The sequence below is a fragment of the Flavobacterium sp. genome (assembly GCF_041911335.1).
In the GTDB taxonomy this organism is placed as follows: domain Bacteria; phylum Bacteroidota; class Bacteroidia; order Flavobacteriales; family Flavobacteriaceae; genus Flavobacterium.
In genome coordinates this window covers 1-57,671 of sequence record NZ_JAYRPD010000030.1, presented here as the reverse complement: position 1 = coordinate 57,671, position 57,671 = coordinate 1, and the positions used below count along the sequence as shown (strand labels likewise).

At 33.8% G+C, this 57,671-nt stretch carries 46 protein-coding genes (1 of these 46 running past the window's edge); 16 read left to right on the top strand and 30 right to left on the bottom strand.

The features are described from left to right. A protein-coding gene (locus tag ACE3PD_RS03880; RefSeq protein WP_374399708.1) for a glycosyl hydrolase crosses the window boundary here: on the bottom strand, nucleotides 1-2,063 show its 5' portion. Its footprint begins 715 nt before the window's first position; 2,063 of the gene's 2,778 nt are visible here — the first part of the coding sequence; its start codon is at nucleotides 2,061-2,063; its stop codon lies beyond the left edge, outside the window. A gap of 180 nt (nucleotides 2,064-2,243) precedes the next feature. Between ACE3PD_RS03880 and ACE3PD_RS03875 the strand changes: the two genes are divergently transcribed. Next, nucleotides 2,244-3,536 (top strand): aminopeptidase P family protein, encoded by a 1,293-nt coding sequence (locus ACE3PD_RS03875; protein WP_374399707.1) that lies wholly within the window; start codon nucleotides 2,244-2,246, stop codon nucleotides 3,534-3,536. 224 nt (nucleotides 3,537-3,760) lie between these two features. Then, nucleotides 3,761-4,543, top strand: a complete 783-nt coding sequence (locus ACE3PD_RS03870) for an alpha/beta fold hydrolase (protein ID WP_374399705.1) — start codon at nucleotides 3,761-3,763, stop codon at nucleotides 4,541-4,543. Nucleotides 4,544-4,660: 117 nt separating this feature from the next. Here the strand turns inward: ACE3PD_RS03870 and ACE3PD_RS03865 are convergent, their stop codons facing one another. The 5 genes from ACE3PD_RS03865 to ACE3PD_RS03845 all read right to left on the bottom strand — a co-directional run bounded on the left by ACE3PD_RS03865 (nucleotide 4,661) and on the right by ACE3PD_RS03845 (nucleotide 14,237). Continuing rightward, a complete protein-coding gene (locus ACE3PD_RS03865) occupies nucleotides 4,661-7,438 on the bottom strand; it encodes a PD-(D/E)XK nuclease family protein (RefSeq protein ID WP_374399702.1) in 2,778 nt (925 codons plus the stop codon). Between the two features lie 63 nt (nucleotides 7,439-7,501). After that, complete coding sequence (locus tag ACE3PD_RS03860) at nucleotides 7,502-8,905, bottom strand: OmpA family protein (RefSeq protein WP_374399700.1); 1,404 nt, start codon at nucleotides 8,903-8,905, stop codon at nucleotides 7,502-7,504. A 104-nt stretch (nucleotides 8,906-9,009) separates the two neighbouring features. Then, nucleotides 9,010-10,206: a glycine C-acetyltransferase gene (kbl, locus tag ACE3PD_RS03855; protein ID WP_374399698.1), complete on the bottom strand. Its 1,197-nt coding sequence runs from the start codon at nucleotides 10,204-10,206 to the stop codon at nucleotides 9,010-9,012. Nucleotides 10,207-10,240: 34 nt separating this feature from the next. Further along, nucleotides 10,241-13,414, bottom strand: a complete 3,174-nt coding sequence (locus ACE3PD_RS03850; RefSeq protein WP_374399696.1) for a UvrD-helicase domain-containing protein — start codon at nucleotides 13,412-13,414, stop codon at nucleotides 10,241-10,243. 10 nt (nucleotides 13,415-13,424) lie between these two features. After that, the gene (locus ACE3PD_RS03845) at nucleotides 13,425-14,237 is read right to left on the bottom strand and encodes an alpha/beta hydrolase (protein ID WP_374399694.1); all 813 of its coding nucleotides are present in this window, start codon (nucleotides 14,235-14,237) and stop codon (nucleotides 13,425-13,427) included. 147 nt (nucleotides 14,238-14,384) lie between these two features. On the opposite strand from ACE3PD_RS03845, the gene ACE3PD_RS03840 reads away from it, so the two are divergent. Next, a complete protein-coding gene (locus ACE3PD_RS03840; protein WP_374399692.1) occupies nucleotides 14,385-14,990 on the top strand; it encodes a superoxide dismutase in 606 nt (201 codons plus the stop codon). A 432-nt stretch (nucleotides 14,991-15,422) separates the two neighbouring features. On the opposite strand, the gene ACE3PD_RS03835 is transcribed toward ACE3PD_RS03840, so the two are convergent. From ACE3PD_RS03835 to purN, 4 genes are all read right to left on the bottom strand, one after another. After that, nucleotides 15,423-17,321, bottom strand: a complete 1,899-nt coding sequence (locus tag ACE3PD_RS03835) for an amidophosphoribosyltransferase (protein ID WP_374399689.1) — start codon at nucleotides 17,319-17,321, stop codon at nucleotides 15,423-15,425. 91 nt (nucleotides 17,322-17,412) lie between these two features. After that, a complete protein-coding gene (locus tag ACE3PD_RS03830) occupies nucleotides 17,413-18,342 on the bottom strand; it encodes a PfkB family carbohydrate kinase (protein ID WP_374399687.1) in 930 nt (309 codons plus the stop codon). A 79-nt stretch (nucleotides 18,343-18,421) separates the two neighbouring features. Beyond that, on the bottom strand, nucleotides 18,422-18,901 hold the full coding sequence (gene rnhA, locus ACE3PD_RS03825) for a ribonuclease HI (protein WP_374399685.1): 480 nt from the start codon (nucleotides 18,899-18,901) through the stop codon (nucleotides 18,422-18,424). An 11-nt stretch (nucleotides 18,902-18,912) separates the two neighbouring features. Then, entirely contained in the window at nucleotides 18,913-19,476 is a 564-nt protein-coding gene (gene purN, locus ACE3PD_RS03820; RefSeq protein ID WP_374399682.1) for a phosphoribosylglycinamide formyltransferase, read from the bottom strand. A 173-nt stretch (nucleotides 19,477-19,649) separates the two neighbouring features. Between purN and ACE3PD_RS03815 the strand changes: the two genes are divergently transcribed. The 5 genes from ACE3PD_RS03815 to pyk all read left to right on the top strand — a co-directional run bounded on the left by ACE3PD_RS03815 (nucleotide 19,650) and on the right by pyk (nucleotide 24,077). Beyond that, nucleotides 19,650-19,886 carry an acyl carrier protein gene (locus ACE3PD_RS03815; RefSeq protein ID WP_002988156.1) on the top strand — a complete coding sequence of 79 codons (237 nt, stop codon included), beginning with the start codon at nucleotides 19,650-19,652 and terminating at the stop codon, nucleotides 19,884-19,886. A 178-nt stretch (nucleotides 19,887-20,064) separates the two neighbouring features. Then, the gene (gene fabF, locus ACE3PD_RS03810; RefSeq protein ID WP_374399679.1) at nucleotides 20,065-21,318 is read left to right on the top strand and encodes a beta-ketoacyl-ACP synthase II; all 1,254 of its coding nucleotides are present in this window, start codon (nucleotides 20,065-20,067) and stop codon (nucleotides 21,316-21,318) included. A 2-nt stretch (nucleotides 21,319-21,320) separates the two neighbouring features. Continuing rightward, a complete protein-coding gene (rnc, locus tag ACE3PD_RS03805; protein ID WP_374399677.1) occupies nucleotides 21,321-22,064 on the top strand; it encodes a ribonuclease III in 744 nt (247 codons plus the stop codon). Nucleotides 22,065-22,167: 103 nt separating this feature from the next. Next, nucleotides 22,168-22,641: an IPExxxVDY family protein gene (locus ACE3PD_RS03800; protein ID WP_194093877.1), complete on the top strand. Its 474-nt coding sequence runs from the start codon at nucleotides 22,168-22,170 to the stop codon at nucleotides 22,639-22,641. 5 nt (nucleotides 22,642-22,646) lie between these two features. Continuing rightward, the gene (gene pyk / locus ACE3PD_RS03795; protein ID WP_374399675.1) at nucleotides 22,647-24,077 is read left to right on the top strand and encodes a pyruvate kinase; all 1,431 of its coding nucleotides are present in this window, start codon (nucleotides 22,647-22,649) and stop codon (nucleotides 24,075-24,077) included. 74 nt (nucleotides 24,078-24,151) lie between these two features. Here the strand turns inward: pyk and ACE3PD_RS03790 are convergent, their stop codons facing one another. Then, nucleotides 24,152-24,667 carry a PAS domain-containing protein gene (locus ACE3PD_RS03790; RefSeq protein ID WP_374399673.1) on the bottom strand — a complete coding sequence of 172 codons (516 nt, stop codon included), beginning with the start codon at nucleotides 24,665-24,667 and terminating at the stop codon, nucleotides 24,152-24,154. A 243-nt stretch (nucleotides 24,668-24,910) separates the two neighbouring features. Here ACE3PD_RS03790 and ACE3PD_RS03785 point away from each other — a divergent pair, with 243 nt between their 5' ends. Both ACE3PD_RS03785 and ACE3PD_RS03780 read left to right on the top strand, forming a co-directional pair. Continuing rightward, nucleotides 24,911-26,170 carry a hypothetical protein gene (locus tag ACE3PD_RS03785; RefSeq protein ID WP_374399671.1) on the top strand — a complete coding sequence of 420 codons (1,260 nt, stop codon included), beginning with the start codon at nucleotides 24,911-24,913 and terminating at the stop codon, nucleotides 26,168-26,170. A 2-nt stretch (nucleotides 26,171-26,172) separates the two neighbouring features. Then, nucleotides 26,173-26,760 carry a hypothetical protein gene (locus tag ACE3PD_RS03780; protein ID WP_374399669.1) on the top strand — a complete coding sequence of 196 codons (588 nt, stop codon included), beginning with the start codon at nucleotides 26,173-26,175 and terminating at the stop codon, nucleotides 26,758-26,760. 115 nt (nucleotides 26,761-26,875) lie between these two features. On the opposite strand, the gene dinB is transcribed toward ACE3PD_RS03780, so the two are convergent. Both dinB and ACE3PD_RS03770 read right to left on the bottom strand, forming a co-directional pair. Continuing rightward, nucleotides 26,876-27,973 carry a DNA polymerase IV gene (gene dinB, locus ACE3PD_RS03775; RefSeq protein ID WP_374399666.1) on the bottom strand — a complete coding sequence of 366 codons (1,098 nt, stop codon included), beginning with the start codon at nucleotides 27,971-27,973 and terminating at the stop codon, nucleotides 26,876-26,878. 3 nt (nucleotides 27,974-27,976) lie between these two features. Continuing rightward, the gene (locus ACE3PD_RS03770; RefSeq protein WP_374399664.1) at nucleotides 27,977-30,007 is read right to left on the bottom strand and encodes a recombinase; all 2,031 of its coding nucleotides are present in this window, start codon (nucleotides 30,005-30,007) and stop codon (nucleotides 27,977-27,979) included. A gap of 78 nt (nucleotides 30,008-30,085) precedes the next feature. Here ACE3PD_RS03770 and ACE3PD_RS03765 point away from each other — a divergent pair, with 78 nt between their 5' ends. Both ACE3PD_RS03765 and ACE3PD_RS03760 read left to right on the top strand, forming a co-directional pair. Then, a complete protein-coding gene (locus tag ACE3PD_RS03765; protein ID WP_374399662.1) occupies nucleotides 30,086-30,553 on the top strand; it encodes a CYTH domain-containing protein in 468 nt (155 codons plus the stop codon). Nucleotide 30,554: 1 nt separating this feature from the next. After that, a complete protein-coding gene (locus ACE3PD_RS03760; protein ID WP_374399660.1) occupies nucleotides 30,555-30,986 on the top strand; it encodes a YciI family protein in 432 nt (143 codons plus the stop codon). Here ACE3PD_RS03760 and ACE3PD_RS03755 read toward each other — a convergent pair whose 3' ends face one another. The 10 genes from ACE3PD_RS03755 to uvrC all read right to left on the bottom strand — a co-directional run bounded on the left by ACE3PD_RS03755 (nucleotide 30,987) and on the right by uvrC (nucleotide 43,496). After that, the gene (locus tag ACE3PD_RS03755) at nucleotides 30,987-31,487 is read right to left on the bottom strand and encodes a septal ring lytic transglycosylase RlpA family protein (protein WP_374399658.1); all 501 of its coding nucleotides are present in this window, start codon (nucleotides 31,485-31,487) and stop codon (nucleotides 30,987-30,989) included. 45 nt (nucleotides 31,488-31,532) lie between these two features. After that, nucleotides 31,533-31,958, bottom strand: coding sequence for a hypothetical protein (locus ACE3PD_RS03750; protein ID WP_374399656.1), 426 nt, complete (start codon nucleotides 31,956-31,958; stop codon nucleotides 31,533-31,535). A gap of 99 nt (nucleotides 31,959-32,057) precedes the next feature. Beyond that, nucleotides 32,058-33,695 carry a glucose-6-phosphate isomerase gene (gene pgi / locus ACE3PD_RS03745; protein WP_374399654.1) on the bottom strand — a complete coding sequence of 546 codons (1,638 nt, stop codon included), beginning with the start codon at nucleotides 33,693-33,695 and terminating at the stop codon, nucleotides 32,058-32,060. Next, nucleotides 33,695-34,933, bottom strand: coding sequence for a peptidoglycan DD-metalloendopeptidase family protein (locus tag ACE3PD_RS03740; RefSeq protein WP_374399652.1), 1,239 nt, complete (start codon nucleotides 34,931-34,933; stop codon nucleotides 33,695-33,697). Before ACE3PD_RS03740 ends, pgi begins: the two co-directional genes overlap by 1 nt. A 26-nt stretch (nucleotides 34,934-34,959) precedes the next feature. Beyond that, complete coding sequence (locus tag ACE3PD_RS03735; protein WP_374399650.1) at nucleotides 34,960-35,886, bottom strand: tryptophan 2,3-dioxygenase family protein; 927 nt, start codon at nucleotides 35,884-35,886, stop codon at nucleotides 34,960-34,962. Then, a complete protein-coding gene (locus tag ACE3PD_RS03730) occupies nucleotides 35,886-36,662 on the bottom strand; it encodes a DUF3108 domain-containing protein (RefSeq protein WP_374399648.1) in 777 nt (258 codons plus the stop codon). The genes ACE3PD_RS03735 and ACE3PD_RS03730 overlap by 1 nt, the downstream gene beginning before the upstream one ends. 287 nt (nucleotides 36,663-36,949) lie before the next feature. Continuing rightward, on the bottom strand, nucleotides 36,950-38,113 hold the full coding sequence (gene hppD / locus ACE3PD_RS03725; RefSeq protein ID WP_374399647.1) for a 4-hydroxyphenylpyruvate dioxygenase: 1,164 nt from the start codon (nucleotides 38,111-38,113) through the stop codon (nucleotides 36,950-36,952). Nucleotides 38,114-38,166: 53 nt separating this feature from the next. Beyond that, nucleotides 38,167-39,327, bottom strand: coding sequence for a homogentisate 1,2-dioxygenase (locus tag ACE3PD_RS03720; RefSeq protein WP_374399645.1), 1,161 nt, complete (start codon nucleotides 39,325-39,327; stop codon nucleotides 38,167-38,169). Between the two features lie 165 nt (nucleotides 39,328-39,492). Continuing rightward, on the bottom strand, nucleotides 39,493-41,691 hold the full coding sequence (locus tag ACE3PD_RS03715; protein ID WP_374399643.1) for a patatin-like phospholipase family protein: 2,199 nt from the start codon (nucleotides 41,689-41,691) through the stop codon (nucleotides 39,493-39,495). Then, complete coding sequence (gene uvrC / locus ACE3PD_RS03710; RefSeq protein WP_374399641.1) at nucleotides 41,691-43,496, bottom strand: excinuclease ABC subunit UvrC; 1,806 nt, start codon at nucleotides 43,494-43,496, stop codon at nucleotides 41,691-41,693. Before uvrC ends, ACE3PD_RS03715 begins: the two co-directional genes overlap by 1 nt. 275 nt (nucleotides 43,497-43,771) lie before the next feature. Between uvrC and ACE3PD_RS03705 the strand changes: the two genes are divergently transcribed. Genes ACE3PD_RS03705 through ACE3PD_RS03695 form a run of 3 tightly spaced genes read left to right on the top strand, consistent with a single transcriptional unit; the run spans nucleotide 43,772 to nucleotide 46,596 of the window. Next, complete coding sequence (locus ACE3PD_RS03705; protein ID WP_374399639.1) at nucleotides 43,772-44,746, top strand: succinylglutamate desuccinylase/aspartoacylase family protein; 975 nt, start codon at nucleotides 43,772-43,774, stop codon at nucleotides 44,744-44,746. Nucleotides 44,747-44,801: 55 nt separating this feature from the next. Then, nucleotides 44,802-46,040 (top strand): pyridoxal-dependent decarboxylase, encoded by a 1,239-nt coding sequence (locus ACE3PD_RS03700; protein WP_374399638.1) that lies wholly within the window; start codon nucleotides 44,802-44,804, stop codon nucleotides 46,038-46,040. After that, nucleotides 46,033-46,596 carry a 5-formyltetrahydrofolate cyclo-ligase gene (locus tag ACE3PD_RS03695; RefSeq protein ID WP_374399636.1) on the top strand — a complete coding sequence of 188 codons (564 nt, stop codon included), beginning with the start codon at nucleotides 46,033-46,035 and terminating at the stop codon, nucleotides 46,594-46,596. Before ACE3PD_RS03700 ends, ACE3PD_RS03695 begins: the two co-directional genes overlap by 8 nt. Here the strand turns inward: ACE3PD_RS03695 and ACE3PD_RS03690 are convergent. From ACE3PD_RS03690 to ileS, 3 genes are all read right to left on the bottom strand, one after another. Further along, a complete protein-coding gene (locus ACE3PD_RS03690; protein ID WP_374399635.1) occupies nucleotides 46,593-47,225 on the bottom strand; it encodes a lipoprotein signal peptidase in 633 nt (210 codons plus the stop codon). The two genes, ACE3PD_RS03695 and ACE3PD_RS03690, sit on opposite strands and share 4 nt — an antisense overlap. 82 nt (nucleotides 47,226-47,307) lie before the next feature. Further along, entirely contained in the window at nucleotides 47,308-47,688 is a 381-nt protein-coding gene (locus ACE3PD_RS03685) for a TraR/DksA family transcriptional regulator (RefSeq protein WP_374399633.1), read from the bottom strand. A 49-nt stretch (nucleotides 47,689-47,737) separates the two neighbouring features. Next, nucleotides 47,738-51,367, bottom strand: coding sequence for an isoleucine--tRNA ligase (gene ileS / locus ACE3PD_RS03680; RefSeq protein ID WP_374399631.1), 3,630 nt, complete (start codon nucleotides 51,365-51,367; stop codon nucleotides 47,738-47,740). A gap of 272 nt (nucleotides 51,368-51,639) precedes the next feature. Between ileS and ACE3PD_RS03675 the strand changes: the two genes are divergently transcribed. After that, nucleotides 51,640-52,086, top strand: coding sequence for a CAP domain-containing protein (locus ACE3PD_RS03675; protein WP_374399630.1), 447 nt, complete (start codon nucleotides 51,640-51,642; stop codon nucleotides 52,084-52,086). Here ACE3PD_RS03675 and recO read toward each other — a convergent pair. The 4 genes from recO to ACE3PD_RS03655 form a co-directional block, all read right to left on the bottom strand. Further along, nucleotides 52,079-52,792, bottom strand: coding sequence for a DNA repair protein RecO (recO, locus tag ACE3PD_RS03670; protein ID WP_374399628.1), 714 nt, complete (start codon nucleotides 52,790-52,792; stop codon nucleotides 52,079-52,081). The two genes, ACE3PD_RS03675 and recO, sit on opposite strands and share 8 nt — an antisense overlap. A gap of 4 nt (nucleotides 52,793-52,796) precedes the next feature. Beyond that, nucleotides 52,797-55,076, bottom strand: a complete 2,280-nt coding sequence (locus tag ACE3PD_RS03665; RefSeq protein WP_374399626.1) for a two-component regulator propeller domain-containing protein — start codon at nucleotides 55,074-55,076, stop codon at nucleotides 52,797-52,799. Nucleotides 55,077-55,194: 118 nt separating this feature from the next. After that, on the bottom strand, nucleotides 55,195-56,538 hold the full coding sequence (gdhA, locus tag ACE3PD_RS03660; protein WP_374399624.1) for an NADP-specific glutamate dehydrogenase: 1,344 nt from the start codon (nucleotides 56,536-56,538) through the stop codon (nucleotides 55,195-55,197). A gap of 231 nt (nucleotides 56,539-56,769) precedes the next feature. After that, nucleotides 56,770-57,603, bottom strand: a complete 834-nt coding sequence (locus ACE3PD_RS03655; RefSeq protein ID WP_225582041.1) for an IS982 family transposase — start codon at nucleotides 57,601-57,603, stop codon at nucleotides 56,770-56,772. Between the last annotated feature and the right edge of the window lie 68 nt (nucleotides 57,604-57,671).

The window sequence follows — 57,671 nt, the reverse complement described above, 5'->3', positions numbered from 1 at the left end:
TTATCGTTTCTATATCCGTTTAAAGTCGCATAAACTCTTTCTTTTTTGTGAGTCGAAGCCGCAACTCTTGAAACCCATAAATTCTGAGGCAAATTACCCGAAATCAATTGCCAAGAAACGCCACCATCTTTTGAAACGTGAATTTTTCCATCATCAGAACCTGCATAAAGCAATCCGAATTGAAATTTACTTTCTGAAATAGTCGTTAAAGTTCCAAAAGCGACATTTCCTTCTTTTGCACCATTGGTTAAATCACCTGAAATTCGTTCCCAAGTTTCACCTTGATTCATAGAACGGTGTAAAAACTCCGAACCCATATACAAAATATCCTGATTGTGCGAAGACAATAAAATCGGTGTTTGCCAGTTGAAACGATACGGTTTTTCTCCTTTTGGAGCTTTTGGCGTGATATAATCAAACTTGCCTTCTTTTTGATTGATTCTGTAGTAGTTCCCAAATTGATATCCTGTGAAAACTACATTTGGATTGCGACTATCAATTTGAATTTGCATTCCATCACCACCAATTAATTCTTGATACGGATATTTCCCATCTTGATGCCAAGCCACATTGTGCGAATAGTTATTTGGTCCGAACCAAACGCCATTATCTTGTAAACCACCATACACATTATAATTTTCTTGATAATCGACATTTACTGCATACAATTGACCTAATGCTTCGTTATTGCATTTAATCCAATTTGCTCCGTTGTCGTAAGAAATATTTACACCACCATCATTTCCGTTGATAATATGATTTGGATTTTCTGGATTGACCCAAGTTACGTGATGATCTGCATGTACATTTTCTTTTGAAATAGCTGTGAAGGTTTTTCCTCCATCTTCTGAAAATAACAACGGAACACCTCCAATATAAACGCGATTTTGATTGGTTTCATCTACCGAAATATTCGCAAAATAATATCCATAGGTATAATACATATCGTCAATATAATTCTGATTTGTCTTCTTCCAAGATTTTCCACCATCTTCCGATTTATATACTTCACAACCAATAACTTCTGTTTCGAATAACGCTTTATTTGCATCCGAAAGGAATTTCAAAACATCTTTCGGTTCCATATGGTTATCAGCAATCCACTTTTTTATATTTTCAGCTCGATATTTATCTCTGAAACCACTTTCTTTCAATGCAATGTTCAATTCTTTATTCGAAATTTCCATGAAATCTGCACCTGGAGTTGACAACATCGTAGTCAATTTATTTTTTGAAACTGTTTTTGGTCGTTTGTTCTGATTATCTAAAACCGCATAAATTACATTTTCACTGAACATCGCTAAACCAATTCTTCCCACACCTTCATTCGCAGGAAATCCACTTTCTTTAGTTGTGACTAATTTCCACGATGTTCCGCCATCTTCACTTTTGTAAATACCTGATTTTTCACCATCTCCATCAAAATGCCACGCTTTTCTATCTTTTTGCCATGACGCAGCAAACATAATTTTAGGATTATTTTTCGAAACTACTAAATCAATAATTCCAGCATCTTCCGCTACAAACAAAGTTTGTTTCCACGATTTTCCGCCATCAGTTGACTTATAAATCCCACGTTCTTTGTTAGTTGTATATAAGTGTCCAACAGCAGCGACTACAATTTCATTCAAATTACTTGGGTTGACCCAAATTCGGCTGATGTGATGCGAATCTTTTAAGCCTAAATTTTCCCAAGTTTTGCCTTTATCTGAAGATTTTAAAACACCAACCCCAGCATAAGACGAACGTGAAGCATTCACCTCACCTGTTCCTACCCAAATCGTTCCCGAATTCCAATCCACCGTAACCGAACCACAATTAACCGTTTCTGCCGAATCCATCACAGGCGAAAAAGAAGTTCCGTTGTTATTGGTGTACCAAAGTCCACCTGTAGCATACGCGACATAAAATTCAGTTGGGTTTTTTGGATTTACAGCTAAGTCAACTACACGACCACTCATGATGGTTGGCCCTATATTCTTAGCTTCAACTTGATTAAACAACGAACTTTGTGCAATTGTTGATTGCACAATCAATAAAAACAGGATAGTAATTTGCTTCATCTTGAAAAAATTTGTTGAAAATTAGCCAAAACATTGCACTTCTACAAAATTTCTAAAGTATTTAACAACTTTTAATTTTTATCTTATTAATTTTGAAAAACTATTTTAAACACATAGAAACATAGAATTTGTTTCACACAAAAACTAGTCACTAATTACTAATATTTAATCACTTAAAAAATGAAATACCATCAAATAGACCGCGATTTATACGTGAAAAACAGAGCGAAATTCACAGCTCAAATGAAACCTAACAGCGTTGCAGTATTCAATTCTAACGATATTTATCCAGTTTCTGCCGATTCTACTTTGCCTTTTGCACAACATAGAGATATTTTATATTTATCAGGTGTGGATCAAGAAGAAAGTATTTTATTACTTTTTCCAGATGCGCCTTACGAACATTTGAAAGAAATTTTATTCTTAAAAGAAACGAATGAGCATATCGCTATTTGGGAAGGTGAAAAATTGACAAAAGAAAGAGCATTTGAAGTTTCTGGAATTAAATCGGTGATTTGGTTACAAGATTTCCATAAAACGTTGAAAGAAATCATGGCGTATGCTGATACGATTTATATCAACACTAACGAACATTACAGAGCGGTTATTGAAACCGAAACTCGTGAAGCGCGTTTTATCAAATGGTGGAAAGAAAATTATCCAGCACATAAAGTAGAAAAATCGAATCCTATTTTACAAAGATTGCGTTCGGTTAAAGAAAGCGAAGAGTTGGATTTAATCCAAAAAGCGTGTGATATTACGGAAAAAGGATTCAGAAGAGTTTTGAATTTCGTAAAACCAGGTGTTATGGAGTACGAAATCGAAGCCGAATTTGCTCATGAATTTTTAAGAAATCGTTCGAAAGGTTTTGCTTACACCCCAATTATCGCTTCTGGAAACAATGCAAATGTGTTACATTACATTGAAAACAACCAACAATGTAAAGCTGGTGATTTGATTTTATTAGACGTTGGTGCAGAATATGCTAATTATTCAAGCGATATGACGCGTATGGTTCCGGTTTCGGGACGTTTTACAGATAGACAAAAAGCGGTTTACAATGCCGTTTTAAACGTGAAAAACGAAGCTACAAAAATGTTGGTTCCAGGAACATTATGGAAACAATATCATGTAGAAGTGGGCAAAATCATGACTTCTGAATTGCTTGGTTTAGGATTATTAGACAAAGCCGATGTACAAAACGAAAATCCAGATTGGCCAGCGTATAAAAAATATTTCATGCACGGCACTTCGCACCACATGGGATTAGACACACACGATTACGGATTATTACACGAACCAATGCAAGCCAACATGGTATTCACAGTTGAACCAGGAATTTACATTCCGAAAGAAGGTTTTGGTATTCGTTTAGAGGACGATATGGTGATTCAAGAAAAAGGGGCTGCATTTAACTTAATGCGCAATATTCCGATTGAAATTGAAGAAATTGAATCGATAATGAATAGTTAGTTTTCAGTCTCAGTCTCAGTTTACAGTATAGACGGCTTGCAGAAATGTGAGCCGTTTTTTAATGCTCAAACTTAGCTCAACGCAAACTTGTCATGCTGTTAAGCATCTCTTTATGAGATTCCTACGGAATGACAAGTTTGTGGTAAAAAAACCCTTGCGCACTTTGCGAAAAAACTTTGGTTCCGAAGTTTCGGAATTTGCGTTTAAACCCTAACTTTGCCCTCATGAAAACCACCAACTTCAAAAACACCAAAATCAGTTACACCGACCAAGGTAAAGGAACGGCAGTGGTGTTATTGCATGGTTTTTTAGAAAATCAATCGATGTGGAAGGCGTTTGTTCCTGAGTTGGTAAAGAAACACCGCATTATTACTATTGATTTGTTAGGTCATGGCGAAACAGAATGTTTGGGTTATGTCCACACCATGGAAGACCAAGCCGATATGGTGCATCATGTGTTGCACGAATTAAAAATTAGAAAAGCGGTTTTGATTGGACATTCGATGGGTGGTTATGTGGCGTTGGCTTTCGCCGAATTGTATCCCGACAATGTAAAAGGAATTGTATTACAAAACTCTACTTCAAGAGCTGATAGCGACGAACGAAAAGCAAATCGTGACAGAGCGATTGTGGCGGTGAAACAAAATTATTCGGCATTCATTCGTATGAGTATTGCTAATTTGTTTAGTGAGGACAATCGCGAACGTTTAGCTGACATTATTGAGGAAGTAAAATTAGAAGCTTTAAAAACACCACTTCAAGGTATTGTTGCTGCATTAGAAGGCATGAAAATCAGAAAAGACCGCGAAGTTATTTTGCATTTTGCTCCATATCCGATTCAACTTATTTTAGGTAAAAAAGATCCTGTTTTAAATTATGATGACAATTTGGAACAAATCGAAGGCACGCAAGTACAACTCACTACTTTTGAAGACGGTCACATGAGTCATTTTGAAAACCAGGCTGAACTGTTAGCGGTTTTGAATGGGTTTTTGAAAAGGGTTTAGTTATTTAAACGCAAAGAGCGCAAAGTTTTTGCGCAAAGTTCGCAAATTAACAAAGCCACAGATTGCACAGATTAGAAGGATTTTGGAATCTGTGAAAATCCTTTAATCCGTGGCAAACTATATTTTTTCCTTAAACGGAATTTCTGTATTGAAAATTTCTACAATCAATTTTTCTAATTCCGATTTAAAATCTTCTAAAATTTCTGTTGAAATAACAAGTTCAGCATCTTTCCCTTTTCCTAATCCGAAAGGTAAAAAACCGCTTTTCATGTTTTTAAACGAAACTATTCCGGCTGAAACTTCTCGGTTTTGTTTTAACTCGTGATTTTCAAACATCAATGCATAACACAACAACTGAATGATTTTTTCATTTTTTATATCAGAAGTCAAATCACCAAAATCTTGAATTTTTAAACTGTTTCCATCTACTTTTCCAGTTTTGTAATCGATGATTCTGATGGCGCCGTTTCGTTCTTCAATTCGGTCAACTTTACCTGCTATTTTAATTGGAAAGGGTAATGATTTTACTTCGATTTCACAGGACAAACTCGCTTCTAACAACAATACTTTTATAGCTTGACCTTCTTCGATGTCTTTTTTTTCTAATTGTAGAAAATTGTAAACATTTCGTTTGGCTACTTCAAAAGCCAACAAGTTTTTCCCTTTCGTGATTTCACCTTCTTTGTAAATTTCTTTGAAATGTTTTAGAATGACTTCGTCAATTTTTGATTCCATCGCTTCAATATGATGCAATGCCAAAAACTGATTCAAGTTTGGCGTATACAATTCTTCCAACGCATTATGAATAATGGTTCCTAACGTATTTACCGCGATGTTTTCTTCTACTTCATCAGCTTCGTTAATGCGCAAAATACGTTGCATGTAAAACTGTAACGGATTTCGAATATAATTCGTCAACGAAGATGGTGAAAATCCTTTATCAGTTGCAATTTCGTGCAAACGTGCTAGAATTTTATCAGTTTTTGGAATCGTAACTGGTTCGTATGCTTTTTCTGGTAAAACCGCATTATAAATCGTACTAGTAATGTTGTGTTTTGGTTGTTTTTCGATTTCTAATTGCGTGATGAAACGACTTTTTTCACCAGCATCAATTCCTTCGTTGTCGGTATTATAAAGCAACCAAATGTTTTTCGCACGCAACAACAAATGATAAAAGTGATAGCAATAAATAGCATCTTTTTCTTTATAGGTTGGCAAACCTAATTCCTTTTTAACATCATAAGGAATGAATGAGTTTTGCGATTTTCCAGCTGGAAATTTACCTTCGTTTACCGAAGTGATAATCACATTTTCAAAATCCAATACACGACTTTCTAAAACACCCATTACTTGAAGTCCATTCAAAGGTTCACCTTCGAAAGAAACTTCCGCTAAATCGATAATTTGCTTGTAAATCGCTTGAAGCGATGGCAAGGTTTCAATTTGATTATAAGTTTCGTGATAATTGGTTAATTTATTTATCGTTTTGAAAACTGAATAAACGAAAGCTTTCGTTACTTTTTCTTCGGCATCATCGTTACTTAAATAGGATTTTATGGTAAGTAAAATCGAACTCAAATTCGCTAAAATATCAGAAATAGAATCGTCCCAACGCGTGAATAACAATTCGAAGAATTTGTTTGCTGAATTTGGATATTTTTCATCGTATAAACTGAATAATTTTTGATTGGAAAAGAAAGTAAAATTGTTGTTGTTTATCACTTTTACGACTTCTTCTACTTTACAATACGGTTCCACCAAAGGATGATTTAGGATATCTAAAACTTCTTTATAGTAAAATGTGTAGCTTTTTTCATTACGTTGTTTGGCATTCGTATGTAACTTGAACAACTTGCTAATTAACAATTGCGCAGGATTATTTTTACTTGGATAACCCATTGTAATATTCAACGCATCCACCGATTCGGGCAAACCATATAAAACAGGAAGCAACAGGTTTTCATCACCTAGAACAACCGCTGTTTTTTCTAAATTTGGGTTTTCAGATTGAATTTTTTCAATAATGGTTCCCACAATTTTAGCTTGACCGATACTTTTTGGAGTTCCAATAATTTCAATATTTTTCTCTTCGCTGAAATGATTGACAACCCACTCAAAATCTTGATTTACGAAAGGTTTCCATTCTTTTTTAAACTTTCGAATAAATAAACCAGCATCGTGATAAGAGTCATTCAAAAACACCTCATCGATGTCCCAATAAATTTTGGCTTTGTTCTCGTTGGCCAAATGTTTGAATATACGTTCTTCCGCTTGATTTAAAGCATTGAACCCAGCGAAAAAGATTTGATTGGTAATGGTTGTGGTAAACGTAGCTAGATTTTTAACTGCTTCTCTGTATAATAAACCTTGATAACCGATTCCTTTTTTTAATAAATGCTTGTAAAAAGATTCGTAATACAAAGGCAATTTAGCCCAAAACTCTAAATGAGTTGTGATTAATTTGGTTTTGTCTTGTGGCTGTAAATCCCAACGTTTTAACGCTTCGATATCTTCTAAATAAGAAAAAACATGATTTGGTGGCAACAAATAGCGATCGATTTCATTAAAATCTTGAATAGCAGTTTTTGCCCAAGTGGCAAATTCTTCAAAAGTTTGTTGTTTGGATTTATCTGTTACAGAAAGATAAACTTCGTAGAATTCGAATAACAATTCAATTGGATCAATGGTACGAAGACCCGAAATCTCTTGAATGAAATCTTCAATACTAATGATGGTTGGTGCAAACGAAGTAGTTTCTAATTGATTTTTTAAACTTTCTAAAAGAAACACCTTGGCTCTTTTATTGGGTAAAACAATCAGACAATTCGATAATTCAATATCAGATTGTGATAAAATAACAGTGCTTAACTTATCTAAAAAAGTATCTTGTTTCATTTTATAAAAATAAAAAAACGTCCCGAAATATCGGGACGTTTCTTATTATATTTTAGAAAGAAATTATTTAACTAATTTCACTTCAACTCTTCTGTTGTTTGCTCTACCTTTAGCAGTTTTGTTAGTATCGATTGGGTTATCCATACCAAAACCTTTAGAAGTTAATCTGAATGGATCAATACCGTTGTCAATTAAATATTGTTTAACAGCGTTAGCTCTACCGTCAGACAATTTTTGGTTGAAATCTGCTTTACCAACGTTGTCAGTGTGACCCTCAATTGAGAATTTAGCAGTTGGGTATTCTTTTAAAATAGCAGTAATAGCTTCTAAAACTGGGAAAGTTTGTTTTTGGAAAGAGAATTTTCCAGTGTCAAACAAAATAGTTTTAGCATAAGCGTTTAATTTTTTGATAGCATCATCAGATACTTCAGGACAACCATTGTTAGCAACAGTACCAGCTACAGTAGGACATTTGTCATCTTTATCAGCAACACCGTCACCATCAGTATCAGGCCATGGACAACCAGCGTTATCTTTAGCACCAGCTACAGTAGGACATTTGTCATCTTTATCAGCAACTCCGTCACCATCAGCATCAGGACATCCATTCATCATTTTAGTTCCTTTATCTTCTGGACAAGCATCTTCTGAATTGATGATTCCGTCACCGTCGTTATCTGGACATCCGTTTAATTCTTTAGAACCTGCTTCTTCTGGACAAGCATCTTCTGAATCTTGGATACCATCTTTATCTGTATCAGGACATCCTTTGAATTCTGGTAAACCAGCTACTTCAGGACATGCGTCATCTTTGTCATAAATTCCGTCACCATCTGTATCTTTACCTCCAAATTTGAAAGTTAAACCAGCAAAGTGTTGAATATGAGTTGGCACGTCTAAATTTGCCACTCTGTTATCATCAAATGAATGTTTGTAAACAGATTGGAATTGGATACCAACATGTTCTGTAACCCAAAATGTCAAACCTACACCTCCGTTAACAGTACCAGCTGAAGCATCTCCGAAGAAGTTGTAACCTCCTCCAATGTTAAGAGATGGATCAAACCATTTTGTACCGATCATTTCCATGAAACTATACTTGATAGTTGCATCAAATGCATAATAAGATAAATCACCTGGATTAGTAACGATATCTGTAGCTTCAGTTCCTGGCACTCTAGAAACCCATCTGTTAATTTTGTTAACAGAACCTGTTAATCCAAAAGAGAACCCGTCACCAACGTATCTAGATACGTTTAAATAAGAAACTGAAGGTAAAATGTTCCAGTTATCATTAGCATTACCTAATTGAATCCATTTTGGACTGTCATTACCAACAGCACTAACTTTAGTGTCAACTCCATTTACCCCAAAAGACACTGCCCATGGGTTGTTGCTGTCTTGTGCTTGAGTTGTTAAACCTGCAAACAATAAAGCGGCAGCAAATAATTTGTTAAGATGTTTCATACTTGTTTTATTTAATTACAATGCGTTATAATTGGAACAAAAGTAATACGTTTTTTTTAACTACAAAAAGTTTTGTTAAAAAAAATTACTTATTTGTCGGATTTTTACTTGATTATACCTAATTTTTTTGCCACTTCTGTAAAAGCCTCTATAGCTTTGTCCAAATGTTCTTGTGTATGTGCAGCTGATAATTGTACACGAATACGCGCTTTATCTTTAGGAACTACTGGGAAGAAAAATCCTATAACATAGATTCCTTTTTTCAACAATTCTTCTGCCATTACTTGCGATAATTTGGCATCATACAACATTACAGGTACAATTGCAGAGTCACCATCGATGAAATCTATGCCTGATTTTCTTAATCCAGCTTTGAAATAATTGGTATTCCACTCTAATTTATCTCTTAATGCGGTATCTTTTTCTAACAATTCAAAAACTTTTAACGATGCTCCAACAATCGATGGCGCTAACGAATTTGAAAACAAATACGGACGAGAACGTTGACGTAATATTTCAATAATTTCTTTTTTTGCCGTTGTATAACCTCCCATGGCACCACCTAAAGCTTTTCCTAAAGTTCCAGTGATGATGTCTACTCTTCCCATTACACCTTTAGCTTCCAATGTTCCTTTTCCTGTAGCTCCGATGAAACCTGCAGCGTGGCATTCGTCAACCATAACCAAAGCATCATATTTATCGGCTAAGTCACAAATTTTGTCTAATGGCGCTACTAATCCGTCCATAGAGAAAACTCCGTCTGTTACGATTAATTTAAAACGATGACCGGCTTCAGTTGCTTTGATAAGCTGTTGCTCTAAGTCTTCCATATTATTATTTTCGTAGCGATAACGTGCTGCTTTACACAAACGAACACCATCAATAATAGAAGCGTGATTCAATGAATCAGAAATAATACAATCTTCTTCTCCTAATAAAGGTTCGAAAACACCTCCATTCGCATCAAAAGCCGCTGCGTATAAAATAGTATCTTCTGTTCCGTAGAAATCGGCAATCTTTTTTTCTAATTCTTTGTGGATATCTTGTGTTCCACAAATGAATCGTACTGATGACATTCCGAATCCGTGTGAATCCAAAGCATCTTTTGCTGCTTGCACTACTTCTGGATGAGATGATAATCCTAAATAATTATTCGCACAAAAATTTAAAACCGTTTCACCTGTCGAAATTGTAATTTCTGCTCCTTGAGGCGAAGTGATAATGCGTTCTTTTTTAAATAATCCGTTTTCTTGAATTGTATTTAATTCGTTTTGTAGGTGTTGTTGGATTTTTCCGTACATAATATGTTTATTGTTACTAGTTTGTTGTTTAGAATTACAAAGTTACTATTTCTATACTTTCTCCTATGTATATAAGTGTTTTTTTTGCAACGGTATAGTTCATTTCTTGTAAAGCCATTTCGTATTCTTCTAATTGTGCTTTATGTTTGTTATGTTTTTCTCCTGTTTTGTAATCTAACAAATACGCCACATTATCTTTAATCACAACTCTATCGGGTTTGCTGTTTTTTGTGGCTTTTTTAATGATATTTTGCTCATTAAACACTTTGGCATCAGGTTCAAAATATTCTTTTAACTCCGAATGATTGACAATATTTTGAATCGTTTCTTTAAAAATTGCATTTTGAGAAAACGTAATTAATCCCAATTCCGTTGCTTTTTGAATCGCTAAATCTACATCGTCTTTCGTATGAATAAACGCCATGATTTCGTGGAGAATATTCCCAAAATTGATCGCATCTTGTTGTACGGTTCCCCACATTAATGCTTCTCGTTGTGCAATTTTGATGTTTTTTGGATTCAATTTGTGTGAAACAATTCCTATTTGATTGTGATTGCCTTCGTGGAATTTGTTAGTTGAAATTCTATTTGAACTCCCAAATTCGTATTCTGATTGGGTTTCTTCATATTTTCCTGAATTTTGTAGAAATTCTAAGAAATAGTAAGATAAATTATTGGTAACCAAATCGCCTTTTTTGGTTTTCAATTTATTCGAAATCACATACAATTGTTCTTCAGCACGCGTTAATGCAACATACAAAACGTTAATTGTATCTAAAACTTCTTCTTGATTTTTGGTTTGAAAAACTGCTTTTGCTTCACTTCCGTAAGTTTCAACCTCTTTTCTGTTATTGATTAACGCTTTTGGAAAATCTACATTAGCATCTTCCAACGGAATCCACAATTTATCTTTAGGTTTGCTTGAAAAATTTTCTTCCGCAAAAGGAAAAATCACCACAGGAAATTCCAAACCTTTTGATTTATGAATTGTCATGATGCGAACGGCATTCGTTCCTTCTGGTGACGGAATACTTTTTTGATAACCAATTTTATCCCAATATTCCAAGAAATCAGCAATACTCGATTGCACTTTTACATCTTTTTCCAATACCAAATCCAAGAAATACTGCAAATACGAAGTATTTACTTTGCCATTCAAAAAAGTCGCTATTAAAATTTCAACTGCTTCATACAGCGATTTTTTCTTGCAATTTTTGAACGAAATTTCAATACCGATAGTTTTTAAAAACGCTTCTAATTCCTCCGAATTTTTATCTTTTGCAGCCAAAATAAAATCATGAATTGGCACTTCCGATTGCAAATATTTCGCAATAAAATACAAGAAATAGACTTTCGATTCGTCGTCTTTGGGATTTTTCAAATAGCGAAGCAAGGTAATCAACAACTTCACTTCGGTCGCATTTTGGATCAATAAGGTTTCTGAAGATAAAATCGGAACACTGTTTTCGGTTAAGAAATTCGCTAACTTAACTCCTGGCGCTTTTGTTCGCGTAAGCAAAACAATGTCTTTGTATTCAAATCCGTTAGCAATACATTTTTCAATAGTTCTTAAGGTTTGATTCAAGTAAAATTTATCTTTTACCGAAATTGAATCGTTGTCCGAATCAAAACCTTCGACTTCAGTTTCGTCTTCTGGCACTTCGATGAACGATAAATTCACATAACCACCAATTTTAGAATTAATTTCTTGATGCGAAAGGTTTTCGTAAAGATTTTTATAATCTGGATTTTCGAATTTATCGGATAATTGCTTAAAAAACGCGTTATTAAACTGAATGACTTCGCTAAAACTACGGTAATTTGTACCTAAACGAAGCGTTTCTTTGTCTTTATTGGAAAACGGATTGTGTTTTTTATCTTCCTTGGCCAAATCGATAAATTGTTCGGCTTTTCCGCCTCGCCAACGGTAAATCGCTTGTTTTGGATCGCCAACCAACATCAAAGTACCTTGTTGCCCAAAATCGTCTTGTCCTGAAAGTGCATTATCGATTAACGGAATCAAATTTTGCCATTGCATTACCGAAGTATCTTGAAACTCATCGATAAAATAATGGCGGTATTTTTCGCCCAATCGCTCATAAATAAAAGGTGCTGGCTGATTTTGTATTTCGTTGTGAATGATTTTATTGAAATCGGAAATCGAAACTAAATTTTGTTCTTCCTGAATTTGTTTGAATTCTTGATAAATCGTGTTTAATAACGACAATGGGTTTAAGTTTTGTAGAAAAGCTTCGTACATCGCTACTTTTCCTAACTTATCGTAAATCGATTTTAATTTCGATACAATTTCATCAATAATCGATTCAATAATAGCAACGTCTTTTGCCGATTTTAAAACCTTAATATCTTCTGGAGAAAAATATTTTTTTTGAGTATCTTTCAACTGATTTAACTCAATATTATTCAAATGATCATTGAAATACTTTGGAAAAGAACTTAAACTCGCTCCATTTGATTCAATAAAATGCTTAGTATTTTTTCCGGCTTCACTAGTTTCGGCTTTTAATTGTTTGATTTCTTCCTGCAATTTCTTTTTTACGATTCCGAAATCGTCTAAACTCTTATCCTCCATTTCTTTGATTTCTTCCGAATTGTTTTCGTTGGTAATCAATTGGGCAACCTTTAATAATTCGGCCGAAATGTCCCAGTTTTTATCGTCATCGGTTTTTTCTTTAGAAAATTCAATGAGTAGTTTGGTTAAATTTGGATCATCACCTGCTTTAGAAATTACCAAGTCAATGGCTTCTTGTAAAAGCGAATCAGTTTCCAACGACACTTCAAAATTCGGAGGCAAATTCAAATCTTGGGCAAACGTTCGGATAACTTTGTGCGTGAATTTATCAATCGTTGAAATATCAAACGCTGCATAATTATGAATGATATTTTTAATAATAGCTTTCGATTTGTCTTTTAAAGTAGCGATGCTTAATTTGGTTTCCGAAGCAACATCTTTTAGCAATTCCATCGCTTTTTCGGAAGTGTTATCCAATGAAAATTGATACAAACTCGACACAATTCGGGTTTTCATTTCTTCTACCGCTTTGTTGGTAAAAGTGATGGCTAAAATTTTTCGATAGGCATCATCATTCGTCGCCAAGAAAAGAATTTTTAAGTATTCTTTAGTTAGCGTGTAAGTCTTTCCGGAGCCAGCCGAAGCATCGTATATGGTGAAAGCGGTTGTATTCAAGTATGATTATTTATTGATTTAAAGTCCAAACAATTGCTTTTTCTTTAGTTGCTCTAAAAATGGTAGAATGCTCTTTGTTTGGTTCATCGGAATAATTCCATTTTATGTTTGATAGATTTGTATCTTTTAATACATCTCGAAGATTTTTGGTGTTTGGCGATATATCCTCAGCATTAGAACCTGCGAACCAAAATACTTTTTGCTGATTCGGAAATTTTGCCAAGTGTTGTTTTGCCGTTTTTACCAAATACTGATTATTCCACCACAATGAAGGATCGAATGCAATGTAAAAGTCAAACATTTCTGGCGTTTGCAAAAAAGTTTCCGTTACAAAAAGCCCTGAAAGTGATTCGCCAATTATACCTTTTTTGTTTGAAGTTCTATATTTTTTAGTTATTTCTGTGAAAAGTTCTTCTTTAATAAACGCTCTAAATTGTGCTGAACCACCCACTTCGGGAGCAATTTCTTTGTCTTTTTCAACGGTTGTAAAACCTGATAAATCTTTTCGGCGTTGCGTGTTTTCAATACCAACCAAAATTATAGGTTTAATTTTGTTTTGCTTGATAAGTTCTGCTAAAGTATTTGCAATGTGCGGAAAATCTTCTTTAATTCCACCATCTGCCATATACATAACAGGCAACGAATCAGTACTAGTTTTATAGTTTTCAGGCGTCCATACGTTAATTACTCGGGTTTCGTTAACTTTTTTAGACTGAATAGTAAAAGTTTCGTGCTTTGGAATTGAATCAACAGGTTGTGAAGTTTTTGTGCAACTTGTAACGAATAGAACGATAAAAAATAAAATACTGTAGCGTGATTTCATTGGATTTAATTTTTAATAATTTAAAAACGAATATACTTCAATGTTATATTTATCTTACTAATAGTGGTATAAAAACTATCTATTTTTGAATCCGAAGTTTAATTTGTAAATTTGGTGAAAATATTATTAATCTAAAAATTAAATATCATGGCTTTTGAATTACCACAATTACCTTATGCATACGATGCATTAGAACCTCATATTGACGCTAGAACAATGGAAATTCATCATTCTAAGCATCACAATGCATACGTTACCAACTTAAACGCTGCTATTGCTGGAACTGATTTAGAAGGAAAATCTATTGAAGATTTGATGAAAAATTTGGACATGAACAACATGCCAGTTCGTAACAATGGTGGTGGACATTACAACCACACTATGTTTTGGGAAATTATGTCGCCAAATGGTGGTGGTTTACCAACAGGTGAATTAGCTACTGCAATTGACACAGCTTTTGGTTCATTTGACGCTTTTAAAGCTGAATTTGCTAAAGCAGGAGCTACTCGTTTTGGTTCAGGATGGGCTTGGCTGTGTGTGAAAGATGGCAAATTAGAAGTTTGTTCTACTCCAAACCAAGATAACCCATTAATGCCAGGTGTTGCTTGTGGCGGACAACCAATCTTAGGAATGGATGTTTGGGAACATGCTTATTACTTACACTACCAAAACCGTCGCCCTGATTATATTGAAGCTTTCTTTAATGTAATTAATTGGTCTGAAGTTGCAAAACGTTTTGCTGCAGCGAAATAATTAAACAAACAAAATTAAAAAAGGCGAGGATTGAAAAATCTTCGCCTTTTTTGTTACCAAGTTTATTAAAATAAAAAAGGTGAAATTACTTTCACCCTTTTTGCCCCAAATCTACCATAAAACTTAACCTACTAATTTTCTGGTAGCACTAAAGTAAAACACTCTTGTATATGTGACGAAAAAAATTGTTGAATAACACAAAAACTCGATGAAATGCATTTTTGAAAAATAAAATGCCATATTTTTTTATTTTTCCTAACAAACGTCTAAGCTTTTGGGTAAAAAAAAGGCACGCATTGCGTACCCTTTTTTGCCCCAAATCTACCATAAAACTTAACCTACTAATTTTCTGGTAGAGCTAAAGTAAGGTGAGATTTTGTATTACTATAAAAAAATTGTTAAACGAAATAAAAAGTCGATGAAACGCATTTTTTAATAGGCGCGAGCATCTTTTCCTTCATAAAAATTCATAAAAGCTCTATTCACTACACGGTTTCCTCCATCTGTAGGATAATCTCCTGTGAAATACCAATCGCCTAAATTCTTTGGACATGCTTTATGCAAATCTTCTACCGTTTGGTAAATGATTTTCACTTCTGCTTTAGTGTCTTCTGGTGTAAGCATTTCGGCAATTTTATCTGAAATTTCTTGATCAGTGAATGGCGCATAAATTTCTTTTACATAGTTTATCACATCAGCATCAATGAAATCTTCTTGTGCTTTGGATTTTTGGTACACCTCTTCTACTATATGATACAAATTGCGTTCTTTCAATAGTTCTAAAGCAGCTCTAAAAGCTACTAATCCTTCTAATTTCGCCATATCGATTCCGTAACAATCTGGATAACGAATTTGTGGTGCAGATGAAACTACAACAATTTTCTTTGGATGCAAACGATCCATCATTTTAATGATACTTTGTTTTAAGGTAGTTCCTCGCACAATACTATCATCAATAATGACCAAATTATCCGTTGGTTTTACTACTCCATACGTTACATCATATACGTGTGCCACTAAATCATCACGGCTACTATCTTCGGTAATGAACGTTCTTAGTTTCGCATCTTTAATCGCAATTTTCTCCGTTCTAATTTTCACAGAAAGCAGTTCTTTCAAGGTGTCTTCCGTCAACGTATCTTTTTGCTCGATAATCATTTTAGCTTTTCTTTGATTTAAGAAATCTTGAGCCGCCTCACTCATTCCGTAAAAAGAAGTTTCTGCTGTATTTGGAATATATGAGAAAACTGTATTGTCGGTATCGTTATCGATGGATTTTAAAATGCTCGGAAAAATTAATCTTCCTAGTTCTTTACGCTCTTGGTAAATTTCGGCATCACTTCCACGAGAGAAATAAATACGTTCAAATGAACAAGCCTTCTTTACCAATGGAGTTCTAACTTCTTCTATCGAAACTTTACCATTTTTCTTAATGATGATAGCACTTCCTGGTGTTAATTCTTGTACTTTTTCGAAAGGTACATTGAAAACCGTTTGAATTACTGGACGCTCTGAAGCTACCACTACAATTTCATCATCTTCGTAAAAAAAAGCAGGACGAATTCCAGCAGGATCACGCATTACGAATGAATCGCCGTGACCTAATAAACCAGCCATAGCGTAACCTCCATCCCAATTACGGGAAGCGCGCTCTAAAATGCGTTGGATATTCAATCGCTCCCCAATAATTGGAGAAGCGTCTTTTTTAGAATAACCCTCGTTTTTGCATTCTTTATATAAATGGGTCACCTCATCATCTAAGAAATGTCCGATTTTTTCCATTACGGTAACGGTATCGGCCATTTGTTTTGGATGTTGGCCTAAGTCGATAAGATTTTGGAACAACTCCTTAACATTTGTCATGTTGAAGTTCCCCGCTACGATTAGATTTCGGTGCATCCAATTGTTTTGACGTAAAAAAGGATGTACGCTTTCGATGCTGTTTTTCCCAAAAGTCCCATAACGAACGTGCCCTAAAAACACTTCGCCAACATAGGGAATATTTTGTTTTTGAAGCGCCACATTGTTCTGATATTCAGGATGTGCTTCTAATTCGCCGCTAATGCGTTCGTTAATTTGTGCAAAAATATCTTTGATTGGTTGCGGATCATTTGAACGAATACGGCTAATGTATCGTTCACCCGGATTTACATCTAATTTAATACTAGCTAATCCGGCTCCGTCTTGACCGCGATTGTGTTGCTTTTCCATTAATAAGTACATTTTTTGTACTCCATAGAAAGCCGTTCCGTATTTTTCCTTATAGAATTCTAACGGTTTCTTTAATCGCAGTAGTGCAATTCCACATTCGTGCTTGATTGCGTCACTCATAAGTAGTTGTGTTGTTGTGTTAGTGACAAGTCGCGACTTGTCAGTTCTTTAAATATAAACAAAAAATGCCCCGAAATTTCGAGGCACGTTTTTATTCTTCTAATTCGATTTCAAATTGTGTTAAAGCTTTAAACTGTTGCAAACGCGAGTTTACTTCTTTTCTATCTAAATCTTCCATTCTTTCTGTTCCAAATTTCTCCACACAGAAAGAAGCTAAGTTAGAACCGTAAATGATTGCATTCTTCATGTTATCGAATGAAATATTTTCAGATTGCGCAATATAACCTGCGAAACCTCCTGCGAAAGTATCGCCAGCACCTGTTGGATCAAATACTTCTTCTAATGGCAAAGCTGGAGCAAAGAAAACTTCTTTGTTGTGGAACAATAATGCGCCGTGTTCTCCTTTTTTGATCACCACATATTTTGGTCCCATTGTATGAATTTTAGCCGCAGCTTTTACCAAAGAATATTCTCCTGATAACTGACGTGCTTCTTCATCGTTGATGGTGATTACATCTACACGTTTGATAACGTCTAATAATTCAGGTAATGCACAATCCATCCAAAAGTTCATCGTATCTAAAACGACTAATTTTGGTCTTTCAGACATTTGGTTTAAAACACCTGATTGTACAATTGGGTGTAAGTTACCTAATAAAACTACATCTGAATTTTTATACGCTTGTGGCACCACTGGATTAAAATCAGCCAAAACGTTTAATTCTGTTACTAAAGTGTCGCGAGAATTTAAATCGTTGTGGTATTTTCCACTCCAAAAGAAAGTTTTTCCTCCTTTTACGATTTCGATTCCTTCTATATTAACTCCTTTATTTTCTAATAAATCTAAATATTCCTTTGGAAAATCTTCTCCTACCACAGAAACTACTGCTGCATCTACATTAAAAAAGTTAGACGCTAAACCAATGTAAGTTGCGGCTCCACCTAAAATTTTATCCGTTTTCCCAAAAGGTGTTTCAATAGCATCAAAAGCTACTGTTCCTACTATTAATAGTTTGTTCATTAAATTGAATTTGAAATAAGGTGCAAAGATAAGTTTTTGTTTAGAAGTTTAAAAGTTTATGTGTTTAAAAGTTAATACACTACAACAACTTCCCTTCTTCCCTTTCGTAAAATTCGTCTATTGATAATTTTTCTAGTTGGGATGCCATAACCGCTAATTGATCGCAACGTTCGTTTTGAGGATGATTGTTGTGTCCTTTAATCCATTGAAAATCGACTTGGTGTTTTCGATATACTTTTAAGAAACGCATCCACAAATCTGGATTTTTCTTGGCTTTGAAGTTGATCTTTTCCCACTGAAACACCCAACGTTTTTCCACAGCATCCACCACATATTTAGAATCGGAAACGACTAACACTTTGGTTTTTGGTTTTTTTAATTTCTCTAAACCAACGATTACCGCCAACAATTCCATTCGATTATTGGTCGACAATCGAAAACCTTCGTAAAATTCTTTTTTATAAGGCGTTCCCACCATTTCCATGACCACGCCATAGCCAGCCGGTCCGGGATTTCCCTTGGCAGCGCCGTCTGTGTATATGTGGACTTCGTGACTCAAGTAAAAAGTGATTAGTAATTAGTGATTAGCTTTCCAATTACCTCAGGAAAATACTGATGTTCTAATTCATGGATTTTATGCGCAATTTCTTCCGCTGTTTTGCAATCTTCGATATTGACTGCTTTTTGAAAAATGAATTCGCCTTCATCGTAATGTTCGTTTACATAATGAATGGTGATTCCGGTTTCTTTTTCATTATTTTCTAAAACAGCTTGATGCACATTCATGCCATACATACCATTTCCGCCATATTTTGGCAACAACGCAGGATGAATATTGATTACTTTTGGATATTCCTTTAATATTGACTCGGGAAATTTTAGAAGAAATCCAGCTAAAACGATTAAATCAGGTTGAAATTGGTGCAATTGTTCCAACACAAAACCTTCATTTAATTGCATTTTATTAAAAACCACTGAAGGAATGTTATGATTTTTTGCGCGATCTAACACTTTGGCTTCTGGTTTATTAGAAAAAATGGCAACTACTTTTCCAATTTCGCTATTTTTAAAAAACTTAATTATTTCTTCTGCATTAGAACCATTTCCGGAAGCAAAAAGCACAATATTCTCCATTTTAGTATAAATTTCTATCCACAAAAAAAAGAATAATAATTGGTAAAAAATAAAAAAAAGAAGCCTTTGTGAATATTTTTTTTTATTTTCGTAGTCACATTTAGTAACAAAAAGGTGGTTTTAAAATAAAGTTTTTTATTTTTGCCAACAAATTAAATTAAAAATTAAAGATTATGTCAGACATTGCATCAAGAGTAAAAGCGATTATCGTAGACAAATTAGGCGTTGACGAAAACGAAGTTGTAGCAGAAGCTAGCTTCACAAACGATTTAGGAGCTGATTCATTAGACACTGTTGAGCTAATTATGGAGTTCGAAAAAGAATTTGATATTCAAATTCCAGACGACCAAGCTGAAAACATTGCTACTGTAGGTCAAGCTATTTCTTACATCGAAGAAGCTAAAAAATAATAAATAAATTACCCGTGTGCTTATTTTAGCATACGGGTTTTTATTATTTTAAAGAAAATTAGACTATTTTTGATTGAATTTCAATCACAATATATTGAAATACCCTTGTCTCTTTACACCTAATAATTAAAGAATACACGGGTATTATTTGTTTAAACGATTTTTTAAAAATTAGAATATGCAATTAAAGCGTGTTGTTGTAACAGGTCTTGGAGCATTAACCCCTATCGGAAATACTCTTCAAGAATATTGGGACGGTCTTGTGAACGGAAAAAGTGGCGCTGCCCCTATTACTTATTACGATACTGAAAAGCATAAAACCAAATTTGCTTGTGAGATTAAAAACTTCAATGTAGAAGATTTTATCGACAAAAAAGAGGTTCGCAGAATGGATAAGTTTGCTCAATATGCTATTGTTGCAAGTGATGAAGCCATCAAAGATGCTGGTATTTCCTTAGAAAATGTAAACAAACATAGAGTTGGAGTTATTTGGGGAGCAGGTATTGGAGGTTTACAAACGTTCCAAGACGAAGTAATGAATTATGCAGCTGGTGATGGAACACCGCGTTTTAATCCATTCTTTATTCCAAAAATGATTGCAGATATTGCTCCTGGACACATTTCGATGCGAAATGGGTTCATGGGACCAAACTACACCACGGTATCTGCATGTGCTTCTTCAGCAAATGCTTTAGTAGATGCCTTCAACTACATCCGTTTAGGAATGTGTGATGTTATTGTTTCTGGTGGTTCAGAAGCAGCGGTAACTATTGCAGGTATGGGCGGATTTAACTCTATGCAAGCTTTATCAACTAGAAATGAAAGTCCAGAAACAGCTTCAAGACCATTTGATGCTACTCGTGATGGATTTGTTTTAGGTGAAGGTGCTGGTGCTTTAGTATTAGAAGAGTACGAACATGCGATTGCGCGTGGTGCTAAAATCTACTGTGAAGTAGGTGGTGGTGGTTTATCTTCTGATGCTTACCACTTAACTGCTCCACATCCAGAAGGAATTGGAGTTATTGCCGTAATGGAAAACTGTTTACGTGATGCTGGAATGAAACCAGAAGATGTAGACCATATCAATACTCACGGAACATCAACACCTCTTGGAGATGTTGCTGAGTTAAAAGCAATCAAAGCCGTTTTTGGTGAACATGCTAAAAACATCAATATTAACTCAACTAAATCGATGACAGGTCACTTATTGGGTGCTGCTGGTGCTATTGAAGCTATTGCTTCTATCTTGGCAATGCAAAACGGAATTGTACCTCCAACGATTAACCATACCACGGTAGACGAAAACATTGATCCATCGTTAAACTTAACTTTAAATAAAGCGCAAAAACGCGAAATTAAAGTAGCTATGAGTAATACTTTTGGTTTTGGTGGCCATAACGCTTGTGTTTTATTCAAAAAATTTGAGAACTAAACATGCGTCGTTTATTTAGTAAAATACGAAAAAACTCCCGTTCTCAAGAAGACGGGATTTTTTTTGAAAAAATTACGAAAATCCTTGGTTTTCAACCCAAAGAATTAAAATATTACAAAAAAGCATTCACCCATCGCTCAGCTAATAAATTGGATGAAAAAGGAAATCCTTTTAATTATGAGCGTTTAGAATTTCTTGGTGATGCCATGTTGGGAAGTGTTATCGCAGCTCATTTGTACAACGAAGTTCCTTCGGGCGATGAAGGCTATTTAACAAAAATGCGTTCGAAAATCGTTAGTAGAGAGCATTTGAATGAACTAGGTCGTGATTTCAACTTGCTGCAATTTGTAGAAAGTAAAGTCAATTCGAGTCAGTTTGGCGAAAACATTCATGGTAATTTATTTGAAGCATTTATTGGTGCTATTTACTTAGACAAAGGCTTTACCTATTGCGAAAAATTCATCCAAAATAAAATCATTAAACAATATGTTGACATTGCCAAATTAGAAGGTAAAGTCATCAGTTACAAAAGTTTAATTATCGAATGGTGTCAAAAAGAAAAAGTACCATTCGCCTTTGATTTCATCGAAGATAACGGACAAGAAGGACAAAAATATTTCAGCGTAAAATTGTCGATTAACAACAAAATTATCGCTAAAGCTAGAGCTACTTCTAAGAAAAAAGCAGAAGAAAAAGCAGCCCAAAGAGCCTATTTTGTCTTTCAAGAAAAAATTTCGAAAAAATAATTCCACTACTCAAACGTTTGAGTTTATAAATTATCGTTAAGAACTGCCAAACAGGTAGTTTTTAACGATTTTTAGCCTTATATTTACGACTTAATTTTGGAAAATGGCCATTCATAAAATTCAAATAAACGATTTTATTTCAGATGATTATGAGTTAATCGCCATTCATTCATCTTTAGAAGATTACAAATTAGCGTATTGCTTAAACAAGGAATTGGGATTGCAGTTACAAAAAAATGATAACTACATAGAAATCGCCATTCCAGAAGGAAAAAGCGCTTTTGAAAATTTCGCTTTTGATGATGAAAAGAACGATGTAATTTGGACCTTAATCGAAAATAAAACCACGATTATCAATTCGAACAAACAAACGAGTTCGCTTTTTGAACAAGTTGACATCACCGTTTTTTTACTTCCAGAATATAAAAAAGCAGATTATTTGATTAAAATTGAAAATATCGATTATGGCTTTGATGCTGATGAAATCATCGATACCATATTGAAAATCAAAAATGTAACCACTGCTTATTCCGTTGATACAACAAACTTAAAATCAAAAAATAATTTAATTTTTTAATTAAAATGCCGACAAACAAAAAAACTAAAATTGTAGCTACGCTAGGTCCTGCCTGTAGTACAAAAGAAGTGCTTAAAAATATGGTGGATGCTGGAGTTAATGTCTTCCGAATTAACTTTTCGCACGCTGATTATACCGATGTTAGTGCCAGAATTGATATGATTAGAGAACTGAACGACGAGTTTGGTTATACTACTTCTATCTTAGCCGATTTACAAGGCCCGAAATTACGTGTAGGCGTAATGAAAGAAGACGTAGTAGTAAGCAAAGGCGATAAAATTACCTTTACTACTGCAGAAGACATCTTAGGAACGGCAGAGCGTGTTTACATGAACTACAAAGAGTTTCCAAAAGACGTAAATCCAGGAGAACGAATCTTATTAGACGACGGAAAATTAATTTTCGAAGTAACTAAAACCGATAAAAACACTGAAGTTGAAGCTGTAGTGGTTCAAGGTGGTCCTTTGAAATCGAAAAAAGGAGTGAATTTACCAAACACAAAAGTTTCACTTCCTGCTTTAACAGAAAAAGACATTCGCGATGCTAAATTCGCTATCGAAAACGATGTGGATTGGATTGCTTTATCGTTCGTGAGAACTCCAAAAGATTTAGAAGATTTACAAGATTTAATTGCAGAACATTCCGATCATAAAATTCCAATTATTGCGAAAATTGAAAAACCTGAAGCGGTTGAAAACATTGATAAAATCGTAGCATTTTGCGATGGATTGATGGTAGCTCGTGGTGATCTAGGTGTAGAAGTTCCAGCTGAAGAAGTGCCCTTGATTCAGAAAAAATTAATTCACAGAGCAAAAACAGCTCGTATTCCAGTAATTGTGGCAACACAAATGATGGAAACAATGATTACATCTTTAACTCCAACACGTGCTGAAGTAAACGACGTAGCAAACTCAGTAATGGACGGAGCTGATGCTGTAATGTTATCTGGAGAAACTTCAGTAGGAAATTATCCTGTGGAAGTAATTGAAACGATGACACGTATTATTGAAAGTGTGGAAGATTCGCCATTAATTAAAGTGCCTATTTCGCAACCAATGGTTAAAAATAGTCGCTACATTACCAAATCAATTTGTTATCACGCTTCACAAATGGCGGATACCATTAATGCGAAAGCGATTACAACGTTAACGAATTCTGGTTATACGGCATTCCAAATTTCGGCTTGGCGACCAAAATCGCATATTTTAGTGTTTACATCTAACAAACGTATTTTAACGCAATTGAACTTGTTGTGGGGTGTTAGAGCGTACTTTTACGACAAATTAGTAAGTACAGATGACACCATCGACGACATCAACACGATTTGTAAAGAAAAGAAATACGTGAAAAAAGGCGATATGGTGGTCAACTTAGCCGCAATGCCTATCGTAGCAAAAGGAATGGTAAACACGATGCGTGTTTCTGAAATAGAATAAGCTTTGCTTTACAATTATAAAAAAAGGAGTGCTACATTACTAGCACTCCTTTTTGTTTGTTGTATATATTCGTTTTAAGCCGCTATTTTTTCAAATGCGATAAAATTAGTTACTACTCCTTTATCGTTAAAAACAGGAAACCCTTTGATGTGACATTTGTATAACGAACCATCTTTGCAATAATTGATTACGTTTTTCTCAAACGGAACTTTGTTTAAAATGGCTTGTCTGATTTCGAAACTTATATTAGAATCTGTCTTTGGACCTTGAAACATTTTTGGTGAGTTTCCAATAACTTCTTGTGCTTCGTAACCGTTCATTTTTTTGATGTTTTTGCTAGCGAAAACAATTTTTAATTGCGCATCTGTAACCACAATAACGGTTTCTTCTTGTAAACTTTCTTTATAATCCCAAACTGATTTCCAATTGTTTTTATTAGCTATTTGATGTAATGAATTTACATCGTGAAGCAACACATTGGTTTGTAATAAAAACTGAGAATAAATATCCCAAGACACTAACGGCATTGCTTTTATAGCGCCATTTTCATACTGTTTTGCAAACGCAGCATCGTAAACTTTGAATTCCATACCCTTGTAATTTGCGTTAAAACTATAAATAAAAATGAAGCAACAAGCTAGAAAAGACAACTTTAACGCTTGTTTAAGTGGGGAAATGGAATGAAAAAACCTCCGTACTAGACTGAAAAATATTGGTTTTGTCAAGCAATTTTTGCTATCTTATTATAAAAGTTTTATTAAAACTCACAACATTCTTAAACCCTCAAATATTCAGTTTTTATTTTGTATTTTTGTATAAAATTTTAAAGTCTAATGAGAAAAAAACTTATTATAAAAAATGTTGGCCCAATAAAAGAAGTTGATTTGTTTATAAACAAAGTAAACGTTTTTATGGGACAACAAAGCAGTGGAAAAAGTACTATTGCAAAGATTTTAAGTTTCTGTAATTGGGTTGAGAAAGATATCTCATTTCATCAATCTTTCCAAAAATATATTGATGATAAAAAACATTTTTTAGATAAATTAGAAACTTTTCATAAAATGAAAGGTTATTTTCAATCTAATAGCGAAATAGAGTATTTTGGAGATTCTGTATCTATTATTTTTAAAAATAAAAAAGTAGAAATAAACTGGTTACCTACAAGATTTGATTATCAAAGATGCAAAATATCTTATATCCCTTCTGAAAGAAGCATTGTTATTTTACCAGAAATGGAAAAAGTAGAATTACCAAATAATTATTTAAAAAGTTTTTTGTTTGATTGGTTTGATACAAGAAAAAACTATACTGTCGAAAATAAATTTTCAATTTTAGATATTGGTGTAAGTTTTTATTATTCTGAGGAAAATAAAGAAAGTCACATATACTCCGAAAAATATGATATTTTATTATCTCAAGCTTCAAGCGGAATACATTCAGTAACACCTTTATTATTGATGGTCGACAACTTAATAAATAACATTTACAATCAAGAAAATAATTCCTCATATGAATTAGACGAAGTTAAGGCTAAAGTAATGCAATTAATTATTTCAGAGTTTGTAATAAAAAAATATTATGGAAAAGATTACACTGGAGAAGAAAGAAAAGAAAAAATAAGAGAACTTAACAAGAAAATATCTGAAAACGAAGAAGTTGTTATGAAGTATTTTAGTTATTATAGAAGAGTTAGAAATAATCTATTTAATACACATAGAACTAATCTTATTATTGAAGAACCAGAACAAAATTTATTCCCTTCAACTCAGAAAGAGTTAGTTTACAATTTGTTAAAATGTTTAAATTCTGATTTAGATCATAGCTTGACTTTAACAACTCATAGTCCTTATGTTTTATACGCTATTAACAATAGTATGCTTTCATTTATAACTAAAATTAATTTAGAAAATGCTACAAAAAAACCTAGTTGTATTGAATCTATGATAAATCCAAAAGATGTAAGTATTTATGAATTAAAGAATGGATATTTAAATTCAATTCAACAAGAAAATGGGTTAATAGGTGATAATTTTTTTGATGAAAAAATGAAAGAGGTAATGGATGATTTTTATTTAATGTTAAATTATATATAATTGTGATTAAAACTAAAATAATTTCAAATCATCCAAATCATTTTTTCATAAATTCAGACAATAGTATATTTATAGCAGACTATACTGAACTAACGAAAACTCTACCTATTAAGAGAAGTGTTGAAATTTACACACCAAATCCATGCATAGACAATGATTATTTTAGCATTTTAAATCCTAATAAGGTAAACCTTGAAAGTATTGTTTTTAATAATAATAGTTTTGTTTATTCAAATGGTGCAAGTAAGTCTCAATGCGAAACTGTTACTTTTCCAAATCCTTCAAATATCAACTCATGGATATTGTTTTTAGAATTAAAATATGGTATTAATCCCTTAAATAACAGAAAGAACTTAAAAAAAGCAATTAAACAATTGTTTAAGACTAGATATCATTACATACAATCTAAGGTTTTCAATAAAAATGAAAACATTTGTTATTTAATTGCTTCTTTGCCAAAACAAAGTGAACCATTTGCAAATTTTGCCTTAACACCAAGTTATCTATTAAACTTGAAAACTAAACATAATATAATTTTAAGAGCCAAAAATTCTGTTCAAATTGAAAACGACACTTTAATTTTGGTTTAAAATTGTTTATGAAGGGAATAATCTAAATCTCATAATCATTTCTTTAGCTAATATAAATCAAACAATTAACAGATTATTTCGGTTTTTCTACACTTTTTATTAAAATTTTCTTCACTTAAAACTCAAACTTCAATTGTACCGAAACGCTTTTTTGCGGTAAATCGGTTTTTGTTTTTTCTTCGTTGTTTAGGTTGTGGATGGAAATTCCTAGTAATCTTACGGAGTTTCTTAGGCGTTCTTGGTAGAGTAAATCTTTGGCAACGTCTAAAATGATGTTTTTGTCGCTTACGAAATAAGGCAACGTTTTGCTTCTGGTTTGTAAGGAGAAATCGGAGTATTTTATTTTTAGGGTGATGGTTTTTCCTGAGATTTTGCTTTTTTGGAGGCGTTTTTCTAATTCTTTGGCAATGCTTTGCAAACGTTCTTCCATGAAAATTTCTGAGGATAAATTTTCGCCAAAAGTACGTTCCGCACCAACGGATTTTATCTTACGATTTGGTTTAACCTCGCTGTTGTGAATGCCACGACAAATTTGGTAATAATGAAAACCGCTGTTCCCAAAGTGTTTCTCTAAATACTCTAACGGTTTTTGCTTTAAATCATAACCCGTAAAAATACCCAATTGATACATTTTTTCAGCCGTTACTTTTCCAACGCCATAAAACTTTTTAATATCTAACTTTTCTAAAAACGCTTCTACTTCATCTGGGTTCACCGTTTTTTGTCCGTTAGGTTTATTGTAATCAGAAGCAATTTTGGCTACGAATTTATTTACTGAAATTCCTGCCGAAGCCGTAAGTCCAACTTCTTCAAAAATGCGCTTTCTGATTTCTTGAGCAATTAATGTCGCGCTGGGATTACCTTTTTTATTTTCGGTAACATCTAAATAGGCTTCATCGAGCGATAACGGTTCAACTAAATCGGTATAATCATGGAATATTTTTCTGATTTTTTTGGAAATCTCTTTGTAACGGTCAAATCTTGGTCGCACAAAAATTAAATCGGGACACAATTTCTTCGCTTGAATGCCACTAATCGCACTTCGAACTCCAAATTTTCTAGCTTCGTAACTTGCCGCTGAAACTACACCGCGAACTTCGCTTCCACCAACTGCCAAAGGCTTTCCTTTCAACTCTGGATTATCCATTTGCTCTACCGATGCATAAAACGCATCCATGTCTACGTGAATTATTTTTCGGTAGTGTTCGCTCATAAATTATTCGGTAGGAAAAAAGAAACTCATCGGTTTTCTAAAGAAATGTTGCTTTATCGAAGTAATAATCGGGCGTAACTCGGTCAACGGAATATTGCGCGAACGAAACGCCAATCCGAGCGACAAACTAAAACTCACAATAAAGTTCACAAAACCAATAATTCCGATGCCTAAAATACCCCAAAACAACATCACGTTATTTACCATATAATCGGCACCGTAAATAGCTAAGGCCAAGTTTCCACTGGCAAATGTAATGTGTCGAATATCTAAATTTAATCCTAAAAATAATCCAACCGAAGCCGTACTTCCTAAGAAAACTCCGAACCAAAAGTTGGAAATAATTCCTGCCCAATAGCGTTCGTACCATTTCGAGATTTTTTCGGCTTTCGCTTTTCCGAAATTCAATTTTAGCAACGGATGTTCTTTGATTCGGTAATAAACATCAAAATGCTTGTCGCGATTTGCAATACTTCCCGAGATAATTCCGGACAAAAACAAGAAAAATCCAGCAATAGCGGCATGAAAAATCGCCATAGAATGTATTGGACTTAAATCGGTAACTAATTTTTCCCATTTGGTTTCGGCAATATTGTAATCGAATGCTAAATCAATTAACCAAATTCCTAAAAACGCAACTGGAAAAGCCATCACAACATTTCCCACAAAGGCAATAAACTGCGAACGAAACAATCGAGCGAATAAAATGGCAAAACTTTTATGCTTTTCTCCATCACCGTTGGCTTGCTTTTTTAAACCGTCTTCAAGAGCATTGATTAAAGCAGCGGCAGTCATTGCGGGTTGTTTTGTTGCTAAAGTAAATCCTAAAACGTAAATCGTAATAAAGCCAAACGAGTAATTCATGCTATACAAAAATGCCTGTCCAAAGTAACTGCTATCAGCTTTGGAAAGCATAATTTTAAAGATACACAAAAATCCTACAATCAATCCACCACCCAAAGCGGCATACAACATTTTGAAATACTCCGTTTTGGATTCGGTAATGTAGTGTTCGCCTGTTTTTGCGGTGTGTTGCGTGATTTCATACGATAACAATTGTGTACTTTCGTTAAATAATTTTCTTACGTTAGTTTTTAAGCAATTGTATTTGATGAGTTTTATCGCTAATTCAATCGATTTTGCTTTTTTATCTTCGGGTTTATCGACTACCAAAAGAGGCATTAAAACGCCAACGCGATACAATTGTTGTTTGATGCGCAACAAGTTTTGATTCACACGTAGCGAAATTCCGTATTTAGAGGAGTTTTGAAAGGCTTTCTCGACAAATTCGTTACATTGTTTATACAACACCAGCAACTGCTTGTAATTGATGTCAGATGAAGTCGTGTAAAATTCCGATTCTTTATTGCGAATGGTATTCTCAATTGAATATAACTCTTTTTCAAAAGCGGCAAATGGACTTTCTAAATCGGCATATTCAGGCACCATTTTCATTACTTCGGTTTCCAATGCTTTTCCGCTGGTGCGTTGCGATAACAAATTGATAGCTTGCATCACTTCATACAAAGGAGAATTAACTGCAACCGATTCATAAATTGTTTCGAAATGAAATAATTCAAAAAGGATTTCTAATTCAGCAATCGGAATTTTATTTATCCAAACTGGATCAGAATCTACATAAAAAACCTGATTTAAAACATATTGTAAGGTGTTTTTTGGCGCTTGATAGGGTAAAATTTTAGCAAAAACACGCTTTTTAACTTCGTAGAAGAAATCGGTATCTTGAAGAATTCCAGCATCGGTTAAGATGGCGTCGAAATTTTTGCTTTGTAAAACCGTTTGCAAATACGCTACAAAGTTGATTCGTTCCTTATCGTTATTTGTAAAAAATTCGATAATAGGAAAAAGGCTTATTTGTTCTGGTTTTTTTGGATTTCTTGGACGGATAGCGTTAACCAATTGAACTAAAATATCAATTTCGTTTTCTTCGTTGCGCCACAACTGTAATTCGTTAAAGTATTTCTTAAGAATTTCGTCGGGAGAAAGATGATTTTTGCTTGTAAATAAATTCATAATTTTGGTCATAGAATCGTAAAGATACAAAGAGAAAGTATTTTTTAGTAATTTAGAAGCCTAAATAAATATTAAATTTTGACAGAAATAGAGCGCAAATTTTTGGTTATAGGAACCGATTTTATCTCGGAAAGTAGGACTCAGTTTAGAATTGTACAAGGCTATTTGAATTCGAATCCCGTGCGAACCGTTAGAGTTAGAATCAAAGGTGACAAAGGTTTTTTAACCATAAAAGGCAAAGGAAACGAATCGGGCATGAGTCGTTTTGAGTGGGAAAAAGAAATCTCCATTTCAGAAGCTGAAGCCTTATTGCCACTTTGTGAAAAAGGCGCTATTGATAAAATTCGCTACGAAGTACCTTTGGGAAAACATACTTATGAAGTTGATGTTTTTTCAGGCGAAAACGAAGGTTTAATAGTAGCTGAAATTGAACTAAAATCAGAAAATGAATCTTTTGAAAAACCAAATTGGTTAGGAAAAGAAGTCACTTCTGACGAACGTTATTACAATGCTTACTTGAGTAATAATCCTTTTAAATCTTGGTAAAATGAAAGCACTTTTTGGAATATTGGCAACAATTTTATTGTTTTCTTGCGGTTCAAATACCGTAATTTATCCTGACAAACCGAAAACCAATCACGAAACCTTTAGCTACAAAGAAGGCGATACTACGTATGTGATGCAGAAATATTTTTTGGTGATGCTAAAAAAAGGTCCTAATCGCGAACATTCGAAGGAAGAAGCTGCAGAAATTCAGAAAAAACACATGGAACATATCAATTGGTTAGCAAAAACCAATAAAATAAGCATTGCTGGTCCGTCTGATAAACATGAAACGATTTCAGGATTTTTACTTTTCAATACCGAAACTATGAAAGAAGCAGATAGTTTGGCTAATCTTGACCCAGCGGTAAAAGCAGGAAGATTAGTTGTGGAAACCGTGCCTTGGTGGGCTTCAAAAGGAAGTAAATTGAAATAATTACTCTACGATTTCTAAACTCACACGTAAAAGTGAGCGTCCGTTGTTGTGTGAAATATCTAAAAATGGTCTTTTTGCCAAATCGATTTCTCTTCCTCGCGTGTGCGGTCCTCTATCGTTGATGGTTACGATAACGCTTTTTTTATTCGCTAAATTGGTGACTTTTACTTTGGTACCAAATTTTAGTGTTCTATGCGCAGCCGTATATTTTTTGTTGCTAAAAACTTGTCCGCTTGCGGTTCTTCTTCCGTTTAATTTATCAGAATAATGCGAAGCTTCAACGTTTTTCTTGTATAGTTTAGTTTTTAGATTGGCTATAGAAACGGCTACTCGAATTGAGTCTGATTTTTTTATCGAATCTAAAAGTTGAAGGGAATCTTTTTTCTTAGCGGTATCATATAAAGAGGCTTTTCTAACAAAACCAGATTTTGTATCGTTAGAAAAGCTTACCAATGCAGTAACAAGTAATACAAATGCTATTATTAAGATATTTTTCTTCATAACTTATTTATTTTGTTAACTTATTACCAAAGATTGTACCAAAGACTAATTGAACCAATTAGCCCAAGGAAGTCTTGATAAGATTAATATTAAACCTAATGTATAGAAAACGGCAATCTTTTTGAATTTTCCGTTGTTACTTTCTTCTTTTTTGTGTTTTGACCAACCAATTGTTATCAATACTAAAGCAATAATATTAATTAATGGATGTTCTAACGAAGTTAAACGCATAGCAGCGTCTTTCATGTTTCCTAATTGAGCAGAACCTAATGGAGAAACAAAATACAAAATCAAACCTACTAACAATTGAATGTGGCAGATGATTAGGGTGAATAAAGACAAGCGTAAATCTTTATCAGTGAATAATTTTTTAGAGGTTAATCCAAAAATGGCATTAATTGAAGCTAATACTAAAAGCCCTAAAGCGGCATAAGCTAAGATAGAGTGAACGGATTGAATAGTTTCGTACATACCTAATTTTTTTTAAAGTGAATTACAAATATAGGAAATTAAAAAACCTCTTACCCAAAAAAATGAATAAGAGGTTTTTATATCATGTATTTCAAAAACTTATTTCAAATACGCTTTTAACAAAAACGAAGTGGAACTATCGTGATTTTTCACTTCTTTCGACTCGATTTCATCTAAAATAGAATTCGCTAATTGTTTGCCTAATTCCACGCCCCATTGGTCATAACTAAAGATGTTCCAAATAATACCTTGCACGAAAATTTTGTGTTCGTACATTGCCACCAAAGCACCTAATGACTCTGGCGTTAATTTATTAATAAGAATGGTATTCGTAGGTTTATTTCCCGAAAACACTTTGAAAGGTAATAGAAAATCGGCCTTTTCGCCTAAAACTCCTTGTTTCTCGAATTCTGCTTTTACTTGCGCTTCGGTTTTACCCATCAATAAAGCTTCGGTTTGCGCAAAGAAATTCGACATTAATTTGTCGTGATGGTCTTTGTTTCCGTAAAGTGATTGTTTGAATCCGATGAAATCTGTTGGAATTAATTTGGTTCCTTGATGAATCAATTGGAAAAAAGCATGTTGCGAATTTGTTCCAGGTTCGCCCCAAATAATAGTTCCCGTTTGATAATTTACTGGTTTTCCATCTCTACCAATACTTTTTCCGTTGCTTTCCATAATGCCTTGTTGCAAGTATGGTGCTAATTTCTGTAAATATTGGGTGTATGGAATTAAAGCTTCGCTTTCGGCACCAAAAAAGTTGTTGTACCAAATGCTTAATAAAGCTAAAATTACCGGAATATTTTTGTCGAAAGACTCGTTTTTGAAATGTTCATCCATTTCGTTGGCACCTTTCAATAACTTGTCAAAATTATCAAATCCAACTGATAAACTAACAGATAAACCTACCGCGCTCCATAACGAAAAACGACCTCCAACCCAATCCCACATTGGGAAAACGTTATCAGGATTAATTCCGAATTCAGTTACTTTTTGAATGTTGGTTGAAACCGCTACGAAATGCTTCGCCACATCGTCTTGTGAAGCCGATTGTAAGAACCAACTTCTGATTGTTTCAGCATTGGATAAGGTTTCTTGCGTAGTGAAGGTTTTAGAAACTACAACAAATAAAGTCGTTTCTGGATTTAATTTTTTGATTACTTCATTAACGTGATCGCCATCTACATTGGAAACAAAATGAACGTTTAAATGATTTTTATAGAATTGTAAGGCTTCTACTATCATGGCTGGACCTAAATCAGAACCGCCAATTCCAATATTTACAATATCAGTAAATGGTTTTCCTGTAAATCCTTTTTTATTTCCTGAGATAACTTCGTTTGAGAAGTTTTTGATTTTATTTTTTACCGAATATACTTCTGGCATTACGTTAGCGCCATCAACTAAAATATTTGCTGATTCTTTCGCACGTAAAGCGGTGTGTAAAACGGCTCTATTTTCAGTTTGATTGATTAAATCGCCTTGGAAGTAACTTGAAATCGCTTGTTTTAATTCAACTTCGTTGGCTAAATTTAATAACAAATCTAATGTTTCTTTACTTACGATATTTTTAGAATAATCAACTAAAAAATTATTCCATTGTATGTGAAATTTCTCAGCTCTATTTGCATCAGACACAAACAAATCTTTCATTGAAGTTGCTTGCATTTTCTCAAAATGTGATTGTATTTGCTGCCATGCGGCAGTTTGTGACGGATTTACTTTTGGTAGTGCCATTATTGTTTAAATTTTACTGCAGTTATACTATCCAATTCTTTCTTTAAAGGAGCAATATGTGCTAAATACTTTTGTTTATGTGATTCATTCATCGGTTCGGCATTTGGCAATTTCAGCCTAAGCGGATCTACTTGTACGCCATTTTTCCAAAAACGATAACAAACATGTGGTCCGGTTGCCAAACCTGTGCTTCCTACTTTACCTATTACTTGTCCTTGCGTAACGCGTTGTCCGTTTCGAACCAAAATTTTAGACATGTGCAAATATTGCGTAGAATATGTTGAACTATGACGAACTTTTACAAAATTTCCATTACCCGCTGTATAACCAGTTCGTTCTACAACGCCTGAAGCTGTTGTTTTAATTGGTGTTCCGTGAGGTGCTGCGTAATCGGTTCCATTGTGCGCTTTGAAACGCATTTGCACGGGATGAAAACGTCTTCCAGAAAAACGCGATGAGATTCTGAAATAATCTAAAGGCGCTTTTAAGAACATACTTTTTAAACCTTTTCCGTTTTCGTCATAAAAATCTTCATATTTCTGATTTTCGGATAATTTATATGGAAAAGCGAAGATTTTCTTGCCTTTATGCTCAAAATAAGAAGCTTCAATACTTTCAACTCCAACATAAATAGAATCGTCAATATAGCGTTCGTTTATCGTAACAGCAAACTTATCTCCCTTTTGAATTTTAAAGAAATCGACAGTATAAGCGTAAATATTGGCTAATTTATTGGCTAAACCTGCGCTTACACCAGCTTTGCTTAAAGTTTCGGATAACGAACCTTCGATTTCTGCTGCTACTACTCTTCTCTTTAAAGTAGTGGGTTTCTTTTTATTGAAAACTGCGATTGAATCTCTGAAATCAACAACAGTATAGCTAATTCTATCTTCGATATAAACTAAAGCTTGAAGCGTGTTAGGCTTTTTCTTGTCGAGAAACATGATGTAAGGTTTACCTGCTTTAATTCTTCTTACATTGAAAGAGTCTTTTACTTTTTCGGTAACATCATGAACTCGTAAACTATCTTTTAATGGATATTTTTCTAAAAGTTTACCAAAAGTATCGCCTGAACGAATTGTATCTCTAACTACTTTGAAGTCGTTAAAGGTAAATCCGTATTCTTTTATGATAGGTTCTTTTTTTACTACTGCTTTTTTTGTTTTTTCTGATTCTTCTTTTGAATTACAAGCGGTAAAAAAAGTAACAAATAAAATGGCTAATACTAAATATCTCAATGTTTTTTGTTTTATGCGCTATGCGGTTATTCTCCCCAGTTATCTAATTCTTCTTTCGTCCATAATTCAGGGAAGAATATTCTTTTTTGGTATTTTGGTAACATGTATTTTTTCCAGTCACTTCCACCTGTAGCTTCGTGATTACCTGGTACACTTTCGATGTATTTTTTTGCTGCGTTAAAGTGGCCCATTACCCAAGTAATATTAACCGTTTTATCGTAATGACGCATCGCTGCTACTAATTCAGGGTTTTGTTGATCGGCTTCTGGTAACTGTTTGAATTTTCTCCACAAGTTAATCGTGTTGTATTCTTCCATCCAATCTAAGAACATTTTTTTATATTTTCTTTCGAATTCTAGAATTAAATATGATTTTTCACCTGTATGATAATCTTTACCTGCAGCTTGCCAATACAAATGTTCAAAAGCGTGTTCGTATGGTGTATTTCTATCGATGGTAGCTCTAAAACGGTTATCAATTAAATTAATTAAATCCGTAGAACTGAATTCAATTAAACGATATTGTGCCGATTGGAAACCACTCGCTGGCGTTAATGTATTTCTGAATTTTAGATATTGTTCAGGCTCCATTCCATCTTTCATAATATCGAAAGAAGTGGTTAGCATATCGAAATAACGACTGATTCTTCCTAATTTTTCAGTAAAATAATCAGTCGTTGGTTTTTCGTTATGACACAATTGGTTCATTTCCCAAAGAATCATCTTGAACAACAATTCGTTTACTTGATGATACATTACAAACACCATTTCATCTGGCAAAGTGGTACGTTGCGTTTGAAGACTCAAAAGTGCATCTGTTTGGATATAATCCCAATACGTAATGGGTTTTGCCCAAAGTAACCCTTCTAAATGAGTTGATGTATTTTGATTTATCGCTTCAAATTTTTCATGAAGTTGATCTAATTGTTCCTGAATTTTAGGAGTTACTTCCATTATTTTTCTACTTTAACTTTAAATGAATGTTTTAACCCTTTAAAAGCTTCTAAGTCGGCCTTTAAAGAACCAACAGCCAAACTCGCCTTTAAACGGATTGGAATTTTATTGTCATCGTCTGAAATCCAAACGGTTAAACTTTCTTCCTCTTTAAAAACTCTTCCAGCTTGCACGTAAGGTCTGAAAACCATACATGAAACTTTTCCAAATTTAGTTTTTATATCTTCTCTACCAACAAATTTTAACTTAAACTTTGTGGTTTCATCATCAAAAAACATGTCAATTGCAATCGACTCACCTACTTTTAACTTGTCAATTTTCGGATGATTTCTCAAATAATAAAATGAAGACACAATATCTTGAACATCTTCTGGAACTGAAAATGTTTTCTCGGTTTTGTGTTTATAATCTTTGACTAAAACCGTGTTTTTCTCTTGATTAAAAAATCCTTCTTGATTTTTAGTATAGCCGCCTTCATCAATTTTTCTAACAAATTGATAAGGTTTTCCGGTTTGTTTGTCAAAATAACTTTCGTAGTTGTCATCAACTTTGAAGAAGAATTTGGTCATACCTACAGTCCAACCCTTTCCTACAACATGATGTACTTTTTTATTGTTTCTTACCGCTTCTTTAATTTCCAAAGAAGCATAACCCGCATTAACTAAACCATAATGAATTCGGAGTTTAAACCATTCTCCAGTAGTGTATGCATTTTCTTGTTCTACAAATGAATTTGTGGTAACAAAAAGAATAAGTAGTAAAACAATTTTTTTCATGGTATATCATTTTTAGAAATGAAAATGCAATTTCTGTTCCAAAAATACTAAAACAAAAAAACCCAGTCAAAAATATGACTGAGTTTTTATGCTATTAACCAACCAAAAAACTATAAATTATGAAAATTTACTTTCAAAACAAGGCTAACTACCTCCCTGTTTTGCGAGTGCAAAGGTATATATGTTTTTAAATTTTTCTTAGTTAAATTTCAACTTTAACATTTTTTTATCAAAAAACACATTACTACAACGTTATAATTTAAAGATTTGTTAATAAAATGTTTGTTTTATAATGTACCTCGCAATTCTTGCTCACGTTCAATTGACTCAAAAAGGGCTTTAAAGTTACCAGCACCAAAACCACGAGCACCCATTCTTTGAATAATTTCGAAGAAAAGCGTTGGACGATCTTCAACTGGCTTGGTAAAAATTTGCAACAAATAACCTTCCTCGTCAGCATCAATCATGATACCTAATTTTTGAAGTTCATTAATATCTTCTTTAAATTTAGACATATGATCTTTCAATCTTTCAGGAATTGCATCATAATATGCTTGAGGTGGCGTACTTAAAAACTCGATTCCTCTAGAACGCATTTCAGCTACGGTTGAAATGATATCATCAGTTGCCACAGCAATGTGCTGCACTCCTTCGCCTTCATAAAAGTCTAAATATTCTTCAATTTGAGAACGTTTTTTTCCTTCTGCTGGTTCGTTGATAGGGAATTTAATTCTTCCATTACCGTTAGACATTACTTTAGACATTAAAGCAGAATATTCTGTAGTAATTTGTTTGTCATCGAATGAAAGGAAATTTACAAATCCCATAACGCCTTCAAACCATTTTACAGCTTCATTCATTCTGTTCCAACCCGTATTACCTACCATGTGGTCGATATATTTTAATCCTACTGGAGTTGGGTTATAATCTGATTTCCATTCGCTATAGCCTGGCAAAAAGATTCCGTTGTAATTTTTGCGTTCTACAAAAACGAAAACAGTTTCTCCGTAAGCACCATAAATACCCGCACGAACTACTTCTCCATTTTCATCTTTTTCAACTACTGGTTCAAAGTAAGATTTTGCACCACGCTTAGTTGTTTCTTCGTAAGACTGACGTGCATCTTCTACCCAAAGAGCGATTACCTTAACTCCATCACCGTGTTTTTTAACGTGTTCTCCAATTGGAGAATCGCTATTTAAAGCGGTAGTTAATACCAAACGGATTTTGTCTTGTTTTAAAACGTAAGACGCCTTGTCTTTAACTCCAGTCTCTAATCCTGCATAGGCTAATGATTGAAATCCGAAAGCTGTTTTATAAAAATGTGCTGCTTGTTTTGCGTTTCCTACGTAAAATTCTACGTAATCTGTTCCCATTAAAGGTAAGAAGTCTTGTGCTCCTTCAAATATTTTTTCTAATCCGTATTCTACTGATTTTATTTCTTGTGACATAATTCTAATATTTTAAAAATGGTACTATTTACCAAAAAGTTGTTTTTAATTTTTTATTCTTCTAACCAAGATTGATAATACGTCTCATCTGCAATACCCATAGCATCTTCCGTAACCATTAAAGGTTTGAAAGTATCTACCATTACCGCTAATTCTAACGTTTCTTTTTTACCAATACTTCTTTCTGCCGCTCCTGGGTGCGGTCCGTGAGGAATTCCGGCAGGATGTAAAGAAATATTTCCTGGTTTCACATCATTTCTGCTCATAAAATCGCCATCTACATAATACAATACCTCATCAGCATCAATATTACTGTGGTTATATGGAGCAGGAATTGACAATGGGTGATAATCGTATAACCTTGGTACAAACGAACAAATTACGAAAGCATTTGTTTCAAACGTTTGGTGAATTGGTGGTGGCAAATGAATTCTACCTGTAATTGGTTCGAAATCGTGAATTGAAAACGCATATGGATAATTAAATCCGTCGTATCCAATTACATCAAACGGATGTGAAGCATAAACCATTTCGAAAATTTCGTCTTTTTTCTTTACTTTAATTACGAAATCTCCTTTTTCATTATAGGTTTCTAATTCTTCTGGACGACGAATATCTCTTTCGCAAAATGGCGAATGTTCTAACAATTGACCAAACCAATTTCTGTATTGTTTTGGCGTATAAACTGGCGAATGAGATTCAACAATAAACAAACGATTGTCTTCGGTATCGAAATCCATTTTATAAATCATTCCTCTTGGAACTACTAAGTAATCGCCATATTTGAAATCTAAATTCCCTAACATGGTTCTTAGTTTTCCTGTTCCTTTGTGGATGAAAATTACTTCATCTGAATCGGTATTTTTATAAAAATAATCCGTTGTTGATTTTCTTGGTGCAGCCAAAACAATGTGACAATCCGAATTCGTCAAAACAATTTTTCTACTTTCTAAAAAATCATCTTGTGGCTCAATCTCAAATCCTCTTAGTTTATAAGACTGAATGTTATTTGATTTAGCAATTTTTGGCGCAACACTGTATTGTCTTCTGATTTCTTTAACCTGAGTTGGTCTTTGCTCGTGATATGAATTGGTAGACATTCCATCAAAACCAACCGTTCCGAACAACTGCTCATAATACAAATCACCGTTTGGTTTACGGAATTGTATATGACGTTTGTGAGGGATATTCCCTAGTTTGTGATATATTGGCATTTTTTCTTTTATTAAAAGTTCTAAAATAGCTTAAAGCAAGATTATAAATCTAGCTGTAAATCAAAAAAGAAGTTTTGCTCACTCAGGATTTCTCTTGATGAGGAACTTTAAATGCGAAAGTAAGTCGGTCCAATTTTTCATCATTACAAATATCGTAAAAAAATTTTAAAACCAAAATCCTACTGAAAACCATGTGTAATGGTTTCTTGTTTCTGGCGACCAAGAGTGTTTAATTTCAACGGGGCCAATAACGGTTTCCATTCCATAACCAAACGAATAACCTGTATAATTTGGCTGTGCAAACCAAGTGTCAATGGTATCAAAAATTTTGTCTCCAACATTTGCAAAGTTGGCAATGAAATTCAAATGATGTTTCTTGAAAATTTCATAATCTGCTGTTAGTGATAACTTTACATAGCTATCCCCAGCAATGCTTAAGAAATCATATCCAAAAAATGGCTTGATATTGTTTACTTGTTGAAATCCATAACCGCCTAAAATAAAATCAAAATAAGAAACACTTCTTTCGCCTACTGCAAAGCCTCCTTCTGTTTGAAATTTAAAAGTCATGTTTTTAAAGACCGGTTGAGCAAAACCAAAATCAGCTTTTGCCACTGAAAATCGTTCAAAATTGTTTTTATAATCCGACGAATAACCGTAGTATCTTATCTCAGAATTGAAATTCCAACCAGTTCTTGGAAAATATTTTTTATCGAATGAATCGTATTTCATGAACCCAAAAAGTGACAAATAATTACTACTTTCAAAAACAGGATCTGTATTTTCAAGTGTTTCCGATTCTAATTTTAAAATTTTAAATTCTAATCCGGCTCCTATAGAAAATTTTTGAGCAAAAATGGTTTGTAAATACGCTTGATTACTCAAATCAAGAAAATCAACATTAATTGCATTAGCAGTACTGCTAAAAACCACATCATCTGCGATATTACTTGTGACATTTCTATTAAATGTTGTTAATTTTGAATTGAAACCAAAACTCCAATAAAAACCATTATCAATATAATAATCAAAATTATATCGAATATTATCTCCTAAAATTACATCTAATGAAGCCACGTCATTTTTAGCAATTAGTCGCTTTTTAGTGTAATTCAATAAAATTCCGCTTTTAAACAAATCGTCATAGTGCAATCCAAACTTTAAAAAAGTATTGTTTTCATTTTCTTTTAATTGCAAAATTAATTTATCACCATCTTGCATTTTTTCGAATGAATAATTAATAGCACTGAAGTTTTGAGTAGCATTTAAGTTTAAAACCCCTTTTTGCAACTGAGTCATTGAGATTTTGGTATTTCTTTTAAACTTCAACTTACCAATAATATAGGCTCTAGTGAAATTATCTAATTTATTAAAAACGATATCTTTAACGTAGATAGAATCTTGAGCGGTTACATTGCCATTATTTCTAGAACCTAAGTTGCTGAAAGGCGTTAATTCTTTAACAAATTCTAGTGCTTTTTCTTTCCCTTTCCTAATAATTTCTTTCCCTTTCTCAAACGCTACAACAGTAAATCCTTTTATGTCTGGTTTGATGTAAATATCGGTAGCTTTTTGCTTTCCTTCCATTTTTTCTATCATGGAAAAATTATTGATTTGCGCCAAAACCGAAGTAACACCTTTTAATTCTTCTCTTGTTTTTAATCCATCTTGAACATCAACTCCAATAATAATATCAATTCCTCTCGACTTTAACTCCTCAATGGGATAATTATCCACAACACCGCCGTCGATTAAAACCCTACCGTTTATTTCAACCGGACTATACAAAGTAGGTAATGCGCCACTTGCAATCATGTTTTGAGCTAAAACGCCCGAATCCAAAACCACTTTTTCACCTGTTTCGGCATCTGTTGCAATACATAAAAAAGGAATAGGCAATTGTTTAAAATCACGAACATGACTCACATGCTGTGTTAAAGAAGACAATAAATTGAAATTATAAAGCCCTTTTGATAATCCAGAAGGTAATCCCAATTTAAATTTATTAAACGGAAGTGTCAAAGCGTAAATTTCATCATTTCGCTTTTCATAAAACGATTTAGAACCTCTTGGTGTAAAATCTTGAAGTAAAGCATCAACATCGACATTAGAAAAAATAGAATCCAATTGCTCTGCATTATAGCCAGAAGCATACAATCCACCTACAATCGCACCCATACTGGTTCCAGCCACATAATCAATTTTTATACCAAGTGAATCGATTACTTTTAGCACACCAATATGCGCCAACCCTTTTGCACCACCACCACTAAGCACAAGTCCAACTTTTGGTCGTGGATTTTCTTGTCCTAAGCTAATTTGGATGAAAAATAGTAGGCTTACAAACAAGAATAGTTTTTTCATTATTTATTTTCAGATTGAATTGTCTTGTAAAATTCGGAAATTTTTTTGGCTTTTGAAACACCTACAACTTCAGAAATAGCTTTTTCGTCGGCATTTTGCAATCTTTTAACACTTTTGAAATGTTTCATTAAAGTAATCATCGTTTTTTCTCCAATACCCGGAATACTTTCCAAACTATTGGTTAAAGCCGATTTACTTCGCTTGTCGCGATGATGTGTGATTCCAAATCGATGTGCTTCGTTTCGTAAATACTGAATCACTTTCAAGGTTTCCGATTTTTTATCCAAATACAACGGCACCGAATCACCTGGATAAAATAATTCTTCCAAACGTTTTGCAATTCCGATAATGGCAATTTTACCTCTTAAACCTAAATCATCCAAACTTTTTAAAGCCGACGACAACTGCCCTTTTCCTCCATCAATAATAATCAATTGCGGTAAAGGTTGATTTTCATCTAACATTCGTTTATATCTTCGGTACACCACTTCTTCCATCGAAGCGAAATCATTGGGACCTTCAACCGTTTTGATATTAAAATGACGGTAATCTTTCTTACTCGGTTTTCCATCTTTAAACACCACACAAGCCGAAACCGGATTCGTTCCTTGAATATTCGAATTATCAAAACATTCAATATGTCGTGGCTCAACCGATAAACGCAAATCTTTTTGCATTTGTGCCATGATGCGATTCGTGTGTCGTTCTGGATCAACGATTTGGATTTGTTTTAATTGATCTAATCGATAAAATTTGGCGTTACGCTCTGATAAATCTAAAATTTGCTTTTTATCGCCCAATTGCGGCACCGTGACTTTTACATTTTCGCCCAAATCAATTGCAAACGGAACCACAATTTCTCGCGCATTCAAATGAAAACGTTCGCGTAATTCTACAACGGCTAATTCCAATAATTCTTCGTTGGTTTCATCTAATTTTTTCTTTAATTCCAACGTATGCGAACGTACAATGGCTCCGTGTGAAATCTGTAAAAAGTTCACGTACGCCATCGTTTCATCGGAAATAATAGAAAACACATCTAAATTGGTGATTTTCGGATTCAAAACCGTAGAACGCGATTGGTAATTTTCTAAAACCTCGATTTTTTCTTTGATTTTTTGCGCTTCTTCAAACTTCATTTCCATTGCCAAATCGGTCATTAATTTCTTGAAATCTTTCAAACTCTCTTTGAAATTTCCTTTTAAAATTTGACGAATTTTTTCAATCTGACTTTGATAATGCTCCAATGATTCATAACCTTCACATGGTCCTTTACAATTGCCAATATGATATTCCAAACAGACTTTAAATTTTCCAGAATCAATATTGGCTTTAGATAAATCGTAATTACATGTCCGCAACGGATACAATTCTTTAATCAAGTCCAAAATTGTGTGAACCGTTTTAAAACTCGTGTATGGACCGAAATATTCCGAACCATCTTTAATCATTTTTCGAGTGGAAAATATTCTTGGAAATCGTTCGTTTTTGATGCAAATCCAAGGATAAGTTTTATCATCACGAAGCAAGACATTGTAACGCGGTTGCAGCTTTTTAATCAGATTGTTTTCCAACAATAACGCATCGGTTTCCGTTGGAACAACAATATGTTTTATCGTAACAATTTTCTTAACTAAAACCGAAGTTTTATAATTATCGTGGTTCTTGGTAAAATACGATTGAACACGCTTTTTTAGGTTTTTCGCCTTTCCTACATATAGAATTTTTCCTTCCTTATCAAAATATTGATACACACCTGGATTATCAGGTAAGGTTTGGATTTGAAGTTCTAATGGTGTTTGCATTTTATTGAAAGATGATAGAACAAAGATAAGAGATTTGATTTAATTGGCACGCGGATGAAACGGATGCTTTGCAGCACAGATTTGAGAATTGTTTTTACACAGAGATTCACTGAGATTTTTTTATTTTGATGCTGTTGAATAGAGATTCACAGAGACGTTTTACTTTTAAACTTTTCATTTCTTCAATTTGTGTTCCAATAAAAAATTGATTTTTGAACTTGTTATTGCCCTTGTTCTTGAACTTTTCGTATTTTTAACACCTTAGAATCAACCAAATGACAGCCTCAAAACCACTTGTAATCCTTAAAGAAACCATTTTAGCTGGCGAAAGCAAAACCATTAACATGGAAATTGCCAAGTTGCACACCATGAACAAATTGAAAATTCCAATAATTGTGGAACGTTCAAAACTTGATGGGCCAACGGTTTTATTTACCGCTTGTTTGCACGGCGATGAAATCAACGGAACTGAAATAGTACGTCAGTTAATCATTCAAAAAATCAACAAACCAAAACGTGGAACGATAATTTGTATTCCGATTATCAATATTTTTGGATTCATCAATAAAACACGTGAATTTCCAGATGGTCGCGATTTGAATCGGGTTTTTCCTGGTAGTAAAACAGGTTCGTTAGCGAGTCGTTTTGCTTATTACATTTTGAAAGATATTATTCCGCATGTGGATTATGCAATTGATTTTCATGCGGGTGGCGCAAGTCGATTTAATGCACCGCAAATTAGAATTGTACCTGAAAATCCAGAACTTAAAGAACTTTCCGATGTTTTTAACGCGCCTTTTACCTTGTATTCGAAAAATATTTCGGGTTCGTTTCGAAATTCTTGTGATAAATTAGGCGTTAAAATGTTGCTTTTTGAAGGCGGAAAATCATTGGATATCAATGAAGAAGTTACGAATGATGCTATTGAAGGCACCAAGCGATTTTTGGATCATTTGGACATGCTAAATCCAAGAAAAAAAGCCAATATCAAATCGAAAAAACCTATTTATATTGAAAAATCGAATTGGGTCAGAGCGAAATATTCAGGCATGTTTCATGGAATGGTGAAAATTGGTAGTTTTATCAAAAAAGGAGAACTAATTGCTACTATTTCAGACCCATATGGAAAAGTGGAACACAAAATGAAAGCGCCTCATGATGGCTACGTTATTAATGTTAACGATGCGCCAATTGTGTATCAAGGAGATGCTATTTTTCACGTTTCAACGCATTTAGAATCGGAAAGCTAACAATTATCATGTTTTTATTGAATTAGTACCTGTAATTTCGTCAAAATTTTTAGGTATGAACTTCTGGAAAAAACTAACACACGAAGAAAGAAAAGCCCGTATTGATAAGGCTTTACACGATAATGTAAATTTCTCAAAAGACGCTTCTTTAGGTTATCCAGCTTCTAAATTAGATAGTCGCGTTTTTTATGATGATGCGCCTTTTTTGAAAGATGCGCCAACGCTTCAAACCTACGTTGCGAATCCAAATAACATTGGTTGTCATACTTTTGGAACTTCTGAAAAAGCGTTTTATGGCACACAAGAAATTGAACGTGAAGTTTTAAACGTAATTGCCGTTGATATTTTTAAAGCCAAAGAATACGAATTTGATGGTTACATCGCTCCTGGCGGAACGGAAGCCAACATTCAAGCGATTTGGGTTTTTAGAAATGAATTCATGCACAAATTCGATGCAAAATTAAACGAAATTGCCATTTTAGCATCAGAAGACACGCATTATTCGATTCCAAAAGCTTCTAATTTATTGCAAATTGATTGGTTGAAAATTCCGGTTGGATTTGAAAACCGTGAAATTGATGCAGTTGCTTTAGACAACATCATTTCTGAAGCTAAAAATAAAGGTAAAAAATACTTCATTGCGGTTTCCAACATGGGAACAACCATGTTTGGTTCTGTTGATAATCCTGATGATTATACTTCGGCTTTAGAAAAACACAACGTTACCTATCGTTTGCACATTGATGGTGCTTATGGCGGATTTGTGTATCCGTTTAGCAATCAAAAATCGAATATCAACTTTAGTAATCCTAAAATTAGTTCGATTACCATTGATGCGCACAAAATGTTACAAGCTCCTTATGGAACAGGTGTTTTTGTTTGTCGAAAAGGTTTAATTGAAAACGTATTAACCAAAGAAGCAGAATATGTAGAAGGAATGGATTTAACCCTTTGCGGAAGTCGTTCTGGAGCGAATGCAGTTGCCGTTTGGATGATTTTATTCACATATGGTGCTTATGGTTGGTTTGAAAAAGTAAGTGTTTTACAAATGCGTACGCAATTTTTATGTAACGAATTAGATAAATTAAACATCAAATATTTCCGTGAACCGTATATGAATATTGTGACCATTCATTCGGAATCTATTCCAGAAAAAATTGCTGAAAAGTATGATTTGGTACCACAACAACACAATGAACACAACAGATGGTACAAAATTGTGTTAATGGATCACGTAGAAGTAGAACATTTGACTAAATTTAAAGATGAATTGAAAGCGTCTGTAAATGGATAAAAAAGTATTAAGAAGTAAGTACAAAGTATTAAGACAATCGTTAACTCAAGAAGAAATCGAAGACAAAAGTTTGGCGATTTCGAACCAATTGTTGCGTATGGACATTTGGGAAAAATTGTATTATCATTTGTTTTTAACGATTGAAGAGCAAAAAGAAATCAATACCGAATATATTCTGCAAATTTTAGCGGGAAAAGATAAAGAAATCGTCATTTCGAAGTGCGAATTTGCCACTTTAGGAATGACGCATTTTTTATTGACGGATAATACCAAAATCAAAAAGAACAGTTACAACGTTCCAGAACCTGTTGATGGTTTAGAAGTACCTGATGCTAAAATTGATGTGGTTTTTGTGCCGCTTTTGGCTTATGATAAGCAAGGAAACCGCGTGGGTTATGGAAAGGGTTTCTATGATAACTTTCTAAGCAAATGCAAGCCTGAAACTATTAAAATTGGGTTATCGTTCTTTCTTCCAGAAGAAAGAATTGACGATGTTTCAACAAATGATGTGAAATTGGATTTTTGTGTGACGCCTGAGGAGATTTTCGAATTTTAATTTTCCTCAGCTAATGCTTCTTCTTTATCCGCATGAGCAAACGCTCTTTTGTTGAAGACAATTAAAATTCCAACACCAGTTGAAATCGCTACATCAGCCACGTTGAAAATAGCGTTGAAGAAAGTGAAGTGTTTTCCACCCCAAATTGGCAACCAAGAAGGTAAGTTTCCTTCCCATATTGGAAAATAAAACATATCTACTACTTCGCCGTGGAACCAAGTACCATAAGGTTGGTCAGCAAAAGCTGTAGCTACTTGATGATAACTATCGTTAAAAATGACACCGTAAAAAACTGAATCGATAATATTTCCTAAAGCCCCTGTGAAAATCAAAGCAATCGCTACGATTAAATAATTAGAAGCTTTCTTTTTTACTGAATCCCATAACCACCAAGCGATTCCACCTACAGCTACAATTCGGAATAAGGTTAAAATTAATTTCCCATGTTCGCCAGGAATTTCAGCACCCCAAGCCATTCCTTCATTCTCAATAAAATGAATTTGAAACCAATCTAAACCCATTACTTTTATGGATTCTCCAATAAAAAAATGCGTTTTGATATAGATTTTTGAAATCTGATCAATTAATAAAATAGCAATGATTAAAATATAGGCTTTCTTTAACGACATGTTCAATTTTTTTGCAAAAATAGTGGAATTTATTAAATAAAAAACGCTCCAAGCGGAGCGTTAGTATAATTTTGTAAAAAGATTAACGTTGCAAGTTTTTTGCTTCGATACTCATAGTAGCATGAGGAACGATTTTTAGTCTCTCTTTACTTATTAATTTGCCTGTAACTTTACAAATACCATAGGTTTTGTTTTCGATACGTATTAAGGCATTTTTTAAATCTCTAATGAATTTTTCTTGACGAATAGCTAGTTGTGAATTGGCTTCTTTGCTCATGGTTTCACTGCCTTCTTCAAATGCTTTAAACGTTGGCGATGTATCATCAGTTCCGTTGTTTAAATCATTCATATAGGCACTCTTAATAAGCTCTAAATCACCTTTAGCTTTTTCTAATTTCGCTTGAATTAACGCTTTGAATTCAGCCAAATCAGCGTCTGAATATCTAATTTGCTCCTCTACCATAATTTCAATATTTTTTATAGTTATACGTCGATTAAAAGCCTTTCGACTTTTATTTTGAAATTAATATACTTGTTTTAATATCATCAAACTCAATTTCCGTACCATTTTCAAGGTTTTCCACAAAAATTAATGATTCGGTTAAGGTTTCTGACTTAATATACGATTCATTAGCTAAAACGGCTTCCTCAACTTGAGCATTTTTTTCCATTTTAACGGTAATCTTGTCAGTTACTTCAAAACCAGAATCTTTTCTGATATTTTGGATTCTGTTGATTAATTCTCTCGCAATCCCTTCTTTTCTTAATTCATCGGAAATCGTAATGTCTAACGCTACTGTAATTCCGTTTGAATTGGCTACTAACCAACCTGGGATATCTTGCGATGAAATTTCTACATCATCTTGTGATAAAGTTATACTTTTTCCTGCAATATCCATAACTAACTCACCATCACGCTCTAATTTTGCGATTTGATCTTGTCCAAAATTTTGTATCTCTTTGGAAATCAACCCCATATCCTTACCGAAACGTGGTCCCAATGTTTTAAAATTAGGCTTAATTTGTTTCACTAAAACACCCGAAGCATCGTCTAACAACACCACTTCTTTCACGTTTACTTCCGCTTTAATTAGGTCAGAAACCGCCTCAATTTCAGCACGCTGATTCTCGTCAAGTACAGGAATCATAACCCTTTGCAACGGTTGACGCACTTTAATCATTTCCTTCTTACGAAGCGATAAAACTAATGAAGAAACCGTTTGGGCTTTCATCATTTTGCTTTCTAATGATTTATCAACAAAGTTTTCAACCATTTTTGGAAACTCGGCCAAATGTACGCTTTCAAACGACTCAGAACCTGTAGCTTGTGTTAAATCTCTGTAAAGTTTATCCATAAAAAATGGTGCAATTGGCGCAGAAAGTTTCGCAACCGTTACCAAACAGGTATAAAGTGTTTGATAAGCTGCTATTTTATCTTGTGCATAATCACCTTTCCAGAATCTTCTTCTACATAAACGAACGTACCAGTTACTCAGGTTTTCCTGAACGAAATCTGAAATAGCTCGAGCTGCTTTTGTTGGTTCGTAATCTGCATAGGCTTCATCTACTAACTGAATTAACGTATGTAGTTCCGATAAAATCCAACGGTCGATTTCTGGTCGTTCTGCCAATGGAACTTCCGCTTCGTTGTATTTAAAACCATCAATATTTGCATATAAAGCAAAGAACGAATACGTATTATAAAGTGTTCCGAAGAATTTTCTTCTTACCTCAGCCACACCTTCGATATCAAATTTTAAGTTGTCCCAAGGATTTGCATTCGAAATCATGTACCAACGCGTAGCATCTGGACCGTATTCAGCCAAAGTAGTGAATGGATCCACAGCATTTCCTAAACGTTTCGACATTTTCTGTCCGTTTTTGTCCAAAACTAATCCGTTTGAAACTACGTTTTTGTATGCAATTTTATCGAAAACTAATGTTCCGATTGCGTGTAATGTATAGAACCAACCACGAGTTTGGTCAACACCTTCTGCGATGAAGTCAGCTGGGAACGCTTTATTTTCGTCGATTAATTCTTTATTTTCGAATGGATAATGCCATTGTGCATAAGGCATCGCACCAGAATCAAACCAAACGTCAATTAAATCCGTTTCGCGTTTCATTGGTTTTCCAGATGGAGAAACCAAAACAATTCCGTCTACTACATTTTTATGTAAATCCACTAAATCGTAGTTGGCTTCGCTCATATCGCCAATTTTGAATCCTTTATACGGATTTTCTGTTTGGAAACCAGCTGCGATTGATTTCTCAATTTCGTTGTATAATTCTTCAACTGAACCTACTAACATTTCTTCGGTTCCGTCTTCACTTCTCCAAATTGGCAAAGGAATTCCCCAATATCTTGAACGCGATAAGTTCCAATCGTTAGCGTTTTTCAACCAATTTCCGAAACGACCTTCTCCTGTAGCTTTTGGTTTCCAGTTGATGGTTTCGTTTAAATCGAACATTCTATCTTTGATTTCGGTTACTTTGATGAACCAAGAATCTAATGGATAATATAAAATTGGTTTGTCGGTTCTCCAACAATGTGGGTAACTGTGTACGTATTTTTCAACCTTGAAGGCTTTGTTTTCTTCTTTTAATTGGATTGCGATTTCTACGTCAGCTGAGCGTTCTGGCGCTTCACCATCGTTGTAATATTCGTTTTTAACGTATTTCCCAGAATAAGCACCTAAACCTTGGATGAATCTACCTTGTAAATCTACCAATGGCACTGGATTCCCGTTTTCGTCTAAAACCAACATTGGTGGCACTTCTGGAGTTGCTTCTTTCGCTACTTTAGCATCATCAGCTCCGAAAGTTGGTGCGGTGTGAACAATTCCTGTTCCATCTTCTGTAGTTACGAAATCTCCTGAAATTACTCTAAACGCATTTTCTGGATTTTGATATGGTAACGCTAATGGCAATAATTGTTCGTAACGAATTCCTACTAAATCAGCACCTTTAAACTCAGTTAAAATCTCATATGGAATAGGGTCTTTTACTTCAATTGGTTTAGCCCATGTAGGCATATCTTCTTTAAACAATTCATTTCTTCTTTCTTTAATTGAATTGTATTCACTAAGAAATAATGCCTGCTTATAATCCAAGTTAAACATTCTATTGAATGTCTCATTAAAATTATCATTATATTCCATCAACTTATTAGAAGATTGAATAGAAGCTTGAAGCTTATCTAATTCATCTTCAAATTTTAAAGTGTTTAAAACCTTTAAAGAATATGCTTTAAAATCCTCTTTATTTTGTGATTCAAAATAACGCTTACCGAATTGTTTCCCAACTAAATTCTTAGCTAAAACCACATTTACAGGTTCAAAAGTATATTGATTGAACGTTTTCACTAAAACATAATCGATTTTTGGACCAACAGTTAACGCTGTATTTGAAGGCAACGTCCAAGGAGTTGTCGTCCAAGCTAAGAAATGAACCGTTCCAAAACCTTTTAAAAAGCTAGGTAATGTTTCATCTTTTGCTTTAAACTGCGCCACAATCGTAGTATCGGTAACATCACGGTACGAACCTGGCTGATTTACTTCGTGCGAAGATAAACCTGTTCCTGCTTTTGGTGAATACGGCTGAATTGTGTAGCCTTTGTATAGTAAATCTTTGTTGTAAATTTGTTTTAACAACCACCAAACGGTTTCCATGTATTTGGATTTGTATGTCACATACGGATCTTCCATGTCTACCCAATACCCCATTTTTTCCGTAAGATCATTCCATACGTCAGTATAACGCATAACCGTTCTTTTACACGCTTCGTTGTATTCGGTTACTGAAATCGTTTTTCCGATGTCTTCTTTGGTAATGCCTAATTCTTTTTCGGTACCTAATTCTACAGGTAATCCGTGCGTATCCCAACCTGCTTTACGCTTAACTTGGTAACCTTTTTGAGTTTTGTAACGACAAAAAATATCTTTAATCGCACGCGCCATCACGTGGTGAATTCCCGGCAAACCGTTAGCAGATGGTGGCCCTTCAAAAAACACGTAAGGTGTAGCTCCTTCGCGAGAAGTTACCGATTGTTCAAAGACGTTCTTTTTCTTCCAAAAATCTAGAACTTCTGATGCTACTGTTGGCAAGTCAAGTCCTTTGTATTCAGTAAATTTTGTACTCATTTTATCGCTTTCTTAAATCAATTTGCGAAAGTAATGATTATAAGTAAAAAGGCAAAAGTAAAAAGGCAAAAGTTAGCCAATCTAGCTATTGAAATTATTCAATTTTAAAATATACGGCAAATAGCGTATTGTTTGACTCTTTATTTATATCTAAATTTGTAAAAAAAAAAGAGATGAAAAAATTAATTTTTGTATTCGTTTTAATAAGTTTTAGCTTTTTGACCAAAGCTCAAAGTCTTTCTTTGGAAGAGAAAAAACTTTATAGTTTGATTATGGAATATAGAGCCTCGATAGGGCTATCTAAAATTCCACTATCGAAATCTTTAACTACAGTTGCACAAGCACATTGTTACGATTTAGTAACTAACAAACCTGATTTAGGGAATTGTAACGCCCACAGCTGGTCTGCAAACGGAAAATGGTCTTCTTGTTGTTATACTCCTGATCATAAGCAATCTAATTGCATGTGGAATAAGCCAAAGGAATTAACAAACTATAGTGATATTGGTTTTGAAATTGCTTGTGGTTCAAATGTATGTTGCTCAGATTATGTAATGACTGCTGACTATGCTTTTAAAAGTTGGTTACAAAGTTCTGGTCATCACGACGTTTTAGCAAATAAAAATAGCTGGAGCAGTTATGATTGGAAAGCAATAGGAATTGGTATTGAAGGAGGATTTGCAACGGTTTGGTTTGGTGCTGCTGAAGATGTTAACTAAAAACTTCTTTTAAAACTTCCAACGATTTAGGTTTTTTGAAGCCTTCAAGATGTAAAGTATAGAAATCTAATAGGATTTTTAGCAAAAATTGGCGTTCTATTCCAGCGAAAGTTTTCTGATTAGAATCAAATTTTAGTTCGATTAATCGTTTGAGCAATTGCGTTTCATGTGCTGAAAGTGTATTTACCGATTGAAATGGGGTGAAAAAACCTTCTTTGACATCGAAAAAATCGAAATCTATTTCAGAAACATCAGGATAAAACCCCAAGAATTTGGTCATTTCCATCATCAAAATTAGATGAAAATTTGTAGCTTCTTCGTGTGTATCTAACCAAAGCAAAGCGGTTTCTAAAAAAGAAAATAAGTTTTCATTTTTCTCTTCTTCGTGTATGCTGTGATGTAAAATTTCGGAAAGAAAAATTATAATAGTGCTTTTAACTATATCGGTATTTATCGTGTGAAAACTATGCGCTAATTTTATTTCTTTGAAATGTTCGAGTGTGCCTTTGTTTTTATGATTGGCTTCGATTTCAATAATTGTTAACGGTTGAAAGTAGGCGATTTTTTGATTCGCTTTTTTATTGGAATAAGCACTTGGAACAAAATAACTTTTCAAACCATCCGATTGCGTGAAACACTTAACAATCAAGCTTTTTTCTTGATATTTTAAGGAAGAAAGAACGATGGCTTTAGTTTTGACTAGCATTGGATTATCTGATAATCATCACTTTTTTTACTGTAGAATCTAATGCATCTTCAGAAGCCACAAAAATCATATAAACGCCTGAAGCCACTTTATGTTTTCCGAAAGCTTTGGTATCCCATTCAATCGTTCCTCCAGAAGAAGTGGCTTCGTAAACTAAATTTCCTTCAATATCGGTGATTTTTACATTTGCTTTATCGGTTAATCCGCTAATTTTTACTGTGCCTACGAAATTTGGTCGCACTGGATTTGGATACACAAAAACATCGCTTAGACTATCACTTGGTTTGGTTGAAGTTCCTAAAAACGACACCATTCCTTTATCAGTGGCAAAAAACACTTCGCCAGAAACACCATCAATTTCAATATCGTTAATGTTATCACTTGGTAGTGGTGAATTGTTTTTGGTAAATCGATAAATCGTTTCTTGACCATCTGAAGACACTAAGAAAACCCCTCCATCGGCAATGGAAACCCATTTTCTGTTAGCACCATCAACAGCGATATCTAAAATCGTTTGTTGGTAAAACAATTCTTGTGCTAAATCGCCTTCTTGAATGATAATAGCATTGGTGGTCAGCTCATCTGATGAAATGAATCGGTCTACAGAAACGGTTCTTAAACCTGCATAAGTTCCAATCCACAATTGATTTCTATTATCGACCGCAACACATCTAACATCATTATCAGGTAAGTTTCCATTTGTTGTGCTGATTACAATAAATTTATTGTTGTAATTTTCATTAAAGGCAATTAATCCATCATTCAGTGTAGGAACCCATTTTGTTCTGTTTTTATCAACAGCCATAGGCCCATATCGCCCTGTAGAAACTGTAGGAGCAACATCTGCTAAATTATAAGATTGCCATTGCCCATTTGAACGCAATACCTTTATTGCTTTTTCAACAAATGCATTTGTTAACCAAAGATTTCCGTCTTTATCAAAAGCAGGGCTATTGATCCTAATATCAATATAACTTGGACTGCCTGACACAACTAATGATTCTAAACCATTTGGACCTGTATTGGTATTGTTAAAAAGTTCAATGTTATCGCCTTCAATTTTAAGCAATCCCGAAAAATAGGAAGTGGCGTATACTTGATTTGGGTTGTTTGGATTAATTACAATATCACTTATAGACTTAGCTTGAAACAAATCGTTATAAGGAATTAATTCCCAACCATTATCATTTGAAAACTTACTAATTCCAAATTCATCTAAAGCATAAGGATTATAATCTCGTGTATAATCCCCATAAACTGCCCATAAATAATTAGGTGCTTTTTTTACTCTAAAAATATAATTTCTAACAGGACCATTAGGAGACATTGCTTCAAAAACACTAGGATTAGTTAGTGCAGCAGAAAAAAGTCCGTCTTTTTCAGTTCCAATATATAAAATACCATTTACAACTGTTGCGGCTTTAAAAATTACATTGTAATTAGGGATTTGAGTAGTATCTACCAAAACATTATACGCTTGATTTAAAACAAAAACATGGTTTTGAGTAGTAATAATTAACTCGGTACCATTTGTTTTAATTTTAAGTCCAGCTTGCGTTTGATTTAAAACTTGTTGAAAGAATGTTCCATTGTAACGATACGTTTTTGCATCAGCATTCATGGCTACTAATTCATTATTAAAAGTTACAATTCCTCCCCAAAAGCCAGCATCAAAAGTTTGCCATTGGTTAAAATCATATAAATTAGGATTGGCTAAATCTCCTTTTCTAATACCAAAACTTCTAGTAACCGCATAAATATGATTATTTAGAACGGTGGTTTGTAACACTTCTGTTTCTTCACCAGATGTACCAATGAAATAAGTAATAATAAATTCGGAAGTTGCAATATCCATTACAGAAATTCCATAGTCTGTAGCGATATATAACTTTCCTTCGTGCTCATAAAAATCATTGATTTTCTTTTTATTTGGAGGCACAGGGACTTCATTGATAATATCAACCTTTGTAGTAATTGAACCATCTGAATTAACAATTAACAATAATCCATTGGTGTTACCAACAAACGTTTTTCTTGTAGATTCTGAATGATGAATAGTCGTGATCGATTCTGGCTTTAATCCATTTATAGAATTAAAAATTTTTAAATCGCTAGATGTAATTCCTTTTGAGAAAACTGCGTTTTGTGTTGCTGCAAAAACAGCATCTGTTCCAGATTCTACATCCACTATTTCATTGTATGAAAAATAACCTTTCCACAACTGATTGGTTTGTTGTGCAAAAAAGAATTGAGAAATCAATAAAATAAAAATCGCCTTTTTCATCGCATGTATTTATTACAAATATACTACAAACGTAATTAATTTTAATTTTAATATAATTTAAAAGAAAAAAGCTCTTTCAGTTTCCTGAAAGAGCTTTTTTTATCTATAAAGTTCGTTATTATACTACTCCTTGAGCTAACATAGCATCGGCTACTTTAACGAATCCAGCAATATTGGCTCCTTTAACATAGTTTACATAGCCATCAGCTTCTGTACCGTATTTTTTACACTGACCATGGATACCTGTCATGATGTCTTTTAATCGAGCATCAACTTCTTCACTTGTCCAGTTTAAACGAATAGAGTTTTGCGTCATTTCTAAACCAGATGCTGCAACACCACCTGCATTAGCTGCTTTTCCTGGAGCAAACAATACTTTTGCATCTAAGAATTGTTTAATAGCATCTAAAGTACATGGCATGTTTGCTGCTTCAGTTACACACATAACACCATTAGCAATTAATTTTTTAGCATCTTCTTCGTTCAATTCGTTTTGAGTTGCACATGGAATAGCTACATCCACTTTTGCTTCCCATGGACTTTTTCCTTTGTGGAAAACAGCGCTTGGGAATTTTTCTGCATAAGCTTCAGCTCTATTATCTCCGCTTGCTCTCATTTCCAACATAAAGTCAATTTTTTCACCAGAAATTCCGTCTGCATCATAAATATAACCATCAGGTCCAGAAATAGTAACTAATTTCCCTCCTAATTCATTTACTTTTAAAGCAACACCCCAAGCTACGTTTCCGAAACCTGAAATAGCGACAGTTTTTCCTTCGATTGATTCTCCTTTAGTCTTAAGCATTTGTTGAGTAAAGTAAACTACTCCATAACCTGTAGCTTCAGGGCGAATTAAAGAACCTCCGTAAGCTAACCCTTTTCCAGTTAAAACTCCAGTAAATTCATTTCTAATTCTTTTGTATTGACCAAACATGTAACCAATTTCTCTTGCTCCAACACCAATATCTCCAGCAGGAACGTCTAAATCTGGACCAATATGACGGCATAACTCTGTCATGAATGATTGACAAAAACGCATTACTTCTGCATCAGATTTTCCTTGTGGATCGAAATCAGAACCTCCTTTACCGCCTCCCATTGGAAGTGTAGTTAAGCTATTTTTAAATACTTGTTCAAAAGCTAAAAACTTAAGAACAGATAAATTTACTGTTGGATGAAAACGAATTCCTCCTTTGTAAGGTCCAATTGCAGAGTTCATCTGAATACGAAAACCTCTATTTACTTGGATTTCTCCTTTATCATCCACCCATGGCACTCTAAAAATAACTGAACGCTCTGGCTCAGCCATTCTTAAAAGGACATTTTTTCCATCATACTTTTTTTCGTTTGCAATAAAAGGCATTACTGTTTCAGCAAATTCTCTAACTGCTTGTAAAAATTCTGGCTCGTTTGGATTTTTGGCTTCAATAAGAGCCATAAAATCATTAATTTTTTGTTCCATTATTCTATAAAACTTGTAGATAAACTAATTCGTTAAATATGTGTTTTTTTCTTAAATTACGAATTTCGCAAAATTTAAGTCGACAAATATACATTTTAAAAATTACTTAGTATATTTTTAAGAAAAATTTATAATGCTTACGATGTGTTTTTAATTGATAACAGATGTGTTTTTAATTGATAACAGATGTGTTTTTATTTGATAACATACTTATATACCCGTTGGGTGAAATTAAATGATTTGAATTTTGATATTATTAATTGGTCTGTCAAAGATAAATTTATTGATATATTGCACTAATGTTAGAGAGGTTATTTTTGCTAAAATTCTAGTTTTAAAACCTTCAAAAGATTTGGCATAATTTCTTCTAATCATGAATTGATCGCATAATTGAGAAAATAAAGTTTCAATTCTTTTTCTTGATTTTCTAAATATATAAGGTTGTTGTTTATAGTCTTTTTGGTTTGATCTTTTTGGTGTTTCTAACCTAACTTTAACTGTTTGAAATAAATCTAGCTGAATACTTTCAGATAAATAACCTCTGTCTCCAAGAAGCACACAATCAGACATTTGTTGCTTTATGTTTTTCAAGAAATGTACATCGTGAACTTCTGCTTTTGTGATATCCAATGAGTGAAAAATACCAGATACAGAACAAACTCCATGAAGCTTGTATCCAAAATACCAGTTGTTTTGTGAGGCACAAAATCCTTTTGACGGAGCGCTTTCAAATTCTTCTTTACAGATTTTTATTCTACTATGACGAGAAAATTTACATATTTCAAGCGGCATGCTATCAACAATAAAATAATCTTCGAATTCCAAAAATTCTTTAGCTAATTTGGTTCTAATTTCTTCTGAAAATAAAAACAATTTTCTTCTTCTTTTATTGAACTGACTTCGCTCAATTAAATTTGGAATTTCAGCTTGATTTAGCTGCTTAAACAATGAATTTTCACTGTCAATAGACATGAATTCAGCTGTTAGACTCAAAGCAACAACCTCTAAATCAGACATTTTTTGCTTTCTTCCAACTCCTGATTTATAAATTAACTCACAATTCAAAGAACTTATAACTTCTAAAACTCTTAAATAATTTTTTACTATATTTGACATAGATATTGTTTTGTTTG

What these genes read in the sequence shown, in the direction of transcription:
- ACE3PD_RS03875 (WP_374399707.1), top strand. Translation starts at nt 2,244, where the DNA reads ATGAAATACCATCAAATAGACCGCGATTTATACGTGAAAAACAGAGCG.
- ACE3PD_RS03870 (WP_374399705.1), top strand. Translation starts at nt 3,761, where the DNA reads ATGAAAACCACCAACTTCAAAAACACCAAAATCAGTTACACCGACCAA.
- ACE3PD_RS03865 (WP_374399702.1), bottom strand. Translation starts at nt 7,438, where the DNA reads ATGAAACAAGATACTTTTTTAGATAAGTTAAGCACTGTTATTTTATCA.
- ACE3PD_RS03860 (WP_374399700.1), bottom strand. Translation starts at nt 8,905, where the DNA reads ATGAAACATCTTAACAAATTATTTGCTGCCGCTTTATTGTTTGCAGGT.
- kbl (WP_374399698.1), bottom strand. Translation starts at nt 10,206, where the DNA reads ATGTACGGAAAAATCCAACAACACCTACAAAACGAATTAAATACAATT.
- ACE3PD_RS03845 (WP_374399694.1), bottom strand. Translation starts at nt 14,237, where the DNA reads ATGAAATCACGCTACAGTATTTTATTTTTTATCGTTCTATTCGTTACA.
- ACE3PD_RS03840 (WP_374399692.1), top strand. Translation starts at nt 14,385, where the DNA reads ATGGCTTTTGAATTACCACAATTACCTTATGCATACGATGCATTAGAA.
- ACE3PD_RS03835 (WP_374399689.1), bottom strand. Translation starts at nt 17,321, where the DNA reads ATGAGTGACGCAATCAAGCACGAATGTGGAATTGCACTACTGCGATTA.
- ACE3PD_RS03830 (WP_374399687.1), bottom strand. Translation starts at nt 18,342, where the DNA reads ATGAACAAACTATTAATAGTAGGAACAGTAGCTTTTGATGCTATTGAA.
- purN (WP_374399682.1), bottom strand. Translation starts at nt 19,476, where the DNA reads ATGGAGAATATTGTGCTTTTTGCTTCCGGAAATGGTTCTAATGCAGAA.
- ACE3PD_RS03815 (WP_002988156.1), top strand. Translation starts at nt 19,650, where the DNA reads ATGTCAGACATTGCATCAAGAGTAAAAGCGATTATCGTAGACAAATTA.
- fabF (WP_374399679.1), top strand. Translation starts at nt 20,065, where the DNA reads ATGCAATTAAAGCGTGTTGTTGTAACAGGTCTTGGAGCATTAACCCCT.
- rnc (WP_374399677.1), top strand. Translation starts at nt 21,321, where the DNA reads ATGCGTCGTTTATTTAGTAAAATACGAAAAAACTCCCGTTCTCAAGAA.
- ACE3PD_RS03800 (WP_194093877.1), top strand. Translation starts at nt 22,168, where the DNA reads ATGGCCATTCATAAAATTCAAATAAACGATTTTATTTCAGATGATTAT.
- pyk (WP_374399675.1), top strand. Translation starts at nt 22,647, where the DNA reads ATGCCGACAAACAAAAAAACTAAAATTGTAGCTACGCTAGGTCCTGCC.
- ACE3PD_RS03790 (WP_374399673.1), bottom strand. Translation starts at nt 24,667, where the DNA reads ATGGAATTCAAAGTTTACGATGCTGCGTTTGCAAAACAGTATGAAAAT.
- ACE3PD_RS03785 (WP_374399671.1), top strand. Translation starts at nt 24,911, where the DNA reads ATGAGAAAAAAACTTATTATAAAAAATGTTGGCCCAATAAAAGAAGTT.
- dinB (WP_374399666.1), bottom strand. Translation starts at nt 27,973, where the DNA reads ATGAGCGAACACTACCGAAAAATAATTCACGTAGACATGGATGCGTTT.
- ACE3PD_RS03770 (WP_374399664.1), bottom strand. Translation starts at nt 30,007, where the DNA reads ATGAATTTATTTACAAGCAAAAATCATCTTTCTCCCGACGAAATTCTT.
- ACE3PD_RS03760 (WP_374399660.1), top strand. Translation starts at nt 30,555, where the DNA reads ATGAAAGCACTTTTTGGAATATTGGCAACAATTTTATTGTTTTCTTGC.
- ACE3PD_RS03755 (WP_374399658.1), bottom strand. Translation starts at nt 31,487, where the DNA reads ATGAAGAAAAATATCTTAATAATAGCATTTGTATTACTTGTTACTGCA.
- ACE3PD_RS03750 (WP_374399656.1), bottom strand. Translation starts at nt 31,958, where the DNA reads ATGTACGAAACTATTCAATCCGTTCACTCTATCTTAGCTTATGCCGCT.
- pgi (WP_374399654.1), bottom strand. Translation starts at nt 33,695, where the DNA reads ATGGCACTACCAAAAGTAAATCCGTCACAAACTGCCGCATGGCAGCAA.
- ACE3PD_RS03735 (WP_374399650.1), bottom strand. Translation starts at nt 35,886, where the DNA reads ATGGAAGTAACTCCTAAAATTCAGGAACAATTAGATCAACTTCATGAA.
- ACE3PD_RS03730 (WP_374399648.1), bottom strand. Translation starts at nt 36,662, where the DNA reads ATGAAAAAAATTGTTTTACTACTTATTCTTTTTGTTACCACAAATTCA.
- hppD (WP_374399647.1), bottom strand. Translation starts at nt 38,113, where the DNA reads ATGTCACAAGAAATAAAATCAGTAGAATACGGATTAGAAAAAATATTT.
- ACE3PD_RS03720 (WP_374399645.1), bottom strand. Translation starts at nt 39,327, where the DNA reads ATGCCAATATATCACAAACTAGGGAATATCCCTCACAAACGTCATATA.
- ACE3PD_RS03715 (WP_374399643.1), bottom strand. Translation starts at nt 41,691, where the DNA reads ATGAAAAAACTATTCTTGTTTGTAAGCCTACTATTTTTCATCCAAATT.
- uvrC (WP_374399641.1), bottom strand. Translation starts at nt 43,496, where the DNA reads ATGCAAACACCATTAGAACTTCAAATCCAAACCTTACCTGATAATCCA.
- ACE3PD_RS03705 (WP_374399639.1), top strand. Translation starts at nt 43,772, where the DNA reads ATGACAGCCTCAAAACCACTTGTAATCCTTAAAGAAACCATTTTAGCT.
- ACE3PD_RS03700 (WP_374399638.1), top strand. Translation starts at nt 44,802, where the DNA reads ATGAACTTCTGGAAAAAACTAACACACGAAGAAAGAAAAGCCCGTATT.
- ACE3PD_RS03695 (WP_374399636.1), top strand. Translation starts at nt 46,033, where the DNA reads ATGGATAAAAAAGTATTAAGAAGTAAGTACAAAGTATTAAGACAATCG.
- ACE3PD_RS03690 (WP_374399635.1), bottom strand. Translation starts at nt 47,225, where the DNA reads ATGTCGTTAAAGAAAGCCTATATTTTAATCATTGCTATTTTATTAATT.
- ACE3PD_RS03685 (WP_374399633.1), bottom strand. Translation starts at nt 47,688, where the DNA reads ATGGTAGAGGAGCAAATTAGATATTCAGACGCTGATTTGGCTGAATTC.
- ileS (WP_374399631.1), bottom strand. Translation starts at nt 51,367, where the DNA reads ATGAGTACAAAATTTACTGAATACAAAGGACTTGACTTGCCAACAGTA.
- ACE3PD_RS03675 (WP_374399630.1), top strand. Translation starts at nt 51,640, where the DNA reads ATGGAATATAGAGCCTCGATAGGGCTATCTAAAATTCCACTATCGAAA.
- recO (WP_374399628.1), bottom strand. Translation starts at nt 52,792, where the DNA reads ATGCTAGTCAAAACTAAAGCCATCGTTCTTTCTTCCTTAAAATATCAA.
- ACE3PD_RS03665 (WP_374399626.1), bottom strand. Translation starts at nt 55,076, where the DNA reads ATGAAAAAGGCGATTTTTATTTTATTGATTTCTCAATTCTTTTTTGCA.
- gdhA (WP_374399624.1), bottom strand. Translation starts at nt 56,538, where the DNA reads ATGGAACAAAAAATTAATGATTTTATGGCTCTTATTGAAGCCAAAAAT.